The sequence below is a fragment of the Rhodococcus sp. 5A-K4 genome, assembly GCF_046097995.1.
GTDB lineage: Bacteria > Actinomycetota > Actinomycetes > Mycobacteriales > Mycobacteriaceae > Rhodococcus_F > Rhodococcus_F erythropolis.
In genome coordinates this window covers 228,210-285,880 of sequence record NZ_JBJURM010000007.1, presented here as the reverse complement: position 1 = coordinate 285,880, position 57,671 = coordinate 228,210, and the positions used below count along the sequence as shown (strand labels likewise).

General features: G+C 63.5%; 46 protein-coding genes and 4 tRNA genes (1 of these 50 only partly in view). 21 read left to right on the top strand and 29 right to left on the bottom strand.

Features of this window, described 5'->3' with window-relative positions; all coding sequences use genetic code 11:
• On the bottom strand, nucleotides 1-1,268 hold the 5' portion of the coding sequence (locus tag ACKAMS_RS12620) for an alpha-1,4-glucan--maltose-1-phosphate maltosyltransferase (protein ID WP_041816053.1). It extends 757 nt beyond the left edge of the window; 1,268 of the gene's 2,025 nt are visible here — the first part of the coding sequence; the start codon lies at nucleotides 1,266-1,268; the stop codon falls past the left edge of the window.
• Between the two features lie 177 nt (nucleotides 1,269-1,445).
• Here ACKAMS_RS12620 and glgP point away from each other — a divergent pair, with 177 nt between their 5' ends.
• A complete protein-coding gene (glgP, locus tag ACKAMS_RS12615; protein WP_408989097.1) occupies nucleotides 1,446-4,046 on the top strand; it encodes an alpha-glucan family phosphorylase in 2,601 nt (866 codons plus the stop codon).
• Nucleotides 4,047-4,114: 68 nt separating this feature from the next.
• Here the strand turns inward: glgP and ACKAMS_RS12610 are convergent, their stop codons facing one another.
• The 3 genes from ACKAMS_RS12610 to ACKAMS_RS12600 are packed head-to-tail and all read right to left on the bottom strand — an operon-like array spanning nucleotide 4,115 to nucleotide 8,157.
• The gene (locus tag ACKAMS_RS12610) at nucleotides 4,115-6,163 is read right to left on the bottom strand and encodes an ATP-dependent DNA helicase (RefSeq protein ID WP_019749155.1); all 2,049 of its coding nucleotides are present in this window, start codon (nucleotides 6,161-6,163) and stop codon (nucleotides 4,115-4,117) included.
• Nucleotides 6,164-6,172: 9 nt separating this feature from the next.
• Entirely contained in the window at nucleotides 6,173-6,820 is a 648-nt protein-coding gene (locus ACKAMS_RS12605) for an isochorismatase family protein (RefSeq protein WP_021333460.1), read from the bottom strand.
• Nucleotides 6,817-8,157: a nicotinate phosphoribosyltransferase gene (locus ACKAMS_RS12600; protein WP_020970036.1), complete on the bottom strand. Its 1,341-nt coding sequence runs from the start codon at nucleotides 8,155-8,157 to the stop codon at nucleotides 6,817-6,819. The genes ACKAMS_RS12605 and ACKAMS_RS12600 overlap by 4 nt, the downstream gene beginning before the upstream one ends.
• A gap of 121 nt (nucleotides 8,158-8,278) precedes the next feature.
• Here ACKAMS_RS12600 and clpS point away from each other — a divergent pair, with 121 nt between their 5' ends.
• From clpS to rdgB, 7 genes are all read left to right on the top strand, one after another.
• Complete coding sequence (gene clpS, locus ACKAMS_RS12595; protein WP_029255695.1) at nucleotides 8,279-8,590, top strand: ATP-dependent Clp protease adapter ClpS; 312 nt, start codon at nucleotides 8,279-8,281, stop codon at nucleotides 8,588-8,590.
• A 56-nt stretch (nucleotides 8,591-8,646) separates the two neighbouring features.
• Nucleotides 8,647-9,237: a DUF2017 domain-containing protein gene (locus ACKAMS_RS12590; RefSeq protein ID WP_003945318.1), complete on the top strand. Its 591-nt coding sequence runs from the start codon at nucleotides 8,647-8,649 to the stop codon at nucleotides 9,235-9,237.
• The gene (locus ACKAMS_RS12585) at nucleotides 9,234-10,301 is read left to right on the top strand and encodes a P1 family peptidase (protein ID WP_019749151.1); all 1,068 of its coding nucleotides are present in this window, start codon (nucleotides 9,234-9,236) and stop codon (nucleotides 10,299-10,301) included. The genes ACKAMS_RS12590 and ACKAMS_RS12585 overlap by 4 nt, the downstream gene beginning before the upstream one ends.
• A 92-nt stretch (nucleotides 10,302-10,393) precedes the next feature.
• Nucleotides 10,394-11,053 carry a rhomboid family intramembrane serine protease gene (locus ACKAMS_RS12580; protein ID WP_021333456.1) on the top strand — a complete coding sequence of 220 codons (660 nt, stop codon included), beginning with the start codon at nucleotides 10,394-10,396 and terminating at the stop codon, nucleotides 11,051-11,053.
• 97 nt (nucleotides 11,054-11,150) lie between these two features.
• The gene (locus tag ACKAMS_RS12575; protein ID WP_037119612.1) at nucleotides 11,151-11,909 is read left to right on the top strand and encodes a cyclic nucleotide-degrading phosphodiesterase; all 759 of its coding nucleotides are present in this window, start codon (nucleotides 11,151-11,153) and stop codon (nucleotides 11,907-11,909) included.
• Nucleotides 11,910-11,961: 52 nt separating this feature from the next.
• Nucleotides 11,962-12,747 carry a ribonuclease PH gene (gene rph / locus ACKAMS_RS12570; RefSeq protein WP_003945332.1) on the top strand — a complete coding sequence of 262 codons (786 nt, stop codon included), beginning with the start codon at nucleotides 11,962-11,964 and terminating at the stop codon, nucleotides 12,745-12,747.
• A gap of 3 nt (nucleotides 12,748-12,750) precedes the next feature.
• Nucleotides 12,751-13,359, top strand: coding sequence for an RdgB/HAM1 family non-canonical purine NTP pyrophosphatase (gene rdgB, locus ACKAMS_RS12565; RefSeq protein WP_019749148.1), 609 nt, complete (start codon nucleotides 12,751-12,753; stop codon nucleotides 13,357-13,359).
• Between the two features lie 63 nt (nucleotides 13,360-13,422).
• Here rdgB and ACKAMS_RS12560 read toward each other — a convergent pair whose 3' ends face one another.
• On the bottom strand, nucleotides 13,423-13,803 hold the full coding sequence (locus ACKAMS_RS12560) for a DUF3817 domain-containing protein (protein WP_003945334.1): 381 nt from the start codon (nucleotides 13,801-13,803) through the stop codon (nucleotides 13,423-13,425).
• Nucleotides 13,800-14,207: a transcriptional regulator gene (locus ACKAMS_RS12555; RefSeq protein ID WP_279163994.1), complete on the bottom strand. Its 408-nt coding sequence runs from the start codon at nucleotides 14,205-14,207 to the stop codon at nucleotides 13,800-13,802. The genes ACKAMS_RS12560 and ACKAMS_RS12555 overlap by 4 nt, the downstream gene beginning before the upstream one ends.
• A gap of 184 nt (nucleotides 14,208-14,391) precedes the next feature.
• Between ACKAMS_RS12555 and ACKAMS_RS12550 the strand changes: the two genes are divergently transcribed.
• Nucleotides 14,392-15,111 (top strand): aspartate/glutamate racemase family protein, encoded by a 720-nt coding sequence (locus ACKAMS_RS12550; RefSeq protein WP_408989096.1) that lies wholly within the window; start codon nucleotides 14,392-14,394, stop codon nucleotides 15,109-15,111.
• 57 nt (nucleotides 15,112-15,168) lie between these two features.
• Here ACKAMS_RS12550 and ACKAMS_RS12545 read toward each other — a convergent pair.
• A tRNA-Leu gene (locus ACKAMS_RS12545) sits at nucleotides 15,169-15,250 on the bottom strand.
• 73 nt (nucleotides 15,251-15,323) lie between these two features.
• The gene (locus ACKAMS_RS12540) at nucleotides 15,324-16,040 is read right to left on the bottom strand and encodes a hypothetical protein (RefSeq protein WP_408989095.1); all 717 of its coding nucleotides are present in this window, start codon (nucleotides 16,038-16,040) and stop codon (nucleotides 15,324-15,326) included.
• Nucleotides 16,041-16,459: 419 nt separating this feature from the next.
• Between ACKAMS_RS12540 and ACKAMS_RS12535 the strand changes: the two genes are divergently transcribed.
• A complete protein-coding gene (locus ACKAMS_RS12535) occupies nucleotides 16,460-25,771 on the top strand; it encodes a fatty acid synthase subunit beta domain-containing protein (protein WP_336504416.1) in 9,312 nt (3,103 codons plus the stop codon).
• 10 nt (nucleotides 25,772-25,781) lie between these two features.
• Complete coding sequence (locus ACKAMS_RS12530; RefSeq protein WP_408989094.1) at nucleotides 25,782-26,180, top strand: holo-ACP synthase; 399 nt, start codon at nucleotides 25,782-25,784, stop codon at nucleotides 26,178-26,180.
• A 58-nt stretch (nucleotides 26,181-26,238) separates the two neighbouring features.
• Here the strand turns inward: ACKAMS_RS12530 and ACKAMS_RS12525 are convergent, their stop codons facing one another.
• Entirely contained in the window at nucleotides 26,239-26,940 is a 702-nt protein-coding gene (locus ACKAMS_RS12525; protein WP_019749142.1) for a TetR family transcriptional regulator, read from the bottom strand.
• A gap of 290 nt (nucleotides 26,941-27,230) precedes the next feature.
• Between ACKAMS_RS12525 and ACKAMS_RS12520 the strand changes: the two genes are divergently transcribed.
• Nucleotides 27,231-28,580, top strand: coding sequence for a dipeptidase (locus ACKAMS_RS12520; protein ID WP_408989093.1), 1,350 nt, complete (start codon nucleotides 27,231-27,233; stop codon nucleotides 28,578-28,580).
• On the opposite strand, the gene bcp is transcribed toward ACKAMS_RS12520, so the two are convergent.
• Complete coding sequence (bcp, locus tag ACKAMS_RS12515; RefSeq protein WP_019749140.1) at nucleotides 28,577-29,050, bottom strand: thioredoxin-dependent thiol peroxidase; 474 nt, start codon at nucleotides 29,048-29,050, stop codon at nucleotides 28,577-28,579. The genes ACKAMS_RS12520 and bcp overlap by 4 nt on opposite strands.
• 145 nt (nucleotides 29,051-29,195) lie before the next feature.
• Between bcp and ACKAMS_RS12510 the strand changes: the two genes are divergently transcribed.
• Entirely contained in the window at nucleotides 29,196-29,417 is a 222-nt protein-coding gene (locus ACKAMS_RS12510; RefSeq protein ID WP_003945299.1) for a DUF3618 domain-containing protein, read from the top strand.
• A 66-nt stretch (nucleotides 29,418-29,483) separates the two neighbouring features.
• Here ACKAMS_RS12510 and ACKAMS_RS12505 read toward each other — a convergent pair.
• The 3 genes from ACKAMS_RS12505 to ACKAMS_RS12495 all read right to left on the bottom strand — a co-directional run bounded on the left by ACKAMS_RS12505 (nucleotide 29,484) and on the right by ACKAMS_RS12495 (nucleotide 31,264).
• Nucleotides 29,484-29,556 (bottom strand) — tRNA-Lys (locus tag ACKAMS_RS12505).
• 93 nt (nucleotides 29,557-29,649) lie between these two features.
• Nucleotides 29,650-31,080 carry an amidase gene (locus tag ACKAMS_RS12500; protein WP_283309918.1) on the bottom strand — a complete coding sequence of 477 codons (1,431 nt, stop codon included), beginning with the start codon at nucleotides 31,078-31,080 and terminating at the stop codon, nucleotides 29,650-29,652.
• Between the two features lie 111 nt (nucleotides 31,081-31,191).
• A tRNA-Lys gene (locus tag ACKAMS_RS12495) sits at nucleotides 31,192-31,264 on the bottom strand.
• A 329-nt stretch (nucleotides 31,265-31,593) separates the two neighbouring features.
• Here ACKAMS_RS12495 and ACKAMS_RS12490 point away from each other — a divergent pair.
• Nucleotides 31,594-32,802, top strand: a complete 1,209-nt coding sequence (locus tag ACKAMS_RS12490) for an Ig-like domain-containing protein (protein ID WP_080945687.1) — start codon at nucleotides 31,594-31,596, stop codon at nucleotides 32,800-32,802.
• A gap of 134 nt (nucleotides 32,803-32,936) precedes the next feature.
• Here ACKAMS_RS12490 and ACKAMS_RS12485 read toward each other — a convergent pair whose 3' ends face one another.
• The gene (locus ACKAMS_RS12485) at nucleotides 32,937-33,899 is read right to left on the bottom strand and encodes an oxidoreductase (RefSeq protein WP_408989092.1); all 963 of its coding nucleotides are present in this window, start codon (nucleotides 33,897-33,899) and stop codon (nucleotides 32,937-32,939) included.
• Between the two features lie 55 nt (nucleotides 33,900-33,954).
• On the opposite strand from ACKAMS_RS12485, the gene ACKAMS_RS12480 reads away from it, so the two are divergent.
• A complete protein-coding gene (locus tag ACKAMS_RS12480) occupies nucleotides 33,955-34,365 on the top strand; it encodes a MerR family transcriptional regulator (protein WP_019749137.1) in 411 nt (136 codons plus the stop codon).
• A gap of 236 nt (nucleotides 34,366-34,601) precedes the next feature.
• Here ACKAMS_RS12480 and ACKAMS_RS12475 read toward each other — a convergent pair.
• Nucleotides 34,602-34,674, bottom strand: a tRNA-His gene (locus tag ACKAMS_RS12475).
• 84 nt (nucleotides 34,675-34,758) lie between these two features.
• Complete coding sequence (gene orn / locus ACKAMS_RS12470; RefSeq protein WP_024487359.1) at nucleotides 34,759-35,358, bottom strand: oligoribonuclease; 600 nt, start codon at nucleotides 35,356-35,358, stop codon at nucleotides 34,759-34,761.
• Between the two features lie 120 nt (nucleotides 35,359-35,478).
• On the opposite strand from orn, the gene ACKAMS_RS12465 reads away from it, so the two are divergent.
• Nucleotides 35,479-37,218 (top strand): helicase HerA-like domain-containing protein, encoded by a 1,740-nt coding sequence (locus ACKAMS_RS12465; protein WP_020970020.1) that lies wholly within the window; start codon nucleotides 35,479-35,481, stop codon nucleotides 37,216-37,218.
• Nucleotides 37,219-37,237: 19 nt separating this feature from the next.
• Here ACKAMS_RS12465 and lysA read toward each other — a convergent pair whose 3' ends face one another.
• The 5 genes from lysA to ACKAMS_RS12440 form a co-directional block, all read right to left on the bottom strand.
• Entirely contained in the window at nucleotides 37,238-38,581 is a 1,344-nt protein-coding gene (lysA, locus tag ACKAMS_RS12460) for a diaminopimelate decarboxylase (protein WP_408989091.1), read from the bottom strand.
• 153 nt (nucleotides 38,582-38,734) lie between these two features.
• Nucleotides 38,735-39,172 carry a hypothetical protein gene (locus ACKAMS_RS12455; RefSeq protein WP_046378788.1) on the bottom strand — a complete coding sequence of 146 codons (438 nt, stop codon included), beginning with the start codon at nucleotides 39,170-39,172 and terminating at the stop codon, nucleotides 38,735-38,737.
• 172 nt (nucleotides 39,173-39,344) lie between these two features.
• Nucleotides 39,345-40,148, bottom strand: coding sequence for a mycolate reductase (gene cmrA, locus ACKAMS_RS12450; RefSeq protein WP_019749133.1), 804 nt, complete (start codon nucleotides 40,146-40,148; stop codon nucleotides 39,345-39,347).
• A 19-nt stretch (nucleotides 40,149-40,167) separates the two neighbouring features.
• Nucleotides 40,168-42,198 (bottom strand): NADPH-dependent 2,4-dienoyl-CoA reductase, encoded by a 2,031-nt coding sequence (locus ACKAMS_RS12445; protein ID WP_021333446.1) that lies wholly within the window; start codon nucleotides 42,196-42,198, stop codon nucleotides 40,168-40,170.
• Nucleotides 42,195-42,809 carry a PadR family transcriptional regulator gene (locus ACKAMS_RS12440; protein ID WP_019749131.1) on the bottom strand — a complete coding sequence of 205 codons (615 nt, stop codon included), beginning with the start codon at nucleotides 42,807-42,809 and terminating at the stop codon, nucleotides 42,195-42,197. Before ACKAMS_RS12440 ends, ACKAMS_RS12445 begins: the two co-directional genes overlap by 4 nt.
• A 126-nt stretch (nucleotides 42,810-42,935) precedes the next feature.
• Between ACKAMS_RS12440 and ACKAMS_RS12435 the strand changes: the two genes are divergently transcribed.
• A complete protein-coding gene (locus tag ACKAMS_RS12435; protein ID WP_046378786.1) occupies nucleotides 42,936-44,297 on the top strand; it encodes an MFS transporter in 1,362 nt (453 codons plus the stop codon).
• Here ACKAMS_RS12435 and ACKAMS_RS12430 read toward each other — a convergent pair.
• From ACKAMS_RS12430 to ACKAMS_RS12420, 3 genes are all read right to left on the bottom strand, one after another.
• Nucleotides 44,287-45,108: an acyl-CoA thioesterase II gene (locus ACKAMS_RS12430; RefSeq protein ID WP_021333443.1), complete on the bottom strand. Its 822-nt coding sequence runs from the start codon at nucleotides 45,106-45,108 to the stop codon at nucleotides 44,287-44,289. The two genes, ACKAMS_RS12435 and ACKAMS_RS12430, sit on opposite strands and share 11 nt — an antisense overlap.
• 75 nt (nucleotides 45,109-45,183) lie before the next feature.
• Nucleotides 45,184-46,023: an alpha/beta fold hydrolase gene (locus tag ACKAMS_RS12425; RefSeq protein ID WP_408989090.1), complete on the bottom strand. Its 840-nt coding sequence runs from the start codon at nucleotides 46,021-46,023 to the stop codon at nucleotides 45,184-45,186.
• A gap of 35 nt (nucleotides 46,024-46,058) precedes the next feature.
• On the bottom strand, nucleotides 46,059-46,754 hold the full coding sequence (locus ACKAMS_RS12420) for a TetR family transcriptional regulator (RefSeq protein WP_003945327.1): 696 nt from the start codon (nucleotides 46,752-46,754) through the stop codon (nucleotides 46,059-46,061).
• A 168-nt stretch (nucleotides 46,755-46,922) separates the two neighbouring features.
• Here ACKAMS_RS12420 and ACKAMS_RS12415 point away from each other — a divergent pair, with 168 nt between their 5' ends.
• The 3 genes from ACKAMS_RS12415 to ACKAMS_RS12405 are packed head-to-tail and all read left to right on the top strand — an operon-like array spanning nucleotide 46,923 to nucleotide 49,523.
• Nucleotides 46,923-48,056 carry a ferredoxin reductase gene (locus ACKAMS_RS12415; RefSeq protein ID WP_020970014.1) on the top strand — a complete coding sequence of 378 codons (1,134 nt, stop codon included), beginning with the start codon at nucleotides 46,923-46,925 and terminating at the stop codon, nucleotides 48,054-48,056.
• A gap of 35 nt (nucleotides 48,057-48,091) precedes the next feature.
• Nucleotides 48,092-49,264: an acyl-CoA desaturase gene (locus ACKAMS_RS12410; protein ID WP_020908255.1), complete on the top strand. Its 1,173-nt coding sequence runs from the start codon at nucleotides 48,092-48,094 to the stop codon at nucleotides 49,262-49,264.
• A 13-nt stretch (nucleotides 49,265-49,277) separates the two neighbouring features.
• Nucleotides 49,278-49,523 carry a hypothetical protein gene (locus tag ACKAMS_RS12405; protein WP_019749125.1) on the top strand — a complete coding sequence of 82 codons (246 nt, stop codon included), beginning with the start codon at nucleotides 49,278-49,280 and terminating at the stop codon, nucleotides 49,521-49,523.
• A gap of 175 nt (nucleotides 49,524-49,698) precedes the next feature.
• On the opposite strand, the gene ACKAMS_RS12400 is transcribed toward ACKAMS_RS12405, so the two are convergent.
• The 4 genes from ACKAMS_RS12400 to gdhA all read right to left on the bottom strand — a co-directional run bounded on the left by ACKAMS_RS12400 (nucleotide 49,699) and on the right by gdhA (nucleotide 53,710).
• Complete coding sequence (locus tag ACKAMS_RS12400; protein WP_003945367.1) at nucleotides 49,699-49,866, bottom strand: hypothetical protein; 168 nt, start codon at nucleotides 49,864-49,866, stop codon at nucleotides 49,699-49,701.
• 244 nt (nucleotides 49,867-50,110) lie between these two features.
• Nucleotides 50,111-50,257: a hypothetical protein gene (locus tag ACKAMS_RS12395; RefSeq protein ID WP_167333749.1), complete on the bottom strand. Its 147-nt coding sequence runs from the start codon at nucleotides 50,255-50,257 to the stop codon at nucleotides 50,111-50,113.
• A gap of 363 nt (nucleotides 50,258-50,620) precedes the next feature.
• Nucleotides 50,621-51,880 carry a PucR family transcriptional regulator gene (locus tag ACKAMS_RS12390; protein ID WP_408989089.1) on the bottom strand — a complete coding sequence of 420 codons (1,260 nt, stop codon included), beginning with the start codon at nucleotides 51,878-51,880 and terminating at the stop codon, nucleotides 50,621-50,623.
• 486 nt (nucleotides 51,881-52,366) lie between these two features.
• Complete coding sequence (gdhA, locus tag ACKAMS_RS12385; protein ID WP_003945368.1) at nucleotides 52,367-53,710, bottom strand: NADP-specific glutamate dehydrogenase; 1,344 nt, start codon at nucleotides 53,708-53,710, stop codon at nucleotides 52,367-52,369.
• 270 nt (nucleotides 53,711-53,980) lie between these two features.
• Here gdhA and ACKAMS_RS12380 point away from each other — a divergent pair, with 270 nt between their 5' ends.
• Complete coding sequence (locus tag ACKAMS_RS12380; protein WP_408989099.1) at nucleotides 53,981-55,315, top strand: DUF4185 domain-containing protein; 1,335 nt, start codon at nucleotides 53,981-53,983, stop codon at nucleotides 55,313-55,315.
• Between the two features lie 82 nt (nucleotides 55,316-55,397).
• Here the strand turns inward: ACKAMS_RS12380 and ACKAMS_RS12375 are convergent, their stop codons facing one another.
• Entirely contained in the window at nucleotides 55,398-57,575 is a 2,178-nt protein-coding gene (locus tag ACKAMS_RS12375; RefSeq protein WP_408989088.1) for a glutamine synthetase III, read from the bottom strand.
• Nucleotides 57,576-57,671: the final 96 nt, after the last annotated feature.

Genomic DNA, 57,671 nt, shown 5'->3' with positions numbered 1-57,671 from the left:
CTGGCAAGGCCGTACATGCGCGCCGGACGAGTGAAAGCCTCGGCGAGGAACAAGACGTCGGGGTCGGTTTTCTTGACTTCCGAGATGAGTGTCTCCCAGAAGTTGGGCGGCTTGGTGTGCGGGTTGTCGACACGAAAGATCTTGACTCCGGCGTTGATCCAGTGGCGGACCACGCGCAGGATTTCCTTGTCCAGACCGCGAGGATCGGTGTCGAAGTTGATCGGGTAGATGTCCTGATACTTCTTGGGCGGGTTCTCGGCGTAGGCGATGGTGCCGTCGGGAAGGACGTTGAACCACTCCGGATGCTTCTGAGCCCATGGATGATCCGGGGCGCACTGCAGCGCGAGATCCAGTGCCACTTCGAGATCCAGCTTGCGGGCCGCAGCGACGAAGGCCTTGAAGTCCTTGAGCGTGCCGAGTTGGGGGTGAACAGCGTCGTGCCCGCCGTCGGCAGAGCCGATCGCCCACGGCGAACCAACGTCGCCGGGTTCGGGGGTGAGGGTGTTGTTGCGACCCTTGCGGTTGATCTCGCCGATGGGATGGATCGGCGGAAGGTAGACGACGTCGAAACCCATTGCGGCGATGCGGGGCAGGTCTTCGGCAGAGGTACGGAACGTGCCGTGCTGCGGTACTCCGTTCTCGTCCCATCCACCGGTCGAACGGGGGAAGAACTCGTACCAGGAGCCGAACAGCGCACGGCTGCGATCGACGACGACAGGGTGGGACTCGCCCTTGGTGACCAGTTCGCGAAGTGGAGTAGCGCGGAGCAGTTCGGCGACGTCGGAGGCGAAGGCCGGAGCGACGCGAGCAGTCAGCGCCTGATCGCTGCGCAGCGACGCCGTGACGGCCTCGAGCCTGGACCTGTTGCCCCGCGGCACTTCGTGCGCGGCCTGTTCGAACAGGCGCGCACCGATTTCCAAGTCGTTGGCCAACTCGGCCGCCCCTTGCCCGACGGCGAGCTTTGCTTCCACGGCGTGCTTCCAGGTGGCGATGGGATCGCTCCACGCCTCGATCCGGAACGACCACATACCTTCGGCGGACGGCGTGAACACCGCGTCGACGGTGTCCGGTTCGGTCCCGGGATCCATCGGAATGCGCAGCGGCTTGGTACCGCGCGGACCACGCACGACAAGAGTGGCGGAAATGGCGTCGTGGCCTTCTCGCCACACGGTGGCGTGCACCGGGAAGACTTCACCGACCACGGCCTTTGCCGGATAGTTACCCGAGATCTCGGGTACCACGTCGTCGATACCGAGGCGTCCTGACACGGGAAGCTCCATTTCTGATGATGGATCGCGGTAAAACTTTCTTTCGCCGGGTTCAACCGTAGTGGGTGCGACGCTGGAGTGCTGATAACGACGAATTCGGGTCTGTCGGTGGTCAGGTCGGCTCGGGCGTTCGGTTCCACCGGACAGAGTGCAAGGAACTCGACTAGGGTTCGCGGGGTGAAAGCCTTGCGTCGGTTCACTGTCCGAGCCCACATTCCGGAGCGCCTTGCCGCGCTCGGCCCCCTCTCCACCAACCTTCGGTGGTCGTGGCATCCCGAGACACAGGATCTGTTCTCGCGACTCGACCCCGAACTCTGGCAAGCAGTCCAGTTCGATCCGGTCCGCATGCTCGGGGAAGTCAACCCCACCCGTCTCGACGAACTCAGCAGTGACGAGGCATTTCTCGGTGACCTCGACACTGCAGCAGCCGATCTCGACGCATATCTGAGCACGCCGCGCTGGTATCAGTCCCAGCAGGCCAAGGGCACATCGCTGGCCGGCGGAATTGCGTACTTCTCCATGGAGTTCGGAGTCAGCGAAGTTCTGCCCAACTACTCCGGCGGATTGGGCATCCTCGCGGGCGATCACCTCAAGGCCGCGTCCGACCTCGGGCTGCCGCTCATCGGCGTCGGACTGCTCTACCGATCCGGCTACTTCCGCCAGTCACTGACTGCCGACGGTTGGCAGGCCGAGCACTACCCGCCGCACGACCCTCAAGGGTTGCCTCTTCGTTTGCTGACGGACGCAGGTCCGGCGTCCGACGACGGATCGCCGGTCGTCATTCACGTCGCCATGCCCGGTGGCCGAGTGCTGCGTGCGCGAGTGTGGATCGCTCAGGTCGGACGAGTGCCGTTGCTGCTGCTCGATTCCGACATCGCCGAGAACGACGCGGATCTGCGCGGCGTCACTGACCGTCTCTACGGTGGGGACCAGGATCACCGCATCAAGCAGGAGATCCTCGCAGGTATCGGCGGCGTCCGTGCGGTGCGTGCCTACACCGCGGCGTACGGATTGCCCGATCCCGAGGTTTTCCACATGAACGAGGGGCATGCCGGATTCCTCGGCATCGAACGGATTCGGGAACTTGTGACCACCAGCGGTCTGGACTTCGATTCGGCTCTGGCCGCGGTCCGCGCCGGAACGGTCTTCACGACGCATACTCCGGTTCCCGCCGGAATCGACCGCTTCCCGGCAGATCTGGTCCGTCACTACTTCGGCGGAGCGAACGGCGAGAACGAATCGAGTTTGCTTCCCGGACTGACCGTCGACCGCATCGTCGGGATGGGGCGCGAATCCGATCCGTCGATCTTCAACATGGCGCACATGGGTCTTCGCCTGGGCCAGCGAGCCAATGGCGTCTCGAAGTTGCACGGCATCGTCAGTCGCGACATGTTCAACGGACTCTGGCCGGGATTCGACGCCGACGAGGTGCCGATCGGATCGGTCACCAACGGTGTCCACGCTCCGACGTGGGCGGCGCCGGAGTGGATGGACGTGGCCAGGCGGATCGTGGGGCAGGAGCAACTCGAAGAAGCGCGAGGTTGGGAGCGCCTACACGAGTTGTCGGCCAACGAACTGTGGGAAACACGTAATGCGTTGCGCGGCAAGTTGGTCGACGAAGTCCGTCGTCGCGTCCGAGCGTCGTGGCTCGAACGCGGCGCGACCGAAGCTGAACTCGGCTGGACCACTGGAGTTTTCGATCCCAACGTCTTGACAGTCGGATTCGCCAGGCGCGTGCCTACGTACAAGCGGTTGACGCTGATGCTCCGTGATCCCGAGCGTCTGCGTGCGATGTTGCTCGACGAGAAGCGTCCGGTGCAGTTGGTGGTGGCCGGTAAGTCGCACCCCGCCGACGACGGCGGTAAGGCACTCATCCAGCAGGTCGTACGGTTCGCCGACGAAGCGGATGTGCGTCACCGCATCGTCTTCCTGCCCGACTACGACATGTCGATGGCCCGGTACCTCTACTGGGGCTGCGACGTGTGGCTCAACAACCCACTTCGCCCACTCGAGGCGTGCGGCACTTCCGGCATGAAGTCCGCGCTCAACGGTGGACTCAACCTCTCCATTCGCGACGGATGGTGGGACGAGATGTACGACGGCGAGAACGGGTGGGCCATTCCGACGGCCGACGGTGTTCTCGACGACGTGCGGCGTGACGATCTGGAAGCCAGCGCCCTCTACGAACTTCTCGAGCACGCGGTACTGCCGACGTTCTACGACCGTGATGCAGCCGATCTGCCGACACGCTGGGTCGAGAGGGTTCGCCACACCCTCGAGAATCTGGGCCCGAAGGTGTTGGCATCACGCATGGTTCGTGACTACGCCGTCGACTACTACGCCCCTTCGGCGGAATCAGCTCGAGCGGTAGTGGCGGACGATTTTGCCGGCGCGCGTGAGGTGGCCGAGTTCCGTCGTCGCATCGAATCGCAGTGGCCGTCGGTCGCCGTCGAGCAGGTGGACGGTTCCGGCTTGCCGGACACTCCGGAGATCGGTGCGACCATCTCGTTGAAGGCCAAGGTCCGCCTCGGCGGCTTGTCGGTCTCGGATGTCCAGGTCCAGGCAGTCCTGGGACGCGTCAGCCCGGGCGAGGAACTCACCGACGTGGTGACGTTCCCGATGACACACTTCGGCGCCGAGGACGGAACCGAGATTTTCGAAGCCGAGGTTGCGCTTCCGGTCTCCGGTTCCGTGGGATACACCGTGCGGGTGCTGCCGCATCACCGGTTGTTGGTCGATGCGTCCGAACTCGGGTTGGTGACCACTCCGAGCGTCTGACGTATTGCATTCTGCCCCGGTCCGTTCGGTCGGTACCGGGGCAGAATTGTGCCCGGGTTAGAACTGGGTCAGGGACGTGAGTCGCGGATGCGGGTGAGCGCCTTGCGGACGACTTCGGGGTTGGTCGTCTCCCAGAAGGGCGGCAGCGATGCGCGAAGGTAACCCGCGTATCTCGCCGTGGCCAGACGCGGATCGAGCACGGCCACCACGCCCTTGTCGTCGGTGCTGCGAAGCAGGCGGCCCACGCCCTGTGCCAGGAGCAGCGCCGCGTGATTGGCCGAGACGCTGAGAAAGCCGTTACCGCCATGGGATTCGATGGCTTGTTGGCGAGCCATCAACAGTGGATCGTCCGGGCGCGGGAACGGAATCCGGTCCAAGATGACGAGGCTCAGCGATGGGCCAGGGACATCGACGCCCTGCCACAGGGACAACGTGCCGAACAGTGACGTGGGTTCGTCCTTGGCGAAGGCCTTGACGAGGGTGCCGGTGGCGTCGTCGCCCTGGCACAGGATCGGGGTGTCGAGGCGTTCGCGCATCGCCTCCGACGCGGCTTTGGCGGCGCGCATCGAGGAGAACAAGCCGAGGGTGCGTCCGCCGGCAGCCTCGACGAGTTCGGCGATCTCGTCGAGATAGACCGGGGAGAGGCCGTCGCGGCCGGGCGTGGGCAGGTGGCGGGCAATGTAGATGATGCCGGCCTTGGCATGGTCGAAGGGCGACCCGACGTCGAGTGAGTTCCAGCGGAAAGCAGAAGCGTCAGAAGGTGCTTCGGTACCGATGGCGGTACCCGAGTCGGGTCGCACCGACGATTCCGCAGGAAGGCCCCAGTTGACGGCGAGACCGTCGAACGATCCGCCGACGGTCAGCGTCGCGGAGGTGAGAACGACGGTGGATTCGGCGAACAGTCGCGAGCGCAGCAATCCACCGACGGAGAGCGGAGCCATCCGGACGGAGCGCCGAACCGATCCGCGGAACTCGTCCGAGGACAGCCAGACGACGTCCTTGCGCTTGGCCGGGTCTGGTTCGTCGAAGGCGGTGAGAATACGCACGGCACTGTCGTGGACGTCGTCGACGGACGAGAGCGCAGCGTTGCGGGCTGCAGCGGCTTCGGGGTCTGCGGCTGCCATGCCCGGTTTGGCCGGACCGATCGCGGTGCGCAGCGACCAGGCCGCGTCGCGTATCGCGGCCAGTGCGGGCGCCGCACCGTCCGGGAGGCCTTCCCATCGACCTGGACGCAATTCCTCGAGGAGCCCCGCCCAACCCTCGCCGGCAGCTTCGAGTCGGTCGGCGTCCTGCTCTTCGGCGATCTTGCCGCAACGCCTGGCCGCGGCACTGATCGAAGAAGCTGTGAGATCGGCCGTGGCAACACCGGTGACGCGGTCGACCAATTCGTGGGCTTCGTCGATCACCACGACGTCATGGTCAGGGAGGATCTGGATGCCGGTGATGGCGTCGATAGCGAGCAGCGCGTGGTTGGTGACGACGACGTCGGCCTTCGACGCCTCGACACGGGCGCGCTCGGCGAAGCAGTCCTCACCGACCGGGCACTGGTTCTTTCCGATGCACTCGCGGGAGGTGACGCTGACCTGCCTCCACGCCTGATCGGATACGCCCGGTACCAATTCGTCACGATCACCGGTTTCGGTGTCGGACGACCATTCGGTGAGGCGGACGACCTCCCGGCCCAGACGCGAGACCGTGAACGGATCGAACAACTCGTCCTCGGGCGGCTGTTCGGACGCGCCGGTGTGGATCTTGTTCATGCACAGGTAGTTGTTGCGGCCCTTGAGGATTGCGAACTCGGCGCGCCGGCCGAGTGGCTTCTTCAGTGCATCGGCGAGCCGTGGCAGATCTCGATCGACGAGCTGGCGCTGAAGCGCGATGGTGGCAGTGGACACGACCACAGTGCGCCCAGACTCGACCGCATGGCGCAGGCTCGGAACGAGGTAGGCGAGTGACTTACCGGTACCGGTGCCGGCCTGGACGGCCAGATGCTCGCCCGTGTCGATCGAGTGCGCCACGGCCGACGCCATCGTCAGCTGACTGGTTCGTTCGGCACCGCCGAGCGACCGCACCGCTGTCTGGAGCAGTTCGGGAACGTTCGGGAGTTGATCGGCCACCCACGAAGGTTAATGGATCCCTACGTCAGAAACGTCCACGGATGATTCCCGGGGTAGTTCCCCGGCATTCGAGTCTTCTTCCGACGACGCCTCGTCTCGCCCGATCAGCTGCACTCCCGCCTCCTGCATCTGTACCAATGCCGACTCGATCGTGGCGGTCGACACACCTGCGGTGAAGGGCAGAAGGACCGTCGTGGCGAATCCCGCGCGCGCCGCGTCGATGGCCGTGGCCTTGACACAGTGATCTGTGGCAATGCCGATCACGTCGACGTCGGTGATCTTGTGGGCGCGGAGCCAGTCCTCGAGCGTCGTGCCGTCCTCGGCTGCTCCTTCGAAACCGGAATAGGCCGCGCTGTAGGCGCCCTTGGAGAAGATCGCCGAACCGGCGACGGAAGCGTCGAACGCCGGATGGAACTCGGCGCCGGCCGTCCCGACGACGCAGTGAATCGGCCAACTGTCGACGAAGTCTGGGGTCTCGGAGAAATGCGCCCCAGGATCGATGTGGAAATCGCGAGTCGCGACTACGGCGTCGTACTCGTGGGAGTTGACGAAATCGTTGACGGCCGCCGCAACCGCAGCGCCGCCGTCGACCGCGAGAGCGCCACCTTCACAGAAATCGTTCTGAACGTCGACGACGATCAGTGCTTTAGCACTCACTGGTGCTCACCTCCGGAGAATCGAACGGGCACAGCCGAGTCTCCGCGCGAGAGCTTGAGTCCTTCCCACGGCAGGCTCACGAGCCCGGCCTTCAGAACTGCGCGGCTCTCTTCGAGCGTCGGTGCGCTCTCGACGACCTTGCCTTCGCGAACCAACGGGATCAGCAGTTCGGTCGCGCCGTCCGCCTCGGAAACCGGAGCGGGCGAGCCGGCAGGGTAGATGACTTCTTCGACGATCGTTCCGGTCGGGCGAACCACGCGCAGTGCTTTCTTGGCGCCGCCGCGAGATGCCTTGTTGGTACTTCTCTTCTCGACCGCGATTCCGTCGACCTCGACCAGCTTGTAAACCATGCCTGCCGTGGGCGCGCCCGATCCGGTGACCAGTGAAGTACCCACGCCGTACGAGTCGACGGGTTCGGCGCGCAGAGCCGCGATCGCGTACTCGTCCAGGTCGCCGGAGACGACGATGCGTGTCTTGGTAGCACCGAGATCGTCGAGTTGTTGGCGTACCTGACGAGCAAGAACGCCGAGATCGCCGGAGTCGATGCGAACCCCACCCAGCTCGGGACCGGCAACGGCGACAGCCGTTTTCACACCCTCGGTGATGTCGTAGGTATCGACGAGCAACGTGGTGGATACGCCGAGTGCCGCGACCTGACCGCGGAATGCCGCTGCCTCGTCCGGACCGTCTTCGGTGGTGTGCAGGAGAGTGAAGGCGTGCGCACTGGTACCTGCGCTGGGTACGTCGTGACGCCGCGCGGCTTCGAGGTTGGAGGTGGCGTCGAAGCCGGCGAGATACGCGGCACGTGAAGCGGCGACGGCGGCCTGTTCGTGTGTACGACGCGAGCCCATCTCGATCATCCGTCGACCGCCCGCTGCGCTCACCATGCGGGCTGCGGCCGAAGCGATCGCGCTGTCGTGGTTGAGGATCGAGAGAATCAAGGTTTCGAGGATGACGCACTCGGCGAACGTTCCGCGGACCGAGAGGATCGGTGAGCCGGGGAAGTAGAAGTCGCCCTCGCGGTAGCCGTCGATGTCACCGGAGAATCGATAGTTGCGCAGCCACTCGACGGTCGTGTCGTCGAGAAATTTTGCAACGATCGCCAGTTCCGGTTCACCGAACCGGAACTGCTCGAGTGCGTCGAGAAGGCGTTCGGTACCGGCGACGACGCCGTAGCGACGACCGTCTGGCAGCCGCCGTGCGAATACCTCGAAACTGCAGTTGCGGAAGGCAGATCCGTCGGCGAGAGCCGCCGAGAGCATGGTCAGTTCGTACTGATCGGTGAGCAGTGCGGTGCTGGCACCGGCGTCGCGGATGTCGGAAATTTGCGTAGGCACGCACACAACTCTATGCGCGAGACGACGTGGGTGGGTGTTGTCGCCTCTCGTCGCGCCGTACCCTGGATACATGGTTTTCGGCGGCGCGACCGTGTCCGGCACTTACTCGGCGAACGTAACGATGAGAGGCGCTACGGCTTCTTCTCCTCAAGCCACGCCCGAGCAGTCGGAGGCTGTTGCGACCATCGAAGCCGCAGATCGGCCCTGGGTGACCATCGTCTGGGACGACCCGGTCAATCTCATGCATTACGTGACTTACGTGTTCCAGAAGTTGTTCGGTTACAGCAAAGCCAAGGCCACCGACCTGATGATGCAGGTCCATTCGGAGGGCAAGGCCGTGGTCTCGAGCGGTTCGCGCGACAAGATGGAGGCCGATGTTCGTCGCCTCCACGCTGCCGGTCTCTGGGCCACGATGCAACGCGACGACACCTGAGAAAAGCACTTTTTCGACCGATTTGTTCGCCTAACTCGTAGACGGGAGTCCGACGCGTGCGGACGTGGAGTAGGAAGAGTTCACTCGGCGGAGTGAAGTTCAAGTCCGAGATGGACGGCCACGAGGCGGCGGTTCTGCGCTCGCTCGTGGAGTCGGTGACCGGGCTTCTCGACGAGCGCGCGTCTTCGGCGCCGCAAGACGAGCTCGCCGCGCTGACGGGTCTTCGTACCGGAAATTCGGAGACGCCCGACAATCCGGTGTTGGCGCGTTTGCTTCCCGACTTCCAGCGCACCGATCCGGACAAGGTCGCTCCGGACAGTGACGATCTCGACGACGCCGGCGCCAATGTCAACGGCGCGCTGCGTAGTTTGCACGAACCCGAGATCATCGACGCCAAGCGTGAGTCCGCTCGCATGTTGTTGGCTTCGCTTCCGGAGGCCGGCGGCAAGGTCGTTCTCACGCAGGAACAGGCCGATGCGTGGCTGTCCTCGCTCAACGACGTCCGTCTCGCGCTCGGAACCAATCTCGGCATCGACGCCGACACCCCGGAGAGCCTCGAACCCGACGACCCGCGCGCCCCGCATCTCGACGTCTATCACTGGTTGACGTGGATGCAGGACTCCCTCGTCCAGGCGCTCATGCCATGACCACGACGCGGACCGGGCCCACTGATTCACTGACAGATGTCGCCGGCCTCGCTGTCGGCCATCACCACAAGCTCGACGAGGGAGCCACTCTCGGAAGCGGCGCAGCCACCGGCTGCACGGTCGTGCTCGCGTCGGCCGGTGTGGTTGCCGGAGTCGACGTCCGCGGCGGCGGTCCGGGTACCCGCGAGACCGACCTACTCGACCCGAGCCATTCGGTCCAGCAGGTCAATGCCGTGCTGTTGACCGGCGGTAGTGCCTACGGACTTGCCGCGGCCGATGGAGTGATGCGCTGGCTCGAGGAACACGATCGCGGGATCGCGATGGGTGCTCCTGGTCAGGTGGTACCGATCGTGCCCGGCGCCGTGATCTTCGATCTGCCGGTGGGGGACTGGACCGTTCGTCCGACCGGAGACTTCGGATTCCTCGCTGCCGACACCGCTTCGCGCGAATTCGCCACGGGCACGGTCGGCGCCGGCGTAGGTGCCAGAGCCGGAGCGCTCAAGGGTGGGGTGGGAACGGCCAGCGTCGTGATCGCCGACGGCCCGGCCGAGGGTACGACGGTCTCCGCGTTGATCGTGGCGAACCCGGTGGGTTCGGTCTTCGATCCCAGAACAGGCTTGCCGTGGGGCGTCGGCTCGGACGGGGCGGAGTCGTTCGGGCTCAGGCTTCCCGACGCGTCCGAACTCGCGGCGGCCAACGCCGTTGCAGCCAAGGGAACAGTCCTCAACACCACGATCGGTGTGGTCGCCACTGACGCCGCCTTGACAAAAGCCGGGTGCCGACGCGTCGCCGTCGCAGGGCATGACGGTCTGGCTCGTGCGATTCGGCCCGCGCATTCGCCGCTCGACGGCGACACGATCTTTGCGCTCGCCACCGGCGATCACACTCCGAATTCGGAGATCGCGGTTCCGGCCGCTTTTCCGAACGATCTGCCGATACTCGACGCGGTGTGTGCCGCCTCGGCGCAGGTCGTCGAACGTGCGATCGTCACAGCGATTCTCGACGCCACGCCGGTAGCCGGAATCCCGAGCTACCGCGAACTCTTTCCGTCGGCATTTCTCTAGGCAGCACTCCTGGAATCGGCGGTAATCTCGAATTGAGCCTGGTCGCGAGTGACCGAATCAGAAAACCGGATCGACGGTGGAGGACGCACACGATGACGATGGATTTCAACAATCCGGACTTCGGCACCCGGACGCCGGCACCGAAATCCGGTCCGCCCTCGGTGTGGAAGCAGTCGGCCGTGTTGGTGGGCGGCTTCGCGATCCTGCTCTACGTGATCGAGATCGTGGATGTCATCTCCGGTCAGAACGTCCAGAACGCCGGCGTCACCCCGCGCACGCTCGACGGCCTGTGGGGAATCCTGTTCGCCCCGGTCCTGCACGACGACTGGGCTCACCTGATTGCCAACACCATTCCGGTCCTGATCCTCGGGTTCCTCGTGCTGGTGTCGGGAATTGCGCGCGGACTCGCGGCGACCGGCATCATCTGGGTGATCGGCGGTGTCGGGACCTGGTTGTTCGCCGGCTCGAACTCGAATCACGTCGGCGCGTCCGTGCTGATCTTCGGCTGGGTCACCTACCTGCTGGTGCGCGGGTTCTTCACGCGGAGTTTCACACAGATCCTGATCGGCGTTGCCGTCTTCGTCGTGTACGGCGGAGTGCTGTGGGGCGTTCTCCCGAGCGATCCACGGGTTTCCTGGCAAGGACATCTGTTCGGAGCGATCGGCGGCGTGGTGGCCGCCTGGGCGCTGACGTCGGGGGAGAGGGCCAAGCGCGCAGGGTCGGCGCCGGCCGTCCGACCACAGAGTTTCTGAACGGACGTGGGTCACACCCTCGCTGCGGTGTGACTTCGACGCGCCAAAACCACCAAGAGCTTTTTTCCAGACGGGTAGACGTGGCAGCATGACCGGTATGCGCATGACCGTCCTGGGGTGTTCCGGCAGCGTCACGGGTCCGGATTCACCGGCTTCGGGATACCTGCTCACGGCACCGGGAACTCCGCCGCTCGTGATCGACTTCGGCCCGGGAGTTCTTGGGGCGTTGCAGCGATACGCCGATCCGGGCGAGGTGACGATCCTGCTTTCGCACCTTCATGCGGACCACTGTCTCGACATGCCCGGCCTGCTCGTCTGGCGTCGCTATCACCCCAACCCGCCGGTCGGGCGGGCTCTGGTTTACGGCCCCACCGACACGGCCTGCCGCATCGGAGTGTCCTCCGCCGAGTGCGCCGGCGAGATGGATGACATCTCCGACACCATCGACGTCCGGCTCTGGGCCGAGAACGAGCCGGTGAGGTTCGGAGAACTGAGCGTCGTCGCCCGTCGGATGAATCATCCTCCCGAGGCTTACGGTTTCCGGATCACCGGCGCCGACGGCCGCGTGCTCGTCTACACCGGTGACACGGGTATGTGCGACAACGTCGTCGAACTCGCCCGTGGAGCGGACGTGTTGCTCTCCGAAGCTTCGTGGACCGACAGTCCGGATCGCCCCGAGGGAGTTCACCTCTCCGGTAAGGAAGCCGGCCGTGTGGCTGCCCTCGCCGGCGTCAAGGAACTTCTCCTCACGCACATCCCGCCGTGGACCTCCCGCGAAGACGTGATCGCCGAAGCGAAATCCGAATTCTCCGGACCAGTCCATGCCGTCTCCGCCGGAAGCGTCTACGACATCTGATTCCCCTCACATTCGATGCAGTGCCGACCGGGCGACCGCTAGGCTCACGAAGGTGACTACACGAGAAGACGGTAGGGCGGACGACGAGCTCCGCACGGTCAAGATCACCCGCGGGTTCACCAGTCATCCGGCCGGATCCGTTCTGGTCGAGTTCGGGAACACTCGCGTCATGTGCACGGCCAGCGTCGAAGAGGGTGTACCCCGCTGGCGCAAGGGCTCCGGCTTGGGTTGGCTGACAGCCGAATACGCGATGCTTCCCGCCGCCACGCACACACGCAGTGGCCGCGAATCGGTCAAGGGCAAGGTCGGCGGCCGTACGCAGGAGATCAGTCGACTCATCGGCCGATCACTTCGGGCCTGCATCGATCTCGCTGCGATCGGCGAGAACACCATCGCCCTGGACTGTGATGTCCTCCAGGCCGACGGCGGTACCCGCACCGCGGCAGTGACGGGGGCGTACGTGGCCCTGGTCGACGCCGTGACCTACCTGCGCGCAGCCGACCTGCTCTCCGACCCTCAGCCCATCTCGTGTGGCATAGCGGCCGTCAGCGTCGGCGTCGTGGACGGACGAGTGCGCCTCGATCTTCCGTACGAAGAGGATTCGCGCGCCGAGGTCGACATGAATGTCGTGGCCACCGATACCGGCACGCTGGTGGAAATCCAGGGAACCGGTGAGGGCGCCACGTTCCCACGCTCGACGCTGGACAAGCTGCTCGACTCCGCTCTGGCTGGTTGTGAGCAACTTTTCGAGATCCAGCGTCAAGCGTTGGCCGAGCCGTATCCCGGGGTGCTACCCGAACCGAAGAATCCGGAACCCAAAAAGAAGTTCGGTGCCTGAGCTGTGAGCGTACGAGTACTGGTTGCCAGCCGAAATGCCAAGAAACTGAAGGAACTTCACCGGGTGCTCGACGCCGCTGGAGTGAACGGAATCGAACTGGTCGGGCTCGACGAGGTGCCGCCGTTCCCCGAAGCCCCCGAGACCGGGGCGACGTTCGAGGAGAATGCACTCGCCAAGGCACGTGACGGCGCGGCGGCAACCGGAATGCCTTGCATCGCAGATGATTCCGGTGTCGAGATCGATGCACTCAACGGTATGCCCGGCGTGCTGTCCGCGCGATGGTCGGGCACTCACGGCAACGACGGCGCCAACACGGCGCTTGTCCTGGCTCAGCTGGGAGACGTGCCAGACGAGCGGCGCGGCGCGGCATTCGTCTCCGCCTGTGCACTGGTGATCCCCGGCGGCGACGAGACTGTCGTGCGCGGCGAATGGCGCGGGGTGATCGGCCGAGAACCAGCCGGCGACGGGGGCTTCGGATACGACCCCATCTTCCGTCCGGACGGCGACACCCGCTCTGCCGCTGAACTCACCCCGGCCGAGAAGGATGCGGCGTCACATCGAGGGCGCGCGCTCGTGCAACTCGTTCCGGCGCTGGCGGCACTGGCCGGCTGAACCGAATTTCGAAAAGTAGAGCCCTGAACGCGTCTGCGTTCAGGGCTCTACTTTTCGAAACTCTCAGAGCTGATAAGCCTGCTTCACCTGGGCAGTTCGCTTGTGCTCGAACACGAACGACAGGAACGGGATCGTGCCGGCGAGCGCGGTGGCAACCGTCGTACCGGGCTTCCACCGGGCCTTGATCGCCAAGTCGATCGTGAACACGAGATAGAGCATGTAGAACAGGCCGTGGATCTGGCCGATGTAGAACAACCACGACGGTGCGTCCGCCGAATTGTCGAGAATCAGGTACTTGTAGACCATCTCGCCGGTCAGGAACAGCAGCCAGAGGCCGGTGATCCAGGCGAGAACGCGGTATCGGACGAGCGCCGACGCAACCTTCTTCTGCTTTTCTGCGTTGACTGCGGGGGTAGCGATGCTCGCTTCCGAACCGGTACTCACGTCGTGCTCCTATCGGACTCGCGAGCGGCGAGCTGCGCAAGGTAGTCGTTGTATTCCAGCATTTGGCGGGCTTCAGGGTCGTCGACGTCGAGGTTCACATCGTCGAACTCGGCCTGCGGGCGTTGCGGCAAGAGGTCGGCGGGAATCTCACGCGGCTCCGCGGCGGCTTCCTCGGCTTCGGCCTCTTCGGGGTCCACGTCTTCGAGCTGAACGAACTTGCGATACGCGTACACGACAAACGCCGCGAACAGCGGCCACTGGAACGCGTACCCGAGATTCTGTCCGGTGCCTCCGACGGCTTCGAAGCGCTCCCACTGCCACCAGCCGAGCGAGAGGCAGCCGGCAGCTGACACGATGACCAGCAGAATCAGCGCAGGTCGGCGTTTAGTAGCGTTCTTGGACACACTAAGACGGTACCTGAGAGCTATAGTGCCTCGCCCTGCGATCTCCGACACGGTGTCGTAGAAGCCGTTCCACAGCACCTGTGCGCTATGCCCATCCTCACCCGCAACGCCAGGCACTGAACACATTTTCCCAGCTGTGCTGCATCGATAACCTCGGGCGTATCCGAAAGCAGGGGAGTGTTTCATGCACATCAGAGTGATTCGCCCGGTCATCGACACCACACTGACTCCGGCGGTGACAGCCGAGGTGGAGCACTGGGCGGCGCCCGGCACGACGGTCGATGTCGTGTCACTGCTCTCTGGCACGGCGAGCATCGAGTCCGAGTACGACGAGGCACTGGCCGGCCCCGGGATCGTGCAGAGGGTCGAAGAGGCGGCAGCCGAAGGCGTCGACGGTGTATTCATCACGTGTTTCGCCGATCCTGGAGTGCATGCCGCCCGAGAGATCATCGACGCTCCGGTGGTCGGCGGCTTCGAGCCGTCATTTCTGACAGCGATGAGTCTGGGCGATCGCGTCGGTGTCGTGACCATCCTGCCGAACGTCGTGCCCATGCTGCGATCGCTCACTCGGCGGTATGGGCTCGATAGTCGGCTGGGCAGTATTCGAGTCGTGGACATGCCGGTGCTGGGCCTCACCGATCGGGAGGAACTGATCGATCGACTGGCCGCTCAGGCGTCTGCGGCAGTGCAGAACGGCGAGGCCGATTCCGTCGTTCTCGGTTGCACCGGGATGCTCGGTGTGACCAGTGCGGTCCGAGACAGGCTGCATGGCAAAGGGATTCACGTTCCGGTTGTGGATCCGACGGCGTCGGCGATCACGTGGTTGGAGAGCTCGGTCCGTCTGGGGCTGACGCCGAGCCGGACGACATACATGACCCCGCCGGTCAAGGCTCGAAAGCGCTGAGCCTGATCTAGAACCGAAAAAGCCCCGCCGGATCTGATCCGGCGGGGCTTTTCGTTGTGCGCGAGGGGGGACTTGAACCCCCACGTCCTGAGACACTGGAACCTAAATCCAGCGCGTCTGCCAATTCCGCCACTCGCGCGCGGAATTCAAAGGATACGCGAGTGGAATCGCTCGCGGGCACACCACCCTGGTCGGGATGCGCCCGCCCGCTCTCAGGCCGTTTCGGCGAGTGGATCCGCTGCGGGCGGCATGGTGGATTTCTTCGATCTGCGAGGTTGCTCGGCCGTGCGTTGATACCGCCACGCAGCGTGGGTGAGTGTTGGAACATCGACATCGAGATGTTCGGCAACCGCAACTAGCAACTCGGCTGCGTCGGTGCTCGACAACAATTCCTCGCTACTGCTTGCTTCGGTGGCGAACCGTGCAAGTAGATCTATCGAAGTTGCCGTCAACTTCCCGGACAGGAACACCAGCGTCTCGAAGGTCCTGGGGCCCAGGCCTGGAACGGAGACGACTGCCGAACGGAGGCCTTCGGTGTCCTCGACGTCGGCACCGCACCGGCAACCGGCGTCGGCGAGCGCTTTGGCCGCACGAGCCGCGCCTTCGGCTTTGGTGAAGTAGTTGCCCGGCACGCGCTGGCGATTGCCGAGAATCGTTGCGAGCTCGTCGCCACGGTCGGTGAAGGCGGCGAGAGCGGACAAGCTGTCGAGGTGTTCGCCTGCGGCTACCGAGCGGTGTGTGCGCCAACGGTCGACGACGGCGCGGACTCCGGTCTTCGGTGTTCCGTAGGCGGCGCGCGACGAGAAGATCGCGTCGAGAAGGGCGGCTTCGGACTCGCGCGGCCATCCCTGATTCCAATGCGGCCACGCCTCGCGCGGAAGCTCGGCGCCGATGAATTCGGCCGCTCTGACTACGTCTGTGTCTTTCATGTTTTCTCCCCCCGAGAAGTTGTCCGGTGTGGACGCGCTGAACGTAGCGAGGGGGTCCGACAGATGGTGGCCCGGAACGCACGGGATCGACCGTCCGTCAAGGAGGTCACGAATTGGTAACAATAAATATGAGGGGTTCCTCAGGTTTCTGAAAATCCCGGTAACAGTCCCAGGCAGGGCGTTCGCGACCTACTCGCGAGTCACTTTCTCGAAGTCTCGTGAGGAAGATCACGGCCTCGAAAGTCCAGATTTCCAGGGTGCCGACAAACGTGAGGAAATCCTCATGATTCTGTGTAAACCTTGTCTTGCACGAACGCCCTGACTCCGTCGATTCTCTCGACGAATTCGCGAGCACTTCAGCCGGGCAGCACACCGCAAATCCCACCTCGCCGCAGAGGTGACCAGGAGAGGACGTACGCGTGACGATCGATGACACGACACCTACAGGAAACGGACGCGACTCGAAGGGTGGACGCCGTTTCGGCGTCGATGGGGGACAGTCCCGCACGACCAGCAAAGGTGCCCTCGTCGATTCGCTGAACAACGGCGTTTCCTACGCAATCGCTTTCGGTGGACAGGGCGCTCCCTGGCTCACTTCGCTCGAGGAGCTCAGCCGTGACAACGGCCTGGAGCCCGTTCTGACCGATCTGGTCAATGACGCAGCAGCACGCCTCGCGCCCGTCGCACAGGATCTCCTCGTGGTTCGCCCGGTCGGATTCGATCCGATCGCGTGGATGCTCGAAGCCGAGATCGTCGACGAAGAAGAAGGTGAGAAGTCGGCCGGGCCTTCCGCTGCCGCGCTCACCGCAGCTCCGGTGTCACTCCCCGGCGTCTTCCTCACGCAGCTTGCGGCGTTGCGTGCACTCTCCGCTCAGGGTCTGGATGTAGCCGGCAACCCGCCTGCTGCCGTCATCGGCCACTCGCAGGGCCTGCTGGCCACCGCTGCCGTAGCCGCGCAGGGCAACGACGACGGTGAACTCCTCGCCGTCGCACAGCTCGTCGGTGCTGCTGCCAGCCTGGTCGGCCGTCGCCGCGGCGTCATCGCCGGCGCCTCCGCGAAGCCGATGGTTGCGGTCTCGGGCGTCGATCCCGAGCGTCTCGCCGCCATCGTCGCCGAGCTTGCCGAGGGTGTTGCCCCCGAACGCGCGGCTGTTCTCGCCATTCGCAACGGCCGTCGCCGCGTCGTTCTCGCCGGACCGCCCGCTCAGCTGGCACGCGTGCAAGAGCGTTGCGAGCAGATCGAAGCCGAAGAAGCTCGCGAGCGAGAGGGCAAGAAGCGTGGCGGTTCCGTCTTCGCTCCGTCCTTCGATCCGCTCGACACCGAAATCGGCTTCCATCACCCAGCATTGGCCGAGGCCGTCGAACTTGTCGGCAGCTGGGCAACCCGTTGCGGTCTCGATGCCGACCGTGCGCGTGAACTTGCACAGGGTGTCCTCGTCGATCCGGTCGACTGGGTCGAGGCTGTCGACGGCGCAATCTCCGCCGGCGCCAAGTGGATTCTCGATCTCGGGCCCAGCGATCAGCTGACCCGTATGACGTCCTCTTCGCTGCGTGGGCAGGGCATCGGCATCATCGCCGCCGCCACCCGCGGCGGACACCGCAATCTGCTCACCCCCGGTGCTGCGCCTGAGGTCTCACGTTCGTGGAGCGAATTCGCGCCGAAGCCTGTTTCGCTTCCCGGTGGCCGCATCGGCGTCGAGACGGCGTTCACGAAGCTGACCGGTCGTTCACCCATCCTGCTCGCAGGCATGACGCCGACGACGGTCGACGCCAAGATCGTTGCCGCAGCAGCCAATGCCGGTCACTGGGCTGAGCTCGCCGGTGGCGGACAGGTCACCGAGGAAATCTTCGAAGACCGTGTCGCAGAGCTGAAGATGTTGCTCGAGCCGGGCCGCGCGGTCCAGTTCAACTCCCTGTTCCTCGACCCGTACCTGTGGAAGCTGCAGCTCGGTGGCAAGCGCCTGGTGCAGCGTGCCCGTACTGCCGGCGCTCCCATCGACGGCGTCATCGTCACCGCCGGTATCCCGGAACTCGAAGAGGCCGTTGCCCTCATCGACGAGCTGTCCGAGATCGGCATCACCAACATCGCGTTCAAGCCCGGCACCGTGGCGCAGATCCGCTCCGTGATCCGCATCGCCAACGAGGTTCCGAACTTCCCGGTCATCGTCCACATCGAAGGCGGCCGCGCCGGCGGACACCACTCGTGGGAAGACCTCGACGACCTGCTCCTCGACACGTACGCCGAGCTGCGTACACGTCCGAACTTGGTCATCTGCGTCGGCGGCGGCATCGGAACACCCGAGCGAGCAGCCGATTACCTCACCGGTCGCTGGTCTGCCGCAGCCGGTTTCCCGGCCATGCCCGTCGACGGCATCCTGGTCGGCACGGCAGCCATGGCGACTCTAGAGGCCACCACCTCTCCTGAGGTCAAGCAGCTCCTCGTCGACACGCCCGGTACACCGGATTGGGTCGGTGCCGGTACCGCCGAAGGCGGAATGGCCTCTGGCCGTAGCCAGCTCGGTGCCGACATTCACGAGATCGACAACGCGGCTTCGCGCACCGGACGCCTCCTCGACGAGGTTGCCGGCGATTCCGAGGCAGTGGCAGAGCGCCGCGACGAGATCATCGCCGCCCTCGACGTCACCGCCAAGCCGTACTTCGGCGACGTCGAGACCATGACGTACGCACAGTGGCTGCGCCGCTACCTCGAGCTGACCGTCGGTATCGACGCGGCGAAGGAATTCGATTGCGGCGCAGATCTTCAGGACGCCATCGTCGAGGCGACCTCGAGCCCGTGGCTCGACATCACCTGGCGTGCTCGCTTCGGCGAGATGCTCCAGCGCACCGAGGCGCGTCTGCACCCGGTCGACCGTGGCCCGATCCCCACACTGTTCGGCGACGCCGAGACTCTCGAGCGCCCCGAGGCTGCGATCTGCGCACTGCAGGCGTCGTACCCGGACTACTCGACGACGGTTCTGCATCCCGCAGACGTCTCGTTCTTCACCTCGTTGTGCAAGACGCCGGGCAAGCCGGTCAACTTCGTTCCCGTCGTCGACGGTGACGTTCGCCGTTGGTGGCGCAGCGACTCCCTGTGGCAGGCACACGATCCCCGCTACACCGCCGATCAGGTTTGTGTCATCCCCGGCACCGTTGCCGTCGCGGGCATCACCCGTGTCGACGAGCCGGTCGGTGACCTGCTCGATCGCTTCGAGAAGGCGACCTACGACGAATTGGTTGCTGCCGGAGCCGCTCCGGTTGCACTCGCGAGCCGTCGCCACCAGGATTCCGCACCCGGACTTCTCGACGCCGTCCTCTCCGCTCCCGACCTCCAGTGGGCCGGCCGCCTGACCCAGAACCCCGTCCGTCGCCTCGGCGACCTCGACGAGTGGAACGCAGAGTCTGCCGACAAGGCAGTTCACGGCACCACGGGGTCCAGCTTGACCGTCGTCGATTCCTCGCACGTGCTGCTCTCGGTTCCGTTGGTGGCAGACAAGTCGGTCGACATCACGATCACCATCCCCGAGTCCGTCGTAGACGGCGGCGCTCCGGTTGTCACCGAGGCAGACGCCGAGGGTGCGATGTCCGCGCTGCTGGCAGTTGCTGCCGGACAGGAACTTCCGACAGTCAAGAACGGAAAGGCCCGCCTCAACGTCGCGTGGGTTCCCGATCGCATCGCCGATCACGCCGGTGTCACCGGTTCCGGCCTGCCCACCACGCTCAGTGTCAGCGGCAAGGCTGTTCCGGACGTCGTCGTCGGAGCATGCTGGCCTGCAGTGTTCGCAGTCCTCGGCGCAGCCAAGCTCGACAGTCTTTCCGTTATCGAAGGCATGCTCGACCTGGTCCACCTCGACCACACCGTCGACTTCGTCGGTGAACTTCCCTCCGAGACAAGCATTCTCGTGGTCAATGCCGAGGTCGCCTCGGTTCTCGACACCGACCTCGGTCGCGTCGTCGAGGTCAAGGTCGAGGTCGGTGCCATGCTCGGCGAGGGCCTCGACGCCCCCGCAGTCGTCACCATGACCGAGCGTTTCGCGATCCGCGGACGCACCGGCGCTGGCGAACTCGCCGACCCGGCTCGCGCCGGTGGATCGATCAGCGATGCGGCTGTCGACACCTCGCGTCGTCGTCGCCGTGACGCGAAGATCCTCGCGCCGGTCAGCATGGGTGCGTTCGCTCAGGTTTCCGGTGACCACAACCCGATTCACACCTCCGACAACGCCGCTCTGCTGGCCGGCCTCGGAACCCCGATCGTGCACGGCATGTGGCTCTCCGCCGCAGCGCAACAGGTAGTCACCGCAGTCGACCCGGCCGAGACCCGCGTCCCGCCGCGCCGCCTGACCGCCTGGACCGCCCGCTTCCTCGGGATGGTTCGCCCCGGCGCCGAGATCGACGTCCGCGTCGACCGTGTCGGCATCGACCAGGGCGCAGAAATCGTCGAGGTCGGCTGCCGCATCGACGGCGAACTGGTGATGGTCGCCACCGGCCGCACTGCCGCACCGAAGACCGTCTACGCCTTCCCCGGCCAGGGCATCCAGCGCCCGGGCATGGGCCTCGACGCTCGTGCACGCTCCAAGGCCGCCCGCGACGTCTGGGAGCGTGCGGACAAGCACACCCGCAAGGCGCTCGGATTCTCGATTCTCGCTGTCGTGCGCGACAACCCGGTGACCGTCAAGGCGCGCGGTGTCGAGCACAAGCATCCTGACGGTGTCCTGCACCTGACTCAGTTCACCCAGGTGGCCATGGCCGTTCTCGGTGTTGCCCAGGTTGCCGAGCTGCGCGAGTCCGGAACATTCATCGAGGATTCCCTTCTGGCCGGTCACTCGGTCGGTGAGTACAACGCACTCGCTGCTGTCGCCGAGGTTTTCCCGCTCGAAGCACTTCTCGAGGTCGTCTTCCAGCGTGGCTCCGCCATGCACCAGCTCGTTCCCCGTGACGAAGCCGGTCGCTCCGACTACCGCATGGCTGCTATTCGCCCGTCGCAGATCGGTGTTTCCGACGACGACGTGCAGGGCTTCGTCGCCGGTGTCGCCGAGACCTCCGGTGAGTTCCTCGAAATCGTCAACCTGAACCTGCGCGGCAGCCAGTACGCCATCGCCGGTTCGGTAGCCGGTCTCGACGCACTCGAGGTCGAAATCGATCGTCGCCGAGCAGAATTCGGTGGCAAGCGGGCATACATCCAGGTTCCCGGCATCGACGTGCCGTTCCACTCCACCGTCCTTCGTGGCGGCGTGGCGGACTTCCGCGTGTGCCTGCAGGACTTGCTCCCGCACGACATCGATCCGGACATCCTGATCGGCCGCTACATCCCGAACCTGGTTCCGAAGCCGTTCTCGCTGCGTCGTGACTTCGTTCAGGAAATCGCCGACCTGGTGCCGTCCGAGCCGCTGCAGGAAGTCCTTGCAGACTTCGACAGCTACGCAACGCGCACTCACGAGTTGTCCCGCATCATCCTGATCGAGCTGCTGGCTTGGCAGTTCGCCAGCCCGGTCCGTTGGATCGAGACGCAGGACCTGCTCTTCGGTGACGAGTCCGAAGGTGGACTCGGGGTCGAACGCTTCGTCGAGATCGGTCTCGGTGCTGCCCCGACCGTTGCAAACCTCGCGTCGCAGACCCTCAAGCTGCCGGGCCGCTTCGGCTACCCGGTCGAGGTTCTCAACGTCGAGCGCGAAGCTGCGATCGTCTACGGCACCGACGTCGACCCCGCCGTCGATGACGACGACGAGATCGAAGCGCCTGCCGCGCAGGCTGCACCGGTTGCCGCGGCCGCTGCTCCGGTTGCAGCTGCTGCGCCGGCTGCACCCTCGGGTGGACCGCGTCCGGACGACCTCACCTTCAAGGCGCCCGACGCCACGAAGGTCCTGATCAGCCTGTGGACCAAGCTCCGTCCCGATCAGGTCGGCCCCGCCGACACGATCGAGGCACTGTGCGACGGCGTCTCCTCGCGTCGTAACCAGCTTCTGGTCGACCTCGGCTCCGAGCTGTCCCTCGGCGCCATCGACGGTGCCGCGGATGCCGACATGGGCTCCTTGGGAGCAACCGTCGACAAGCTCGCCCGTACGTACAAGCCGTTCGGACCGGTGCTCTCCGATTCGATCAACGATCACCTGCGCAAGGTCTTCGGCCCCTCGGGCAAGCGTCCCGGCTACATCGCCGACCGCGTCAAGAAGGTCTGGGAACTGGGCGACGGCTGGGCGCACCACGTCACCGCAGCAGTGGCTCTCGGCACCCGTGACGGCGCCAGCATCCGCGGCGGCGACCTCGGTGGCCTGAGCTCCGGCGCACTGGCCGACGCCGCAGCGGTCGACGCAGTCATCGACAGCGCAGTTGCCTCGGTCGGCTCTGCACGCGGAGTCAGCGTCTCGTTGCCGGCTACCGGCGGCGGAAGCGGCGGAACCGTCGACGCAGCCGCCCTGGGTGAGTTCACCGAGAACATCACCGGACGCAACGGCGTTCTGGCCTCGGCTGCACGCCTGGTACTCGAGCAGCTCGGACTGAACGAAGAAACGGCAGTCGCGACGGTCGAGGACACCGAACTGGTCGACCTGGTCTCGGCTGAACTCGGCTCCGACTGGCCGCGTCTGGTTGCTCCGGCATTCGACGCACAGAAAGCCGTGCTGCTCGACGACCGTTGGGCAAGTGCGCGTGAGGATCTCGCTCGTATTTGGCTCGGTGACACCGCGTTGTCGGTCGAGAACTTCATCGGTGCCGGTTCCACCGTCGCCGCACAGGCGAAGTGGTGGGCCACCCGTGCAACCGACGAAGGCCGCACCGCGGTCGCCGAGGTCTACACCCGCATCGCTGATGCGGCCGTGACGACAGAATCCGACGCACCCGAGTGGGCAGGCGAGGTCGCAGTAGTGACCGGCGCCAGCAAGGGTTCCATCGCGGCAGCGGTCACGGGCAAGCTCCTTGCCGGTGGCGCAACGGTATTCGTGACCACCTCACGACTCGACGGTCAGCGTCTGGGCTTCTACCGCGACCTGTACCGCGAGAACGCTCGCGCCGGTGCCGCCCTCTGGGTGGTTCCCGCGAACATGGCGTCGTACACCGACGTCGACGCACTGATCGACTGGATCGGCAACGAGGCCACCGAGAACGCAGGCGGCGCAAAGAAGCTCATCAAGCCGGCCATGACGCCGACGATGCTCTTCCCGTTCGCAGCTCCGCGTGTCGGCGGCGAACTCTCCGACGCCGGCGCTCGCGCCGAAATGGAAATGCGCGTGCTGCTCTGGTCGGTGGAGCGCCTCATCGGCGGTCTGTCGAAGATCGGTTACGACAGCGATGTCGACACGCACCTGCACGTAGTGCTGCCCGGTTCGCCGAACCGCGGAACGTTCGGCGGCGACGGTGCTTACGGTGAGGCCAAGGCTTCGCTGATCGCCGTGGTCAACCGCTGGAAGGCCGAGCGGAACTGGGCCGAGCGGGTCACGTTGGCACACGCGGTCATCGGTTGGGTTCGCGGAACCGGACTCATGGGTCACAACGATCCGATCGTCGACGCGGTCGAAGCTGCGGGCGTCCGCACCTGGTCCACCCAGGAGATGGCGACCCAACTGCTGAAGACGGCAACCCGCGAGTCGCGGCGCGCTGCAGCAGAGGCTCCGCTCGAGGTCGACCTGACCGGCGGACTGTCCGAGGCCAACCTGGATCTGGGTGCTTTGGCCAAGGAAGCTGCCGAGGTTGCCGAGATCGCCGAGGCTGTCGACGAAGCAGTGGACGAGTCCAGCATCCTGGCGCTGCCCACGCCGGCTCGCATCGACGACTCGGTCAAGGCTCCGAGCTGGCCCGAACTGGACGTCACCCCCGCGGACCTCGTGGTCATCGTGGGTGCCGGAGAGCTCGGACCCTACGGTTCCTCGCGTACCCGCTTCGAGATGGAGGTCGACGAGCAGCTCTCTGCCGCAGGCGTTCTCGAATTGGCGTGGAACACCGGACTCATCGTCTGGGAGAACGACCCCAAGCCGGGCTGGTACGACGTCGAATCCGGTGACCTGGTACCCGAGGCGGAAATCGCCGACAAGTACCACGACGCAGTCGTCGAGCGTTGCGGCATCCGTCGCTACGTCGACGAGGGCGCGATGATCGACAACACCGCTCCGCTGCTCACCTCCGTGTTCCTGGACAAGGATCTGAGCTTCGTGGTCGGCAGTGAGGCAGAGGCTCAGGCCTTCGTCGAATCCGATCCGGAGAACACGACGGCGACGGTTTCCGCCGAGTCCGGAGACTGGACAGTCACTCGCCGCGCAGGCACCGAGATCCGCGTCCCGCGCAAGATGAAGCTGACTCGTAGTGTCGGCGGCCAGATCCCGACCAACTTCGACGTCACCAAGTGGGGCATCCCCGCCGACATGGCAGATTCGGTCGACCGCGTCGGACTCTGGAACATCGTCGCAACGGTGGACGCCTTCCTCACCGGCGGCTTCACTCCGAGCGAACTGCTCCGCTGGGTACACCCGAGCCTGGTCGCCAACACACAGGGCACCGGCATGGGCGGCATGACCTCCATGCGGAGCCTGTACATCGACACGCTGCTCGGCGAGAACCGTCCGAACGACATCCTGCAGGAAGCGCTGCCGAACGTCATTGCAGCGCACGTCGTTCAGTCGTACGTCGGCGGTTACGGCGCGATGGTTCACCCCGTCGCCGCCTGCGCCACGGCAGCGGTATCCGTCGAAGAAGGCGTCGACAAGATCCGACTCGGCAAGGCGCAGTTGGTTGTTGCCGGCGGGTTCGACGATCTGAGCACGGAAGGCATCATCGGCTTCGGTGACATGTCGGCAACTGCGAAGACCGAGGACATGCACGCCAAGGGCATCGAGGATCGCCGCTTCTCGCGGGCCAACGATCGTCGCCGCGGCGGATTCGTCGAGTCGGCCGGTGGCGGAACGATTCTCCTCGCTCGCGGAGACCTGGCACTCGAGATGGGCTTGCCCGTCCTCGGTGTGGTCGCTTGGGCCGGATCGTTCGCCGACGGTGTCCACACCTCGATCCCGGCACCGGGACTCGGAGCGCTGGGCGCCGGACGTGGGGGAGCGGATTCGCAGCTCGCACTCTCGCTCAACGCTCTCGGCGTGAGCGCCGACGACATCGCCGTGATCTCCAAGCACGACACCTCCACTGCCGCCAACGATCCCAACGAGGCGGAGCTGCACGAGCGCCTCGCCGGGGCATTGGGACGCAGTGAAGGTGCGCCGATGTTCGTGGTCTCGCAGAAGAGCCTGACCGGTCACGCCAAGGGTGGTGCCGCAGCCTTCCAGCTGATCGGGCTCTGCCAGGTACTGAGCCAGGGCATCGTCCCGCCGAACCGCAGCCTCGACTGCGTCGACGACAAGATGGCCGAGTTCGAGCACCTCGTGTGGGCACGTCAGCCGCTCAAGTTCGGTGATCAGCTTCCGCTGCGTGCCGGCCTGCTGACCAGCCTCGGCTTCGGTCACGTCTCCGGCCTGATCGCAGTCGTGCACCCGCAGGCATTCGTCGAGTCGGTTCCGGCCGACAAGCGCGCCGACTATGTTGCTGCGGCGCAGCAGCGGACGATCGACGGTCAGCGCCGCCTCGCCAAGGCGATGTGCGGTGGCGACAGCCTCTACGAGCGCCCGGCGGATCGTCGCCTCGGTGCCGACGGAACGCCGGCCAAGGCGTCGCGTCAGCTCGAAGCGGACATGCTGCTGAGCGAGGACGCACGACTCGGCGCAGATCTGGTGTACCGCTCGAATCTGCCCGGCTGCAAGTAATAATCACGGTATGGGAGTTCTGGGTATCGGCTTCGACCTCGTGACGGTGTCGGAGTTCGCCGAGCAATTGAACAGGCCGGGAACGGCAATGCTCGACAACTTCACACCGGGCGAGCGTCGAGACGCTGCTACCCGGAGCTCCGAACCGGCACGACATTTCGCCGCCCGGTGGGCAGCGAAGGAAGCAGTGATCAAGGCATGGTCAACTGCTCTCTTCGCCAGCCCACCGGTGCTGGGGGAGATGATCCACCATCAGATCGAAGTCGTCTCGGACGCCTGGGGTCGCCCGGGCATACGGCTTCGCGGTGACGTGGCCAAACACCTCACCGGAGTGAAGATTCATATCTCGCTCACCCACGACGGGGACATGGCGGGCGCTTTCGCGGTCATCGAATCCGACCCGGAGTAGCACTGCCGGACACGAAAGAGCCGGTCTCCCAAGGGGAGACCGGCTCTTTGTCGTTCGACTAGTCCTTCGTGCGGGATTCCTTCTCGGCGACGAGGAGATACGCGATCATCAACCTTTTCAGTTCGGCGACGGCGTCGGCATGCGACTGACCGTCCTGAACCGAGAAATTGAGCATCGAATACACCACGTGGACAAGAACTTCCGCCATCATCAGGCGACGATCTCGCCGCGTACGCGGCGTCAACGGACCGAGCATTTTCGCTACGGTCTCGGCGAACTGCTTTTCGTGAATGACTCCGGTGGCCCGCGTGGACGGCGTCGACTGCATCGCCAGCCAGACCTCGCGGCGCGACGGATCGGACGTCCACAGTCCGGCCATGTGATCGACGAAACTGTTCAGGAACCGCAACCAGTCGAGTGACGGTACTTCGCCGCCGAACTGCGCAAGCTCGTGCTGGACTCCGACGAGGTCCTGACGGTTCAATTCGCACACGATGACGTACTTGTTCGCGAAGAATTGGTAGAGCGTCCCGATCGGGACGTCAGCACGTGCCGCGACCTCTTCGCAGGTGAACGATTCGAAACCGACATCGGTGAGGAGTTCCCGTGACGCTGCCAGGAGTGCGTCGAATTTACGCTGGCTGCGCTCTTGCGTCGGACGCTTGCGCGGCAGCAGTTCCTGCGGTTCTTCGAGGCTCTGAGGATTCTCCAGTGCTGGGTCGACTCGTCGCCGCGCGCGGTTACGAGTCGTGGGCTGCACGTCTTCCAGGCTATCGGTGTTTTCTGTCGAATTTGGGACTTGTGCATTATCCGGTGTCATCGGCCACCTACTTCGGCGGTCGTGATCGGTCGAAACGCACCGCGCAGGTGCGCGCACACGAGTCCCGATGCTGTTGCCACACCTCGATACTAGGTGACCACCTGTCCAGTAGCTGAAGAGGTTGCTGCGCGGTGTGGCGCAACGGCGATCCTGCCGACTCCCTACGCCCGATTCGGGCACACTGAGATTCTTCGGGCACACCGAGGTTCGATGCCGAGGAGAGGGAGACGATGACGGAAGAACTGCGAACCGCGGTACGTGAACTCATGCCGCGTGCCCATGAGGATCTGAGTGCACTTGTGGCGATGAAGTCGGTCGCAGATGCACGGCAGTACCCGCCGGAAGAATGCGCGGCCGCGGCACATTGGGTCCTGGAGGCATTCCGCGATCAGGGTTTCGCCGATATCGAGGCGATCGAGACCTCCGACGGCTCGGCCGCCGTCGTCGGTCGTCGACCAGGTCCAGGCGGTGCTCCGACGGTTCTGCTGTACTGCCACTACGACGTTCAGCCGCCCGGAAACGAAGAGCTCTGGGGCTCGCCGCCTTTCACGCTCACCGAGCGGGGTGGACGGTGGTACGGACGCGGCGCTTCCGACTGCAAGGGCAACGTCGTCATGCATCTGACAGCTCTGCGAGCGCTCGCCGCAGCAGGTGTGGATCCGAGCGCACATCTGACGATCGTCGCCGAAGGATCAGAGGAGATGGGCACTGGCGGTCTCGAGGATCTGGTGCGAGAGCGGCCCGAACTTTTTGCGGCCGACATGATCCTGATCGCCGATACCGGCAACACCGAGGTCGGGGAGCCGACGATCACGACATCACTGCGCGGGATCGCCAACGTGGTGGTCCACGTGTCGACGCTCGAGGGTGAGATTCACTCCGGTGTCTTCGGTGGACCGGCACCCGATGCGATCACCGCGCTGGTGCACATTCTCTCGACGCTGCACGACGGCGCCGGAAACACCACTGTCGAAGGCTTGATCAACGACCAGGAGTGGGAGGGAGTCAGTTACGACGGCGATCAGTTCCGCTCCGACGCCGGGGTACTCGAAGGGGTACAGCTGACTGGTTCCGGTTCGGTCGCCGAGCAGGTGTGGGCTCGTCCGGCGCTGACCATCCTGGGTATCGACTGCCCGCCGGTCGTGGGTTCTGCGGCGGCAATCACGCCCCGTGCATCCGCACGCCTGAATCTTCGTGTCCCGCCTGGCACGGATCCGGCGCAGGCACAGAAGTTGTTGACTGACCACCTCCGCGCAGCGGCGCCGTGGGGCGTCCACATCGAGGTTGTACCGGAATCGACGGGATCACCGTTCTCGTCCTCGACGGAAGGAACGGGATTCGCGCAGCTGAAGTCTGCGCTGACCGATGCCTACGGCCGCGAAGTGGGGTTTGCCGGCCAAGGGGGATCGATTCCGCTGTGCAGTGCGTTGGCCGAGCAGTTCCCCGACGCGGAGATCGCGTTGATCGGCGTCGAGGAACCGCAGTGCCGCATTCATGCACCTGACGAAAGCGTCGACCCGTCGGAGATCGAGAATCTCGCTTTCGCGGAGACGCTGTTCTTGAGCAGGTACGGGAGTTAGACCGACAGATCGCGTCGTAGCTTGGCGACGTGGCCGGTGGCCCGGACGTTGTACTGGGCCACCTCGATCTTGCCTTCCTCGTCGACGAGGAACGTCGAGCGGATGACGCCCTGGACCGTCTTGCCGTACATCTTCTTCTCACCGAATGCGCCCCAGGCTTCGAGCGTCGCCTTCTCGGGGTCGGAGAGCAGCGGGAAGGTCAGCTCTTCGGTATCGCGGAACTTCGCGAGTTTTGCTGGCTTGTCCGGCGAGATTCCGACGACCTCCAGCCCGGCACCGTTCAATTCGGCGAGGCTGTCGCGGAAGTCGCAGGCCTGCTTGGTGCACCCCGGGGTGCTGGCCGCGGGGTAGAAGTACACGATGACCTTGCGGCCGCGGTAATCGTGAAGCGAAACCTCGTTGCCGTCGGCGTCTGGGAGCGTGAAATCCGGCGCGACGTCGCCGGCGGACAATCTACTGTTCTCGGTCACGGGAATCGAGGTTAGTCGAGAAATTGCGCGGCAGGTGGGCGCGAGGGCATTCTGCTCCTCTACGGTAGAGCGAAGTGTCGGCGCGCTGCGTCCGCACAGCAGACCCGCACACAGAGCAGCAGAACACAGACAAGTTGGAGGACACGTGCCCAGGGACACCGAGAGCATCGAACGCGAGATCGAGAAGGCGCGTAACCAGCTCGCGAGCACACTCGACGAACTGACGGTCCGCACCAACCCGAAGCGGCTGGTCGAGAACACCAAGAAGACGGTGCTCGCCAAGCTCAACGAGCCGGCCGTGAAGTACGCGCTGATCGCAGTTGGTTCAGTGGTGGGACTACTCGTGGTCCGGAAGATCATTCGCTGACCCGAGTTTTCGAAGGCAGAACATGAAGAAGGCCCCCACCTGGTGAGGTGGGGGCCTTCTTGCAAGTGCGCCCACAGGGACTCGAACCCCGGACCCAGTGATTAAGAGTCACTTGCTCTACCAACTGAGCTATAGGCGCTCGCTCTTGCGAGACAGAACATTAGCCGACAGGCTCAGGAGTTTGCAAAACGCGTGTTCATCGTGGTGACGATGGTTACATCGCTTCCGAAATTCACGAGTGTGGCGGGCGTGAATCCGGCCAGCGGACGGTGCTTTCCAACTGCTGTGCGACGGCGAGAATCGCCGATTCGCCACCGCTGCGCGCAACCAGTTGGACGCTCAGGGGGAGTCCGTGTTCGGAGAAGCCGGCGGGTACTGCGGCCGCCGGGTTGCCGCAGACATTCCAGATAGAACAGTAGGCGGCGATCGGCAACGCCTTGCGGACTGCGGACAGAAGGCCGGTTCCTTCGAGTTGTCCGATCGGGCGTGGCAGCGCGGGCGTCGTCGGCATCAGGACCAGGTCGAAGGTGTCGAAGACCTGGTTGACCGTCGCTGCAATTCGCTGACCTTTGCGGTAGGCGAATTTGCCGACGCGCGCGGGTGCAGCTATCCGGCCGATCGAGGCGAGCGCTCGCGTGCGCTTCTCGAGAAGCGCTGGATGATCGACACGAAGCGCTTCGTCGCGGACACCGCCGAGTACCTGCGGGAGAAAAGCGGCAGTGGCGTCCGGGTACTCGGGATCGTGTTCTTCGACGTGATGTCCCAACGCGCTCAACATCTCTGCGATCGAGAGCACCGCGGCAACGATCTCCGCTGACGGGCGGACGCCCCGGACCGGACTCCGGGTGGACACCGCGATGCGAAGCGGCCCGGGTGCCGACACGGCCGCGTCGGCAAAGCTGGTTCGGAGCGTTTCGGCTGTGTAGTCGTCGGTCTCGGTGGTGCCGGTGATTGCGTCGTATACGAGCGCGCTGTCCTCGACCGAACGAGTGAGAGGCCCGAGTGTGCCGAGTGCGCGCCAGAGGTTTCGGTTCGGCGCGGTGCTCACCCGACCGCGTTGCGGCTTGAGTCCGAACAACCCGCAGAACGCCGAAGGCAATCGTATGGAACCGCCGCCGTCGCCGCCTATTGCCGCCGCGACCATTCCCGACGCGACGGCCGACGCAGATCCTCCGCTCGATCCGCCGGTGGATATGCCGGTGTCCCAAGGGTTTCTCGTGTATCCGTTTGCGGCAGTCTCGGTGAAGGGCCAGATGCCGAACTCGGGCATCGTCGTCTTGCCGACGATCACCGCACCCGCTTCGCGCAACCTGCGGACAACCTCTGAATCGGCCGATGCGATGCGCGTGGCTGCCGCACCGCCGTACGTCGTCGGCGTTCCGGCGACGTCGTTCTCGTCCTTGATTGCAATCGGGACTCCGTGCAGTGGGCCCAGGGTTTTGCCGTCGGCCTGACGTTGATCGAGCCGTGTCGCCTCGTCGAGTGCTTCGTCCGCGAGAACTCGTACAAATGCGTTTAGCGTCGAATCGAGGCGCTCGATACGGCGAAGTGTGGTCTCGGTGAGTTCGCGGGCGGACAAAGCTCCGGACCGGATCAGAGCTGCCTGACCTGCCACCCCGGCAAATGCCAGTTCGCCGCCGGGCGTGAATTCGCGCTCAGTCATCAGACCTCCAGGCCGTGGTTCCGGTAACTGTGAAGTCTATTCACCACGACCTGTCCACCAAGCCACAAAGAAAAATCCCCACCTTCCGAAGAAGGTGGGGACCTTTGCAAGTGCGCCCACAGGGACTCGAACCCCGGACCCAGTGATTAAGAGTCACTTGCTCTACCAACTGAGCTATAGGCGCTCGCTCTTGCGAGACAGAACATTAGCCGAATCGCCGGTTCGGGAGCAAATCGCCAGGTGGCGGCCTCGCTGCCGTAGTCCAATCGGAGGAAATCCGCTGAAAGCGGTAACAAAACGGACGGTTCGGAGCGATTGATACTTGAATGTTACTGACGGCGTGGCCCTTCATGACCGTTGGTAACGAGCGCGCCTGGCATCATTGGTGCAGCGCAGTCATACCGCAAGTCCCACTTGCCTTCCGGTAAGTGGGATTCGCATGTGATGCGGAAGTTAGTCGGAGAAATTGTGAAGCGGAGTCGAACGATGAGTCGTCAAAGGTGGGGTCTGTTCGTGCGCGGGGGGAACGGTCGAGTGTCGAAGAGTGCGGCGATGATCGCGGTGTCTCTCGGTGCGCTCGTTCTGGTCACCGCGTGCACGTCGGGTGGCAAGGACGTCAGCACCGAGGGATCGGCGCCGATCGATTCCAATCCGCTCACCGAACTCATCAAGCCGAAGCTCACCTCGACCGCCGCCGACGGCGCTGTCGGCTTCTCGCCGGGCGACCCGGTCAAGATCAACGTCGCTGACGGCGCCCTGTCCGACGTGACGATGGTCAATCAGGACGGCAAGGCAGTTGCCGGCGCGATTGCTGCCGACGGTGCGTCGTGGACGACCACCGAACCGCTCGGCTACAACCGCAAGTACAAAATCGAAGCCCGCGCATTCGGATTGGGCGGCGCCAGTACGACGGTCACGTCCTTCACCACCAGCGCACCCGGCAACGTCACCAAGCCGTATGTCTTGCCGAACGAGGGCGACGTGGTCGGCATCGGTCAGCCCATCGCGGTGCAGTTCGACGAGAACATCCCCGATCGCAAGGCTGCCGAAGCCGCGATCACCGTCACCACGACTCCGGCCGTCGAAGGTGCGTTCTACTGGGTCAACAATCGTGAGGTCCGTTGGCGTCCGGAGAACTACTGGGCACCCGGCACCAAAGTCGACGTGAGCGTCAACGTGTACGGGCGCAATCTCGGCAAGGGAGTCTTCGGGCAGGAAGACGCGAAGAGTTCCTTCACCATCGGTGATGCCGTCATCGCCACGGCGGACGACAACACCAAGCAGGTCACTTTCCAGGTCAACGGTGAGACCGTCATGACCATGCCCACCTCCATGGGCAAGGACAGCACTCCCACCGACAACGGCGTCTACATCATCGGTGACCGCTTCGCGAACATGATCATGGACTCGTCCACGTACGGCGTCCCGGTCACCTCGGCGCAGGGTTACAAGACCCCCGTCGACTGGGCGACCCGAATGTCCTACAGCGGCATCTTCTTCCACTCGGCGCCGTGGTCGGTCGGGCAGCAGGGGTACTCCAACACCAGTCACGGCTGCCTCAACCTGAGCCCGTCCAACGCCAAGTGGGTCTACGACAACACCAAGCGTGGGGACATCGTCGTCGTCAAGAACACCGTCGGCGGAACGCTCTCCGGCACCGACGGCCTCGGTGACTGGAACATCCCCTGGAGCGTCTGGAAGACCGGCAACGCGGACGTCTGAGTGCGTCCCTGAAGCACTGAACGTCAGAATGCCCCCGACCGTCCGGTTGGGGGCATTTCTGCATCTGTATTCCTTTTGTGAGCGAAAGTGCCTCTCGGTCTATCTGAGGCGACGGGAGGTACGTTCGCTCGGCGTCAGCGTCGACCGAAGGCGTCCACTCCGGTCATTTCAGCGGACAGTGCCCACAATCTGCGTGCGTCGTCGCGATCGGTAGCCCAAGGCTTCACGCCGCCGACGCTCACGTCATCAGTCTGCGCGACGTCCGCGATGTTGCAGTCCTGGAGGTACGCGCCGGAGTGATCGGCGAGTATCGGTGCCGTCGCTGCCCACACCGTTGTAGCGGCGCCCTGGTAGGGAGTCTTGAATCCCGGCACGGCGTCGCCATTCGACGTCGTCCATCCGAGATCGTGTTTCTCCGATGCAGAGAAGTGACGTTGAAGGGGAGTGAGGATGCTCCCGGGATGGACGGAGAACGCAGTGATACCGCGTGAAGCACCGGCGCTCGCCAGCTGTACAGCGAATAGAGCATTTGCAGTCTTGGCTTGACCGTACGCAAGCCAGCGGTCGTAACCGTTGCGGAAATGTATGTCATCCCAACGCACTCCCGACAGAAAATGTCCCGCCGACGAGACAGCGACTACGCGAGAACCGTTTGCGGGCATGGCTGGCACAAGCAGGTTCACCAGTACAAAGTGCCCGAGGTGATTGATCGCGAATTGTGATTCCCATCCGGAGCCGACACGGAGTTCCGGGCAGGCCATGACCCCCGCACTGCAGATGATGATGTCCGGGGTGATCCGGGATTCGAGAATTTCTCGCGCACACGATCCGACACTGCTCGGGTCCGACAGGTCGCACGCTCGCACTTCGATACCCGGAAGGTCGGCCACCGCGCTCCGTGCCTGTTCTGGTCGGCGGGCAAGAACTACAACTCGCGCGCCGACCGAAGAAAGTGACCGCGAAATCTCGTATCCGAGTCCGGAGTACCCGCCAGTGACCAAAGCAGTTGTGCCGGTTAAATCTTGTCCGGCAAGTACGTCGTCGGCAGTGGAGATTCGGGAGAATCCGGTGTTGATTTTGCGCTGAATGGAATTCATGGCCGCGACCGTAAAATCTGGAGTGCACTCCAGGTCAAGGAAAGGTAGACGGGCAATGCGTGAACTATCAATCGGTGACGTAGCTGTCGAGACCGGAATCAGTATCGATTCCCTTCGATACTTCGAACGTGAGGAATTGCTCGTTCACGAGGTTGCGCGCTCGGCAGGTGGGCGTCGGGTCTACGCCGAAAACGATGTCGCTTGGTTGAAGCTGTGCAATCGATTCCGAGACTCGGGTATGCCGATCGCAACGATCCGCGAATTCGCCGCACTCGTCAGGTCAGGGCCGGGAAACGAGAAGGAACGGCTTTCACTTCTACAAAAGCATGAGGTGTTGATTCGATCCAGGATCTCTGCGCTGCAGGACAACCTGACCGTCATCCACGACAAGGTTTCGGCATACGAGCGACACGTTCGCGAGGGGACCGTCGCAGGTGTCTGGGAGCCGCAACCGTCGCCCGAGTGATCGACGGCTGGGCCATGTGCGGCGATTTCCAGCTACCCCCATGTGAGCGAAAGTGGCTTTCGGTCTATCTGAGGCGACGAGAGGTACGTTCGCTCGGCCCAGGCACGGGTTTCTCGGGAGCGGGCGATTTGTCGCGGTCGCCACCCCACCCGGCGGTGGAAGGGGGGATTGGGGCCGGCGCACAAACCAAAAGAACCCCCGAAAATGTCTTTCGACATCTTCGGGGGTTCCGCTTGGGTGAGCGACGGGACTCGAACCCGCGACAGCCAGGATCACAACCTGGTGCTCTACCAACTGAACTACGCCCACCATTGCCTCGGCCACCGGTTTGACCCGGCTGCTTTGACGAAAGAGATACTAGCGCGAAAGTCGGTCAGGAAGCCAATCGGCAGGTCAGGCGGGACCCAAGCCCTCTACGACGGCTGCGATCTCCGCGCTCGACGGTCCGGGCGCCGCGACGAATGCGGTGCCGCGGTAGTACTTGAGTTCGCGGATGGATTCCTTGATGTCGGCGAGTGCCCGGTGGGCGAGACCTTTTTCGGGCTGGCCGAAGTAGATTCGCGGGTACCAGCGGCGGGAGAGTTCCTTGATGGAGCTGACATCGATCATCCGGTAGTGCAGGTATGTGTCCAGCGCCGTCATGTCACGCGAGATGAATCCGCGGTCGGTGGCGATGGAATTACCTGCCAGGGGAGCCGTACCGGCGACGGGAACGTGCTTGCGGATGTACGCGAGCACCTCTTTCTCCGCCTCGGCGAGGGTGACCGTCGACTTACGAACCTCTTCGGTCAGTCCCGACTTCGCGTGCATCTTCTTCACGACGTCGGGCATTGCAGCCAATGCGTCGTCGTCGGCGTGGATGACGATGTCCACACCTTCGCCCAAGATGTTCAAGTCGCTGTCGGTCACCAGAGCCGCAATCTCGATGAGTTTGTCCGACTCGAGTCGCAGCCCGGTCATTTCACAATCGATCCATACCAATTTGTCCTGCACCAGGAACACAGTAGTGCGCGCGGGCGCGGGATAAGGTCTGCGGTGGAAACTCGACGTGTGTAAGACGGCGTTCGGGTGATGACAAGAACTTCGCCGCATTGCAACGAGGAGGGCTTTTCGATGACCGTGGATCCGAAGGACGGAGCCGCGCCGCTGACGCCGGCGGAGAAGGCGAAAGCTGCCAAGGCTGCCGCTGCCGAAGCCGCTCGGATTGCAGCTGAAGCCGCGGCAGCAGCTGAGGAAGCCGAGAAGGAAGCGGCTGCCGCTGAAGCCGAAGCATCGGCCGGAGCCACCCCCGCAGCTCAGGCGCCGTCGGGTGCTGCAGCTGAAATCGCGGCCGGCTATTCATCCGAGGGGCGGGCACTCGAGCTCGGCTCGGTGGTGATCGACGGAGTGGCAGATCCCACCGCGCGGGTGCGGATTCCATTGGCGACGATCAACCGTCACGGTCTGATTGCCGGTGCGACGGGTACCGGCAAGACCAAGACGTTGCAGGGCATCGCCGAGCAGCTGTCCGCCGCGGGTGTGCCGGTAGTGATGGCCGACGTCAAGGGCGACCTCTCGGGTCTGTCGAAGGCGGGGGATCCGAGCGAGAAGATGAAGGCTCGCGCAGTCGAGACGGGCGACGATTCGTGGACTCCCGCTGGGATGCCAGTCGAGTTCTTGTCGTTGGGTACTGACGGAATCGGTATCCCGGTGCGCGCGACCATCACCAGTTTCGGGCCGATCCTGCTCAGCAAAGTGTTGGGCCTCAACGAGACCCAGGAATCGACTCTCGGACTGATCTTCCACTGGGCCGACACTCAGGGCCTGGCCCTGCTGGACCTCAAGGATCTGCGTTCGGTCATCGCCCACCTGACGAGCGCTGAGGGCAAAGCGGATCTGAAGGGTATCGGCGGAGTTTCCTCCGCGACGGCGGGGGTGATTCTGCGCGCGTTGGTCAACCTCGAAGCCGACGGCGGTGACACCTTCTTCGGCGAACCGGAACTCGAAACCGAGGACCTGCTGCGTGTCGTCGGCGGTGCCGGTGTGATCACGTTGTTCGAACTCGGTGCCCAGGCCGCGCGTCCGGCAATGTTCTCCACCTTCCTGATGTGGGTGCTCGCGGACCTGTTCCAGACGCTGCCCGAAGAGGGAGATCTGGACAAGCCGAAGCTGGTGTTCATCTTCGACGAGGCGCACCTTCTGTTCGCGGACGCGTCGAAGGCCTTCCTGCAGCAGGTCGAACAGACGGTCAAGCTGATTCGCTCCAAAGGTGTCGGCGTGTTCTTCTGCACGCAGCTTCCGACCGACATTCCCAATTCGGTGCTGTCACAGTTGGGCGCGCGCGTCCAGCACGCCCTACGCGCATTCACGCCCGACGATCAGAAGGCGCTCAACAAGACCGTTCGTACCTACCCGAAGACCGAGCACTACGACCTGGAAAAGGCACTGACTTCACTCGGCATCGGTGAAGCCATCGTGACCGTGCTCTCGGAAAAGGGTGCGCCGACGCCGGTGGCCTGGACCAAGATTCGTCCTCCGAGGTCGCTGATGGACACCATCGGCAACGACGCGATCAAGGCGGCAGCGTCGTCGAGTCCGCTGAATCAGAAGTACGGCCAGACCATCGACCGCGAGTCGGCGTACGAAAAGTTGACGGCCAAGGTGGCCGGTGCTCCGACGGCGGATCAGTCCTTGGATCTTCCGTCGCTGCCCGATCTGCCGCCACCGCCGCCGGCCGAACCTGAGGGCCCCAACATCGCCGAGCAGATCTTGGGTAACTCGGCCGTGAAGAGCTTCCTGCGTTCGGCGGCTTCGGCTGCAGGGCGGGAGATTTCGCGAAACATCTTCGGTACCGGTAGCCGTCGCAAGCGCTGAGGCTTAGGCGCCCGCGAGGTCAGATGCCGACCTCGCGGGCTAATAGGTCGTTGATCGATTCACGCCTGATCAATGGCCGCGCAATCCCGCCCAGCACAGCGACGACCGGTGGCCGGCCGACGCTGTTGTAAGTGGAGGCCATGCTGTGGTGGTATGCGCCCGTACACGGCACTGCCAACAGGTCACCTTCATGTAGGTCGGCGGGAAGCCTTGCTCCGACGGCGATTTCGTCGCCCGATTCGCAGTGCCGCCCGGCGACGGTGACTTCCTGGAGCGGTGCGCTCGAATGCCGGTTCACCAATTCGACGTCGTAGTGGCTGTCGTACAACGACACCCGAGGGTTGTCGCTCATCCCACCGTCGACGGAAACGAAGGTTCGACCGCCGCTGATCGACTTGATGTTCTGTACGCGATAGAGCGTGATTCCGGCGCGCGCGGCGATCGCTCGGCCAGGCTCGAGCACGATTTCGGGGCGAGGGAAGCGGTTTCGGGTGCACGCGTCGTCGAGAGTTTCGTCGATGACGTGAGCGAGGCGGGTCAGATCCAGTTGGGCGTCTCCCGGCATGTATGCGATCCCATGGCCACCGCCGAGATCGAGTTCGGTGAGGATGATTCGATGCGTGCGTCGTATGTCGTCCATCTGTGCGATCATCGTCTCGATCGCGGGGCGGAAGAGTTCGGGATCGGTGATCTGGGAGCCGAGATGGCAATGCAGGCCGATGAGTTGCAGGTGCGCCGCGTTGGCGACGACGGATACCGTACGTTCCAGTTCTTCGGAAAACGCTGGTAGGCCGAACTTTTGGTCCAAGATGCCTGTGGACACTGCCTTGTGTCCGTGTATGTCGATGCCGGGTGTGACTCTGATCAACACCTTCTGTCGGTGGGTACACACCGACGCGAGCCGTACCGCTTCGCTGGGGGAGTCGAGGACGATCCGGCCGACACCCGCGTTGACCGCCGCCCTCAGTTCGGAAACCGATTTGGCATTGCCGTGCAGGATGATTCGGTGGGGGTCCACGCCCGCGGCAAGCGCGACGGCGAGTTCACCGGCGGAACAGACATCCACCCCGAGTCCCTCGTCGGAGACCCAGGTAGCCATCGCTCGAATCATCAGTGCCTTGCCGGCGTACACGATCTCCGAGTCGGGGAAGATCTCTCGATACGTGCGGCAGCGGTGCCGCACGTCCGCCTCGTCGACGACGTACGTCGGTGTGCCGTACTGGTCCGCGATCTCTTCGAGGGAGACGTCGCCGATGCAGACACGCCCGCTGTGGTCGTGGCGAGTGCTGATGGGCCACAACGCAGGATCCATACGTGGTGTCATTGCGCCGCGTAGGGAGGGGAAGATTTCGAGTAGCGTCACGTCGATCTCCTGAAGGTGACCCGCCGTGTTGCGGGTTACCTTCAGATCTACTCCCGAAGATCAGCGGTGGGGCGGTTCTTGACGCTTACTTGACGCGCCGCCGAACGAGGTTGACGCGGCCCTGACGGGGCTCGAATCACTGTGCCTGTCGAATCACTGTGCTCGCCGGCGCTTCCATCCGAACCAACCGAGCACCGCGAGCAATGCCACCGCGGCGCCTCCGCCGATGACCGCCGATCTGTCGGCGGACACACCAACGGACGGAGTTCCGCCGGCACTCGGGGCGTAACCGGCGCCGTACACGGACTCGACCGCCGCTTGGATGTCGAACCCGGTTTCGGTAGCCGGCCCGCAGCTGTGCCCCTCGTGCTCGGCGTCGACGTCGTACGGCGCAGAAACGAACATCAGCTGCTCGGTGCCGAGCACGTATCTTGTGCCACAACCGTTCCCGTTCGCGAGTGTCCCCACCGACGTCACCGATGCCAGATCGCCTTTGTAGACCCGGCTGACGTCGAACAGGTAGGTGTCCTCGAACCCGTCCGAAGTTTTCTCCGTCGGAGTCCCGAGGAAAACGGTGCTGGAGACGCTCACGGCTTCTTCCGGGGTAGCCGATGATGCGCACGAACATGCATTCGCTGCCGTGGGCAGCAGTAAGGGCAACCCTCCGGTCAAAAGAAGGATTGCCCCGACTGCCAGTGTTCTTCGCATCGCCATTAACCGACTATATGGTCTGCTATGGCCTGCTCTGAGAAGTTTGCGTGAATCAGCCGCCGAGCTTCTTGTAGAACGTGCCCACGATGGGCGCAACGACGGCACGCGGGCTGTAGCCGCCCGCGACGGACATCGCCTTGCTCAAGATGCCCGGTACGACGCGCATCTTGTTCTCGGCCAGGCCGTCGAGCGAGACCTTGGCGGTGTACTCGCTCGAGATCCAGAAGAAGTCCGGGACGAGCTTGTCGACGATCGACGCTTCGGCCGGGTCCGGGGTTTCGGTGCGTACTGGGCCTGGGGCGAGCAGGGTGACGTTCACTCCGGTGCCCTTGAGTTCACCTCGCAACGATTCCGCGAAGGTGTTCACGAACGCCTTCGTGGCGGCGTACGTCGCGTTGTTGGGGATCGGCATGTTTCCGGCCGCGGACCCGACCATCAGGATGGCTCCGGACTTGCGTGCGAGCATGCCGGGCAGCACGGCCAGCGTGAGATCGTGCACTGCAACGGCGTTGAGCTCGACCTGGTCGCGCTCGTATGCCGGGTCCAGCTCGGCGATCGGCCCGAAGGTGGCGATACCGGCGTTGTTGCACAGGATGCTGATGTCGCGGCCACCGAGTTCCTCGACCAGAACGGCACGCGCCGCGCTGTCGGAGAGGTCCGATGCACGGACCTCCACCTCGACGCCGTGCGCGGCGCGAAGCTTCTCGGCGAGGACCTCCATGACCTCGCCACGACGGGCAACGAGGATCAGGGAATGTCCGCGTGATGCCAGATCAGCGGCCAGTGCCTCTCCGATGCCGGAGGAGGCGCCGGTCACTACGGCGCGGGCTGTGGTTGTGGGTGTCGGCAGGCTCACGATCAGTCAGCGTAGCCGGTCAGATCTTCGCGGCCAGTCGTGTGCCCTGTTCGATGGCACGCTTGGCGTCGAGTTCTCCTGCCACGTCGGCGCCGCCGATGATGTGGGTCACCACGCCCGCGACGGTCAGTTCGTCCACGAGATCGCGAACCGACTCCTGCCCGGCGCAGATGACGATGGTGTCGACCTCGAGAAGTCGGGGCTTCTCGTGCTTCTCACCGAAGGTGATGTGCAGGCCGGCGTCGTCGATGCGCTCGTAGTTGACGCCCGAGAGCTCGTGGACGCCCTTGTTCTTGAGGGCCGCCCGATGGACCCAGCCGGTGGTCTTCGCGAGGCCGGCGCCGATGCGTCCTGGCTTGCGTTGGAGGAGGTAGACCTCCCGCTCGGAGAGCTCCGGTACCGGAGTGGTTAGAGCGCCCGGGGCCATTTCGGGTTCGGTGACGCCCCATTCCTGCTTCCACTCCTTGAGATGAAGAGTGGGGGAAGTGGGGTGCGTGAGGAATTCGCTCACGTCGACGCCGATGCCGCCGGCGCCGATGACGGCGACGGACTTGCCGACGGGCTTGCCCTCTCGGACGACCTCGGCGTAGGTCAGCACCTTCGAGTTCTCGATGCCGGGGATCTTGGGAACGCGCGGTGTCACGCCGGTGGCAACCACCACTTCGTCGAAGGATCCGATGAGATCTGCCGGTGCGACGCGGGTTTCGAGCTTGACCGTCACTCCGGCCACGTCCAGCATGCGGGTGTAGTAGCGAATGGTTTCGGCGAACTCTTCCTTACCCGGAATGAGCTGTGCGATCCCGAACTGTCCGCCGATCTTGTCCGAAGCCTCGAACAACGTGACCGAATGACCACGCTGAGCAAGATTGAGTGCTGCGGAAAGTCCGGCAGGACCGGCACCGACGACGGCGAGGTTCTTGGTCCGCCGAGTGGGGGAGAGGATCAGTGTGGTTTCGCGGCCCGCGCGCGGGTTGAGCAGGCAGGAGACCTGCTTGTGAACGAAGGCGTGGTCGAGGCAGGCCTGGTTGCAGGCAATGCACGTGTTGATCTCGTCGGACGCTCCACGTTCTGCTTTGTTCACCCAGTCGGGATCGGCGAGCATCGGCCTGGCCATCGAAATCAATTGTGCGTCACCGCGGTTGAGGATCTCTTCGGCAGTCTCGGGCATGTTGATCCGATTCGAGGCGGCTACCGGAATGTCGACGTGCTTCTCGAGTTTGCCGGTGATGTCGACAAAGGCTGCTCGGGGAACCGAGGTGACGATGGTGGGCACCCGTGACTCGTGCCACCCGATGTCGGTGTTGATGATCGTGGCGCCGGCGGCTTCGACTTCCTTTGCCAGTGAGACGATTTCATCCCAGGTCTGACCGCCCTCGACCAGATCTGCCATCGACAGCCGGAACACGATGATGAAGTTCGGGCCGACAGCCTTGCGTGTGCGTCGCACGATTTCGACTGCCATGCGTCGACGGTTCTCGGAACTGCCGCCCCACTGGTCGGTGCGCTTGTTCGTGCGCTCGCAGAGGAACTGGTTGATGAAGTAGCCCTCACCGCCCATGATTTCGACGCCGTCGTAACCCGCGGACTTGGCCAGGCGCGCGCAGCGAACGTAGTTGCGGATCTGCCAACGCACCCCACGGCCGGTCAGCTTGCGCGGACGGAACGGGTTGATGGGCGCCTTGATCGACGACGCGGAGACACTGAAAGGCTGGTAGCTGTAGCGGCCGGCGTGCAGGATCTGCATGGCGATCTTTCCGCCCGCGTCGTGAACCGCCTTGGTGATCCGGCGGTGACGGCGCGCTTCGATGCGGTTGGTCAGCTTGGCACCGAAGGGCAAGAGCCAACCGGTGCGGTTGGGCGCGTAGCCGCCGGTGATGATCAAGCCGACACCGCCACGAGCACGTTCGGCGAAGTACTCGGCCAAGCGGTCGGTGTCCTTCGCGCGATCTTCGAGGCCGGTGTGGATCGATCCCATGACGACGCGGTTCTTCAGCGTCGTGAATCCGAGGTCGAGCGGTTCGAGCAGGCGGGGGAACTGTGTATCCGTCATGACTGAAGATGTCCTTCCGTGGCGTACTCGCCGGTGTCTTCGATGGCGTACTCGCCAGTGTCTTCGATGGCGTACTCGCCAGTGGGCAATGCGTCCAGAACTTCCTGGCACCAGTCGGTGAATCCTTCTTCGACGCGGATACCGCCGCGAAGTACCAGGTACTGGTGCAGTGAAGAGCCGGAAAGTGCTGCTGGATTGGGGAAGTCACGCTTTTCGATGAGTCGGTAGACGTCGAGGCGGGCGGCGTGGCCGTCGCGGTGGCGAGCGACTTCGCGTCGTAGAGCGGGGAGATCGGCGTGCGCTGCGGCCCTGATCTTGATGGCCAACTCGTTGCGCAGGTGGTTCGGTTCGGACGGCTCGGCGATCCATCGGGTCAGTTCGGCGCGACCCGCGTCGCTGACGCGGTACATCTTCTTGTCCGGGCGGCCGTCCTGCGCGATGGCCTCCACCTCCACCCAGCCTGCCTCGTCCATTCGCTTGAGGACTCGGTAGATCTGCTGGTGCGTCGCGCTGTGGAAGAAGCCGATCGACTTGTCGAACCGGCGTGTGAGGTCGTATCCCGACGCATCCTGTTCGGACAGGGAGACGAGCAACGCATGTTCGAGTGCCATGGAAAAAGTATCTATGCACTCAGGTGCGTATGCAACTAAGTGCGTACTAACTTTGTTGCATAGAACGTCTTGTATGTCGACTTCGGAGAGGCGCCGAGTCGCCCGCGCGCAGTTAGGCTTCGCCGTATGAGCGCCGAGTCCACGAGCATGCAGGCCGAGCCACCCGCAGGCATCGGTGGTGCGGCCACGAAGAGTCAAGTGTTCGCGTGGGGGCTGTGGGATTGGGGATCGGCAGCATTCAACGCCGTGATCCTCACGTTCGTCTTCTCGGTCTATCTCACCGACGCGGTCGGCGACGACCTGCCCGGCACGATTTCGGCAACTACGTGGCTCAGTTGGGCTCTCGGAATCGCCGGCTTCTTCATCGCGATACTCGCCCCGATCACCGGACAGCGTTTCGATGCGTCGGGTAAACGCAAACTCTCACTCGCGATACTCACCGGCATCACCGTGCTCTCGATGGCGGGTCTCTATTTCGTCGAGGACAACTACCGCTACCTGTGGCTCGGATTGGTTCTGCTCGCAATCGGTTCGGTGATTTTCGAACTGGCCGGCGTGCCGTACAACGCCATGATGCGGCAGGTGTCGACACCGGAGAATCTGGGACGAGTCTCCGGCTTCGGCTGGGCCATGGGATATTTCGGCGGAATCGTGCTGCTGTTGCTGTGTTACTTCGGGTTCATCGTCGGCGACGGCGACACTCGGGGATTCCTGGGATTGACCACCGACGGCGGCATGAACATCCGGATGGTGGCACTGCTGGCTGCAGTGTGGTTCGCGGTCTTCGCGATTCCGGTGTTCTTCAAGGTTCCCGAGTTGCCCAGCCCCGCGGTCGATCCGGGAGCGTCCAAGGCCGGGTTCCTCGACTCCTATCGGGTGTTGTGGCGCGATCTGCGCGAACTCTGGAACGTCGACAGGCGCACGATCTGGTACCTGATCGCGAGCGCACTCTTTCGTGACGGTCTGGCGGGTGTGTTCACCTTCGGAGCCGTGTTGGCTGTCAACGTCTACGGAATCAGTGCGGCCGACGTCCTGCTGTTCGGTGTTGCCGCCAACGTGATTTCCGCAATCGGTGCATTGGTGGCCGGACGCTTCGACGATCGGATCGGACCCAAACAGGTCATCACCGTCTCGCTGGCGTCGATGATCGTGGTCGGCGCGATATTGATCGCGGTGTCCGGGCCGGTGATGTTCTGGATCTTCGGTCTCGCGCTCTGCCTGTTCGTCGGGCCCGCTCAGTCTTCGGCACGAACCTTCTTGGCACGCATCACCCCGCCTGGGCGTGAAGGTCAGATGTTCGGCCTGTATGCGACCACAGGCCGAGCAGTGTCGTTCTTGGCGCCGACACTGTTCGGCCTGTTCGCTTGGCTCTTCGGTGCAGACCGTGCCGGCATCATCGGGCTGCTGGTGGTTCTCGGCGTCGGCCTTGCCGCATTGTCGATGGTGAAGGCGCCGGAAGGGGACAGTGCGATCCCCGTCAATCCTTGAAGTAGACCAACTGGTGTGTCGTAGCGAGCAATGCGCCGTCACTGCCCCAAATTTCGGCCGACTGATCGAAGTATCCGTTTCCGAACCGTTGGGTCCGCGCCGTTCCCAGGACGGAATTGTCTGCCTGTTCGGTCAGCGTCTGAGCGTCGGCGTGGAAGTAGATGGTCATCGAGACCGTTCCGGCCGGAGCCATCTTGCCTCGGCGCAAGAAGACTCGTGGGAAGAAGACATCGCACAGTGCGGTCAGCGACGTGAAGTCGAGAGCGCGTGCCGGTTGATCGCGCACCCAGAGCGTCGTGGTCGAGTCGGGGTGCTCGCCCGACTCCAGATCGGGGATCGCACCTTCGACAAAGCGCATCTCGTAGTTCTGTGCCCAGGCGATGAACTCGGGGAACGGCAGCAGCGCAACGTTTTCGGCCGACGGAACTTCCGGCATCGTGATCTCGGTAGACGACCAGGTTTCACGCCTGGTACCGAACACTGCCGTCGCGGTAGTGGCGACGGTTCCGTCCTGAGACAGTTCGATGGACCAGTGCTGCGTCGAGCGGTTGGTACGCACCGGCCGGGCGGAGATCTCGAAGGCGCCCTCGGTGATCGGACCGGCAAAGTTGACGGTCAACGACAGCGGATCGCCGAGGCGTTCGGGGTGCTTCAGTACAGATTCGAGCAACGTGGCAGCGGTGACGCCGCCGAACGGCCCGACCATGTTGTTGTATGCCGGATTGGTTTCGCCGGTCGACAAGCCGGCCGTGAGTGGCGTCAATCCGACAGCGGTGTCGAACGGATGGGGTGGTGCAACGGTCTCGGTCATCGCAGAACTCCTGGTGGTGGAATCAATTCGGCTCTATGTATGACAACATACATAGAGCCGAATTCGTCGCGACGATCAGGATCCTGCACGTGCGAGGATCGCCTCGGCCAACTCTTCGGCTCGCTCTTCCGGAATCCAGTGACTTCCGCCGTCGAGCACGACGAACTCGTAGGGAGCGTCCACGAATTCACCACAGCGTTCTGCGCCTGCGCGGCCGAGCGCTGTGTCGCCGGTGCTCCAGACATACGTGGTCGGCACGGTGGTGCGATCGATGTCGCCGAAGTCGCGAGTCATCGCGCGGTACCAGTTCAAGGCGCCGGTGAGCGCGCCCTCCCCGCTCAGGACACGAATGTGCTCGTCGGCGAATTCAGGATCGATCTGGCCGTCGAACATGGCGCGCAGCCGGCGGAAGTTGTCCTCCGACAACACTTCCTCGGCTTTGCCCTCCTGTCGGAGAAGTCCGATGTACGACGAGCGTTGCTTCTGGTCCTCGTCCTCGCGGAGTGCCCAACCGAAGGCGGTGGGGTGGGGGACCGAGATGGCTGTCAGGCTGCGGATCCGGTTCGGATGGCGACCGGCGACCTGCCAGGCGACCGCCGAACCCCAGTCGTGGCCGACCAGATGCGCGTCGGACAGGCCGAGTGCGTCGAGCAATCCGACGACGTCGGCTACCAGATGCTCGATCTTGTAGGCATCCACCCATTCGGGGCGCGCGCCGGCGGAGTATCCGCGCTGATTCGGTGCGATCACACGGTATCCCGCCGCGGTGAGCAGTGGTGTGACCTTGCCCCAGGATGCGGCGCTCTCCGGGAAGCCGTGCAGCGCTACCAGCGGAATGCCGTCGTCCGGGCCCGAGATCAGTACGTCGAAGGTGAGGTCGCCAACGGGGATTTCGTATGTACTCGTGGAAGACATGACTCTCACCGTACGTCGAAAAGGTGAACCCGAGGTCAGTTTCGAGGTGGATTCCAGGTGGCCATTCCGAGCATGATGACTCGCAGTTGCTTCTCGGCTCGTGTGATGACGGCGGCTTCGTCGCGATACCCGGCCGTCCCGGCGTCCAGCAGTTCGACGACAGCGCTGAACATCGTCGAGACGATCAGGTCGGCAGCCATTTCCAGATCGTCCGACGACCAGCTTTCCAGTCCGGCAATTCTGGAGAGGTCGATGGTCAGTTCGCTGACGAACAACCGCATTTCAGTGGCTATCGCACGTCGTACCTCACTGACGCCGCTGTAGCGTTCGCGGCAGAGGAACCGAAACTGTCGCTCGTGTGTATGCACTTGTCGCACAAGGATGCCCAGTGACGTAGCGGCGTCCTTGGTGCTGGGATTACGCCTTGCGTCGCGCAGCATCTGGCGCAACATGCGCATGCTCTCTTCGACGAGGACGACACCGACGTCCTCCAGTGAAGCGAAGTGGCGGTAGAACGCCGTCGGAACGATCCCGGCTTCCCTGGCTACCTCTCGCAAGCTGATTCCGGCGAAGCCGCGATCGGCCGAGAGGTCCATGGCAGTGTCCAGGAGCGCTTGGCGTGTGCGTTCCTTCTTTGCGGCACGACTTTCCGGTTCCCTGTTGTCGGGTTCCCTGCGCTCTGGGTTCACCGGTCCGGCCTTCGTCACGACGTCGAGTGTAGGTACAGGCATTCCGGCTCCTTTCGGCAACTCGTGTAACTCGGATCACATTCTTGTTGACATGTACTTGTGTGCACCTGTCACACTATCTTCGGTGAACATTTGTACACTGAATTCACGCCGTCGGGGGAAGCTAGCCCAGCAATCGATACACCCGGCAACCGAAGTACGAGGAGGGTCATGACAATCGCATCTGCTCCTGAGAACACGACACCGAAGTCCACACCTCGGCGCGGACTGTCCTTGGTGGGACTGATCGAAGCCATGGCTGCTCCACATCAGATCGATCGGTACCTCGAGTTGGTCAACCCGATGGCGACCGTTCGTGACATCCGCGCGCAGGTTGTCGCCGTCGACCATCCGACCGCTGACTCCGTCACTCTGACGCTGCGCCCGACTCGCCAGTGGCGCGGTTTTCAGGCGGGCCAGTTCGTGCAGTTGGGCGTGGTGATCGACGGTGTTCGTCACACTCGCTGCTACTCGCCGGCCGGCGGCGCGTCTACGCGCAGCGGGCTGATCGAGCTCACCGTGAAAGCGCATCCCGGTGGCCTGGTGTCGCAGTATCTGTACGCCAACGCGGCGCCTGGACTCGTTGTCAGCCTCTCGCAGGCAGACGGTGTGTTCTCCCTTCCCGTCGACCGCCCGCGTCGGGTGTTGTTGATCAGTGGCGGCAGTGGAATCACCCCGGTCATGTCGATGCTTCGGACGCTGGTGGAGGAGGAGCACTCGGGCGAGATCGTGTTCGTGCATTACGCGAACACCGATGCCGACGTGGCATACACGCGCGCGCTGAAGACCATCGCCGAGCAGAACCCGAACGTGAAACTGGTACTCGTGTACACCGAAAGCGGTGGAGGTGACCTCGAAGGTTTCTTCGATCGCGGGCACCTCGACGCCGTGGCTCCGTGGATCGCCGATCCGGACACGATCGACGCCCAGGCTTATCTCTGCGGGCCTCCCGGTCTGATGCGGGGAGTGCGTGAGGTGTTCCGTGAGCTCGACGTCGAGCACTTGCTCAATACCGAGGAGTTCGCGCCGGCGGTGGCCGAGCCGGGTGAGGCCGGCGGCGAGGTGTCATTCACCAAAAGTGGGGTGGCGGCCGAGAACTCCGGCGAAACACTTCTCGAACAAGCAGAAGCTGCGGGCCTCAATCCCGAATACGGATGCCGGATGGGAATCTGCTTCTCCTGCACCTCCGTCAAGAAGGCGGGTCGTACCCGAAACGTGCGCACCGGTGAGACAGACGACGAGCCGGACAAGAAGATCCAGCTGTGCGTCAGCGCTCCCGTCGGCGACGTCACCGTCGACATCTGAAGTCCCATTTTCCACACGACTGTCTGGAGACCGACATGTTTGGACTTTCACTCCCCACCCTCCCGTTCCTCGGCAACGGTTCCGATGCGAAGGACGACGCTCCCGTCGTCCTGACGTACGAGCAGGTCGAGGAGATCGGCCGCGAGTTGGACGCCTTGCGTGATCGCACCGTCGCTTCGCTTGGGGCCGAAGACCGGGAGTACATCTACAAGATCATCAAGGCTCAGCGCGGGTTCGAGGTCGCAGGTCGCGGCTTGATGTACCTCGGATTCCTACCGCCGGTGTGGCTCGCGGCAGTCGGTGCGCTGAGTGTGTCGAAGATTCTCGACAACATGGAGATCGGCCACAACGTCATGCACGGTCAATATGACTGGATGCGGGAACCCGGGCTCAATTCCGAGGTCTTCGAATGGGATACGGTGTGCCCGGCCGACCAGTGGCGACACTCGCACAACTACATGCATCACACGTACACCAATATTCTCGGCAAAGACCGTGACATCGGATACGGCATCCTGCGTATCGACGACGCGCAGAAGTGGAACCCCTATTACCTCGGTAATCCGGTCTGGGCCTTTGCCTTGATGATGCTCTTCGAGTGGGGTGTGATGATGCACGATCTCGAGATCGAGAACGTCATCCAGGGCAAACGCAAGTGGCACGACGTCAAGCCGCTTCTGAAGGGCTGGTGGAACAAGGCGGGCAAGCAGGTCCTCAAGGACTACGTCATCTTCCCGGTTCTGACGGGGCCGCTGTTCGTGACCACTCTCGCGGGGAACGTCACCGCCAACCTGGTCCGAAACGTGTGGACGTACTCGATCATCTTCTGTGGCCATTTCCCCACCGGCGTACAGAGCTTCACCGAGGACGAGACGGCCGACGAGACTCGTGGTCAGTGGTACGTGCGTCAGATGCTCGGCAGCGCCAACATCGAGGGAAGCCCGCTCTTCCACATCATGTCCGGCAACCTCTCGCACCAGATCGAGCACCACCTGTTCCCGGACCTGCCTGCGCATCGTTATCCGGAACTCGCTCCCCAGGTGAAAGAATTGTGTGGGAAGTACGGTTTGCCGTACAACACCGGTGGGTTCTTCAAGCAGATCGGTTCGGTATGGGGCAAGATCTTCAAGCTCGCTCTTCCGCCCGGTTTGGTCAAGTCGAAGACCCCTCCCGGTGTTATCGTCGAGCGCCAGCGAACTGCAGCCTGAGAGGCACACACTGATGGTCGGGAAATTCGAACGCCGCAAGGACACGGTCCAGGAACTGACCGAAAGTGCAGCCAACCACGTGGGCTCCATCGCGATGATCATCGCCGGGGCTGTTCGAGACGTGACGCGCGAGATCGGTGACTGGGTGTCCGACGGAATCGAGATGCGTGAAGCAGCGAAAAAGGCTGCGGCTGACGATCGTTCGGAGTCCGTGACCATCGAGCACGACGAGACCGATCCACCGGAAGATTGGCGTTGATTCCAACTCTTCGATCGCCGAGGCAGTAAGGCCGACGGCCGGATCGCCCAACCGCGAGCCGTTTCGCCTGAACGACCACGTTGCCCTCCGTCACAGATGACGGAGGGCAACGTGGGTTTCGTGGACTGTTTCGGCGGCCGAAGACGCGGATCGAACACCGATCACAAGTGAGGTCCTAAGCAGCGCTTCCGAGGCTCGCCGAGTCGAAGCTGCCGAGCCCGGTGCTGCCGAGACCGCTGCTACCGACACCGCCCAATGCGAGCGCATTGCTGCTACCCGCGCTCAGTAGCTGGACGATGATGTTGATGACGATGGGGTCGCCGGTGAGCGGAATTGTAGGCACAGGGGGACCTGCTTTCTGTTTCGAGATGTGGTGAGCAAGGTGAGCGGCGACGGGATCGTCGACGTGGTCAGGCGGGCTGTTTCAGCCACTTCCGGTGCTGCCGAGCGACACGATAGAGCCGTTGCCGAAGCCGAGTGCTCGGGAGAGTGAGCCGAAGTCGATGACCAGGCTGCCCAGGGTGTGCTGGTTTATCACGGTGGTTCCTGTCTGTGCCGCGACTTTGTGATGCGAGCGGGTAAGTCGATCAGGGAGCAGGCGTCGTGGGAGTTTCGCCGCCGCCGCCGCCAATCGGAGAGTTGTTGGTGTAGAGGAAACTGCTGCCGGCGTTGAACATCTGTAGGACGGTGTTCATGACGACGGCCAAAGCGCCTGTGGTTGGTGCGGCGATCATGTGCTTGCTCCTGGTTTCAGCGGTGGCGACGTGGTGGTCACCGTGGTCACCGCCATCACAGTGTCAGGCGGCTTGGAGCGGGCCCTGCGCGAGAGATTCTCTCGCACAGGGCCCGAGATTCGTCCTAGGAGACGCCGCCGCCATCCGTCGAGCCCGTGCCGGTGCTGCCCGCGTTGAAGAGCTGCAGGATGGTGTCGAAGAAGGCACCGAGGAGAGCGTTATCCTGGCCGTTGATCATGTGTTTCCCCTTAATTGTTACTGGTTTGCGCGGTGATTCGCACCACACTTTTATAGCCCGGTTCGGAGCGGAAAAGTGGGGTCCAGGCGCCACACGTGGACAGCTAATAGCGAGGATGTGAGTGTTCACATTTTCGCTGGACGATTGTCCACATCAGTGCTTGCGAAAGTCAGAGAGATCATGGCAGCGCGCAGTTTGAGCAGTTCAGAGGGCAGGGCCGGATCCAATCCGGTCAGGGTTGCGATGCGCTTGATTCGATTGTCGACGGTGTTGGTGTGCAGGCCGAGCGCCGACGCGGTGCGCTGACGATGCTGGCCGTTGGCGAGGTGTATGGACAATGTCTGCAGCAGTTCCGGATTGCCGTCGAGTGGCCTTAGAAGATTGATCAAGCTGTCGCGGCCTGCGCCACCCCGAGTGAGTTGATACTCGAGCGCGAGGTCTTCCATTCGGTACGACCGCGCCGGCAGTCGCAGGCGCCGCACGAGTTGCGCCAATTCGTGAGTGGTTGCTTGGGCGGCGGCGATATCTCGTACCGCGGCGTTCTCGGCGATTGCTGTGATCTCCACCCCGACCGTTGCGCGTGCACGTTGGATGACCTCGCACACTGTTCCCCAGTCGGGTGTGCCCTCGATCAGGACCAGACCACGTTGCGGTGCAGGAGCTTCGAGCAGCGCCGACCCGAAGTGGGCCGCGATTTTCGATTGAGCGACGGAGAGGTCACGGTAGGCCTGTATGCGCTGGTGGTTGCCGTTGCGTGCTCCCGGGCGGATGGGCGGCAGGTTCACCAGGAGCCGCAGGACGAGATAGCGGGGTGCGAGTTCAACGCCCATCTGCAACGCAAGCTGGGTGGGATCGTCGCCGTCCAGCATGGCTTTCACGAGAGCGCCGGCGGAGTATTCCCCGAGTTGGGAGCCAGCTGGGAGAGCCGAGAGATAGCTGATCGAGATGAACGAGTGAAGCCGCTGCGCGAGTGCGAACAAGAACTCGTTGAGATCCCCGAGATTGGCGGAGTCCTCGGCGTCGGCCCGGCTGAGGATGAGGGTGCGAAAAGTGCTGATGCCCTCGTTGGTCAAGTTGAGGATCGCGCTGAGTGGCACGCCTTTCAATGCTTGTTGGACGGTCATCGTGTGAATGCCGTCCAACTCTTGGTCGGTGGGAAGTTTGCGGTGATCCAGCAGCTGGATCCCCACTTGGAGCCCCTGCGCGATCACCGCAATCAGTTCCCGACGAACTGCCTCCGTTTGGAGGGAAGTCAACGTCGGGTTGGCACGGGACAGGTGATCTACGAGATCGCTTGCCAGTGGGATGACGTCGTAGACCGCTGTGGAGGCGGGCTTGCCTCCCAACATGAGCGGTCCCGGGTTGTTCAGCAGCGCTGGGGACATGGGTGGCCTCCTCTAGACAGGTGCGTCGCCTGGCACAGGCACCCGGAGGCTCGGCGCGTTACGAAGCGGGGTACACGCTGAGGCCTTGTTCGGGGGCATACTCGCCGCTGAAATTTGCGGATCGAATTGCGCCAGGCGTTGTGATTTCTACCACATGAACGATCGTCCAACTGTGAAATGGACAAATGTGAAGATAAGTCCATATGCCCCACGCGCTGCGGACCTAAACAATCGTCCACTTACGGTGTTTTTCGACGTCAGAGCGGAAAACGGATTCGGAGGACACCACGAGTTCCGTCTGGGATCATTGCCGGCGCCTACGGTGCTCGTCGCGGGCGATTTGCTCAGATCAAGCTCGAGGGCCCTGGGTCCTCGCGGACCCAGGGCCCTCGAGGCCTAGGTATTGATTCGACCAGTCCGATGTACGGGAACCGGTTCAGGGTGAAATCACCCCTTTTTGTACTGCTGTCTGTATTGCGGAAATCTCTAGATGACGCCCAGCGAAATCATGGCGTCGGCCACCTTCACGAAGCCGGCAATGTTCGCGCCGTGCACGTAGTCGCCCGGCTTTCCGTACTCGGCAGCGGTGTTGATGGTGCGCTTGTGAATGCCGCGCATGATTCCGGCGAGACGCTCGTCGGTGTACTCGAAGCTCCAGGAATCACGCGAAGCATTCTGCTGCATTTCGAGGGCGGAGGTTGCGACGCCACCGGCGTTGGCCGCCTTGCCGGGCGCGAAGGCTACGTTCGCGTCACGGAAGAGCTGGATGCCGCCGGGGGTGGTGGGCATGTTCGCGCCTTCGGCAACGGCCTGAACGCCGTTGGCGATCAAGGTCTTTGCGGCATCTTCGTCGAGCTCGTTCTGAGTCGCGCAGGGGAGTGCGACGTCGCACGGCACGTCCCAGATGGAACCATCGGCGATGAACTCGGCATGCGGAACTGCGTCGGCGTACTCGCTGATGCGGCCGCGGCGAACTTCCTTGATCTCCTTGAGGAGGTCGAGATCGATGCCCTTCTTGTCCACGATGTATCCCGAGGAATCCGAGCAGGCGATCGCGACGCCGCCGAGCTGGTGGATCTTCTGGATTGCGTAGATGGCGACATTGCCGGATCCGGAGATCACGACGTTCTTGCCTTCGAGGCCTTCACCCTTTGCCTTGAGCATTTCGGCGACGAAGTACGCGACGCCGTAGCCGGTGGCCTCGGTGCGAACCTGCGATCCGCCCCAGGTGATGCCCTTGCCGGTGAGGACGCCCGACTCGTACGTGTTGGTCAGCCGCTTGTACTGACCGAACAGGTAGCCGATCTCGCGACCGCCGACGCCGATGTCGCCGGCCGGAACGTCGGTGTATTCACCGATGTGACGCTGCAGTTCGGTCATGAAGGACTGACAGAAGCGCATGACCTCTGCGTCGGAGCGGCCCTTGGGATCGAAGTCCGAGCCACCCTTGCCGCCGCCGATGGGCAGGCCGGTGAGTGAGTTCTTGAAGATCTGCTCGAAGCCGAGGAACTTCACGATGCCCAGGTTGACGCTGGGGTGGAAGCGCAGGCCGCCCTTGTAGGGGCCGAGTGCACTGTTGTACTGCACGCGGAAGCCACGGTTGACGTGAACGTTGCCCTGGTCGTCGGTCCACGGCACGCGGAAGATGATCTGGCGTTCCGGCTCACAAAGCCGCTCGATGAGTCCGGCGTCGGCGTAGCGGGGGTGGCGTTCGAGCACTACGTGAAGAGACTCGAAGACCTCTGCGGCGGCCTGATGGAACTCGGGCTCTCCTGCATTGCGAACCAAAACCTGATCGTAAATCTGCGCTACGCGGTCACGTACGGACACCGCTCACCTACCTCGTTGTGAGAACTCTTTTACATTTCCGTTACATACTAGGCGCCTTTATTGCTGTATCGGACAACTGTCCTGTGAAGGTGAAATCGGACACAGCTGTCACTTGTGTCAGTTGAACGGGCGATTTATAACAATTTGCTCAGCTTTCACTCTCTTAACACAGTCCAAATGGTTTGCTTCTGCGGTCGGGGATCACTGTGCCTGTGGTCCGAACGGGAGTCGAAATGATCAGAGGGGCTGCACGTGCGTAATAAACACTCCATGTCGGCGATGTTGTCGATAGGCGTCGTCACGATTGCCGCGACGATTGCCGCAGCACCGTCTGCGTCGGCGATCGGCGGACCGTGTGGGTCGGGAGGAAGTGGTTCCGCCGGATCGATGACGGGTTCGCTCGGTTCGCTGACCGGATCACTTGGCAGTGGTTCCGCCGGTACCGGCTCCCTCGCCAACGCGTTGCCGTGGATCACCGGCGCGCCCAACGGTGCTCTGCCGGTGCTGACCGGCCGCACAAAAGCGATCGAAATGGTCACTGGCCCAGGCAGTCCCAACAACACTATCGAGCGGTTCAACGTGTCGGGAACCGACCTCGGAATTATGTGGGACAACGGTCTTTCGGGGCCGGATCACGACGTTCTGATGGCATTCGGCGATACGGTTGGCGACTGCGACACCCCGGGTGACGACTGGCGCAGCAACGTGCTGTTTCGCAGCAACGACACCGCCATTGCCGACGGGATGAAGATCGACAGTTCTCCTTTGGACGGCCCCAATCATTCCAAGGAGATCATTCCGGGATTCGGCATTCCGGGCGAGTTCACCACCATCCCGACCGCTGGAATCTCTTACGGTGGGGTGCAGTACATCAGATTCATGTCCGTTCGGTCGTGGGACGAACCCGGAGCCTGGACCACCAACTATTCGGCTCTGGCTTTCTCCACGGACAACGGTGAGAACTGGGAGCTCGATCCGGCGACGGTTCGCGCGAATACAGATGGACTCGGTATCCCGGGGATTCCGGCGGTATCACCGATCAATTCCAACTTCCAGCAGAGTGCCTTCGTCGACGGACGCGATGGTTACCTGTACGAATACGGAACTCCCTCAGGCCGTTTCGGTAAGGCGGTCCTGGCGCGAGTCGCCGGCGCCGACATCAGAAACCTCGGCGCCTACGAATACTGGGACGGCTCCGGTTGGAGTCCGCGAGATACCGATGCCGTTCAGGTCATCAAGGCACCGGTCAGTGAACTCGCAGTGCAGTGGAACGACTACCTGAACAAGTACGTTGCCATGTACACCAGTGCCGAGGGCAACCTGGTGATCCGTCAGGCCGACCAACCGCAAGGCCCGTGGAGTGGTACGCAGACCCTGTTGAGTGGAATCACGTTGCCCGCGTTGTACGGCGGATTCATGCACCCGTGGGCGAGCGGACAGTTCCTCGAATTCGTCGCGACCACGTGGGACCGTTACAACGTCATCTACATGCGGACCGATTTGAACGGACTCCAGATGGCGTCATCGGATTCGCGCGATCGTCCTGACCCCGCGACCACCGGTGAGGCTCGCGTCCTCGAAGTCACGATGCCGGAAGACCGCTAGCCCGAGCAAGATTCAACAACTGTGGCCTGCAACTCGATCGAGTTGCGGGCCACAGTTTTGTGAGCGTTGATTTCGGTGATGCTCAGAGAATGAAGAGCATTTCCTGATACGTCGGGAGTGGCCAGTGATCGTCGGCGACGATGGTTTCGAGGAAGTCGGCCGCTGCACGTACCTCTGCCATGGCGGGCAGGAGTGCGTCCTGTGCGTGCTTGGCCTGATCGAATGGCGACTCGCCGGCGTCGGTGTCGATTGCTGCGCGCAGGGCCGCGAGCGCTGTGCGCAGAGCCGCAACGGGCGCCGACACTTCTTCGAGCGGAGCTGAATCCGGTTCGAGGCCGGCGGACTTCAGTGCGACGAAGTTCTGCGCAACTTCCGTCTGGTGGCGCACTGCAGCCGGAAGGATCAGCGTCGTACCGATTTCGGCGGCCAGGCGTGCCTCGACGCCGATGCTCAGTGCGTACTGTTCGAGTCCGACCTCGTAGCGACTGTGCATCTCTCGGTGGTTGAAGACCTTGTACTTCTCGAAGAGTTCCATCGAGGACTCGGTGATCAGTTCAGGAAGGGCGTCCAGCGTCGTGCGAAGGTTCGGCAGGCCGCGAGACTCGGCCTCGATCTGCCAGTTCTCCGAGTAGCCGTCGCCGTTGAAGACAACCGCACCGTGGTTGGTGATGATCTCGGTGAGCAGATTCTGGACGGCGGTGTCGAAATCGGCGCCGTCGGCGACCGCGGCCTCCAGTTCGGTGGCCATGTAGTCCAAGGCCTCGGCCATGATCGTGTTGATGGTGACCATCGGGCCGTTGACTGTTTGCAGCGATCCTGGTGCGCGGAACTCGAAACGGTTGCCGGTGAAGGCAAATGGGCTCGTGCGGTTGCGGTCGCCCGGATCGGTCGGCAGGACGGGAAGGGTGTCGGCTCCGATCATCATGGTGCCCTTGTCCTTCGACGATGTTGCCGCGCCCTTGGCGATCTGCTCGAAGACGTCGGCCAGTTGATCGCCGAGGAAGATCGAGATGATTGCCGGGGGAGCCTCGTTGGCACCGAGACGGTGATCGTTGGTTGCCGATGCGACCGACGCGCGCAGGAGGCCGGCGTATTTGTGGACGGCCCGGATGACTGCGGCGCAGAATACGAGGAACTGGGCGTTGTCATGCGGATTGTCGCCGGGGACAAGCAAACTGCCGAGTTCGGAGTTGCCCAGCGAGAAGTTGACGTGCTTGCCGGAGCCGTTGACACCGTCGAACGGCTTCTCGTGGAACAGACATTCCATGCCGTGCTTCTTGGCGATGGTCTTGAAGGTGGTCATCAGCAACTGCTGGTGGTCGGCGGCGATGTTGCCTCGCTCGAACATCGGGGCGATTTCGAACTGGCCGGGCGCAACCTCGTTGTGCCGTGTCTTGGCGGGGACGCCGAGTTTGAACAGTTCCCGCTCGGTGTCCATCATGAATCCGAGCACACGTTCCGGGATCGCCCCGAAGTAGTGGTCGTCGAACTCCTGGCCCTTGGGCGGCTTTGCGCCGAAGAGTGTTCGGCCGGCGTTGAGGAGGTCGGGGCGGGCGAGGAAGAAGTGCCGATCGATCAGGAAGTACTCCTGCTCGGGACCGCAGAACGACACGATGTGCTCGGGGTCGTCGTGGCCGAACAACTTCAGGATTCGTTCGGCGTGGAAACCCATTGCCTGTTGTGAACGCAGCAGGGGAGTCTTGTGGTCGAGCGCTTCGCCGGTCATCGAAACGAACACGGTCGGGATACACAGTGTGTTGCCGTTGGGGTTTTCGAGAACGTAGGCCGGGCTCGTGACATCCCAGCCGGTGTATCCGCGAGCCTCGAATGTGTTGCGCAGCCCGCCGTTCGGGAAACTCGAGGCGTCGGGTTCACCTTGGATCAAGGTCTTGCCGGCGAACTCCGCCAGTGCACTGCCGTCGCCGACCGGCTCGAGGAAGCTGTCGTGCTTCTCGGCCGTCAACCCGGTCAAAGGGTAGAAGACGTGGGCGTAGTGGGTTGCGCCTTTCTCCAACGCCCAGTCCTTCATCGCCGACGCGACTGCGTCGGCGACCATGGGATCGAGCGGCTTGCCTTGCTCGATCGTCGCCATCACCGACTTGTAGACGAGCTTGGGCAGTCGCTTCTGCATGACCACCTTGTTGAAGACGTTGGCACCGAACACCTCGCCGGGTGTCTCGTCGGTGGTGAAACTGACCACCGGAGGTGTGTAGGCCTCGACGTCCTTGATCGCTTGCAAGCGAACTGCATTTCCACTCATGTGCTTACCCCTCGCCCGGGCCCAGGGCTGCGCTGCTGATTGCGAGCCCGACTTCGGCAAACCCTACGAACCTCCGGTATCGGGGGTGTTTCGTAG

Excerpts from the sequence above, each read along its gene's own strand:
- clpS (WP_029255695.1), top strand. The coding sequence starts at position 8,279 with ATGAGAGGCGCTACGGCTTCTTCTCCTCAAGCCACGCCCGAGCAGTCG.
- ACKAMS_RS12585 (WP_019749151.1), top strand. The coding sequence starts at position 9,234 with ATGACCACGACGCGGACCGGGCCCACTGATTCACTGACAGATGTCGCC.
- ACKAMS_RS12580 (WP_021333456.1), top strand. The coding sequence starts at position 10,394 with ATGACGATGGATTTCAACAATCCGGACTTCGGCACCCGGACGCCGGCA.
- ACKAMS_RS12575 (WP_037119612.1), top strand. The coding sequence starts at position 11,151 with ATGCGCATGACCGTCCTGGGGTGTTCCGGCAGCGTCACGGGTCCGGAT.
- ACKAMS_RS12550 (WP_408989096.1), top strand. The coding sequence starts at position 14,392 with ATGCACATCAGAGTGATTCGCCCGGTCATCGACACCACACTGACTCCG.
- ACKAMS_RS12540 (WP_408989095.1), bottom strand. The coding sequence starts at position 16,040 with ATGAAAGACACAGACGTAGTCAGAGCGGCCGAATTCATCGGCGCCGAG.
- ACKAMS_RS12530 (WP_408989094.1), top strand. The coding sequence starts at position 25,782 with ATGGGAGTTCTGGGTATCGGCTTCGACCTCGTGACGGTGTCGGAGTTC.
- ACKAMS_RS12520 (WP_408989093.1), top strand. The coding sequence starts at position 27,231 with ATGACGGAAGAACTGCGAACCGCGGTACGTGAACTCATGCCGCGTGCC.
- ACKAMS_RS12500 (WP_283309918.1), bottom strand. The coding sequence starts at position 31,080 with ATGACTGAGCGCGAATTCACGCCCGGCGGCGAACTGGCATTTGCCGGG.
- ACKAMS_RS12485 (WP_408989092.1), bottom strand. The coding sequence starts at position 33,899 with ATGAATTCCATTCAGCGCAAAATCAACACCGGATTCTCCCGAATCTCC.
- ACKAMS_RS12480 (WP_019749137.1), top strand. The coding sequence starts at position 33,955 with ATGCGTGAACTATCAATCGGTGACGTAGCTGTCGAGACCGGAATCAGT.
- ACKAMS_RS12465 (WP_020970020.1), top strand. The coding sequence starts at position 35,479 with ATGACCGTGGATCCGAAGGACGGAGCCGCGCCGCTGACGCCGGCGGAG.
- ACKAMS_RS12445 (WP_021333446.1), bottom strand. The coding sequence starts at position 42,198 with ATGACGGATACACAGTTCCCCCGCCTGCTCGAACCGCTCGACCTCGGA.
- ACKAMS_RS12440 (WP_019749131.1), bottom strand. The coding sequence starts at position 42,809 with ATGGCACTCGAACATGCGTTGCTCGTCTCCCTGTCCGAACAGGATGCG.
- ACKAMS_RS12435 (WP_046378786.1), top strand. The coding sequence starts at position 42,936 with ATGAGCGCCGAGTCCACGAGCATGCAGGCCGAGCCACCCGCAGGCATC.
- ACKAMS_RS12430 (WP_021333443.1), bottom strand. The coding sequence starts at position 45,108 with ATGACCGAGACCGTTGCACCACCCCATCCGTTCGACACCGCTGTCGGA.
- ACKAMS_RS12425 (WP_408989090.1), bottom strand. The coding sequence starts at position 46,023 with ATGTCTTCCACGAGTACATACGAAATCCCCGTTGGCGACCTCACCTTC.
- ACKAMS_RS12420 (WP_003945327.1), bottom strand. The coding sequence starts at position 46,754 with ATGCCTGTACCTACACTCGACGTCGTGACGAAGGCCGGACCGGTGAAC.
- ACKAMS_RS12415 (WP_020970014.1), top strand. The coding sequence starts at position 46,923 with ATGACAATCGCATCTGCTCCTGAGAACACGACACCGAAGTCCACACCT.
- ACKAMS_RS12410 (WP_020908255.1), top strand. The coding sequence starts at position 48,092 with ATGTTTGGACTTTCACTCCCCACCCTCCCGTTCCTCGGCAACGGTTCC.
- ACKAMS_RS12405 (WP_019749125.1), top strand. The coding sequence starts at position 49,278 with ATGGTCGGGAAATTCGAACGCCGCAAGGACACGGTCCAGGAACTGACC.
- ACKAMS_RS12395 (WP_167333749.1), bottom strand. The coding sequence starts at position 50,257 with ATGATCGCCGCACCAACCACAGGCGCTTTGGCCGTCGTCATGAACACC.
- ACKAMS_RS12390 (WP_408989089.1), bottom strand. The coding sequence starts at position 51,880 with ATGTCCCCAGCGCTGCTGAACAACCCGGGACCGCTCATGTTGGGAGGC.
- ACKAMS_RS12380 (WP_408989099.1), top strand. The coding sequence starts at position 53,981 with ATGTCGGCGATGTTGTCGATAGGCGTCGTCACGATTGCCGCGACGATT.
- ACKAMS_RS12375 (WP_408989088.1), bottom strand. The coding sequence starts at position 57,575 with ATGAGTGGAAATGCAGTTCGCTTGCAAGCGATCAAGGACGTCGAGGCC.